This is a genomic window from Burkholderia puraquae (assembly GCF_002099195.1).
GTDB lineage: Bacteria > Pseudomonadota > Gammaproteobacteria > Burkholderiales > Burkholderiaceae > Burkholderia > Burkholderia puraquae.
Genome location: NZ_NBYX01000018.1, coordinates 56,189 through 113,234, shown reverse-complemented (window position 1 = coordinate 113,234; position 57,046 = coordinate 56,189). Strand labels below are relative to the sequence as shown.

Annotated in this window: 55 protein-coding genes (2 of these 55 cut by a window edge); 29 read left to right on the top strand and 26 right to left on the bottom strand. The window is 67.9% G+C overall.

Features of this window, described 5'->3' with window-relative positions; all coding sequences use genetic code 11:
• Together ilvN and B7G54_RS28285 are read right to left on the bottom strand one after the other, a co-directional pair.
• Positions 1–421, bottom strand: the 5' portion of a protein-coding gene (gene ilvN, locus B7G54_RS28290) for an acetolactate synthase small subunit (protein ID WP_011352712.1). It extends 71 nt beyond the left edge of the window; 421 of the gene's 492 nt are visible here — the first part of the coding sequence; its start codon is at positions 419–421; its stop codon lies off the left edge, out of view.
• 111 nt (positions 422–532) lie between these two features.
• Entirely contained in the window at positions 533–2,296 is a 1,764-nt protein-coding gene (locus B7G54_RS28285; protein WP_012492736.1) for an acetolactate synthase 3 catalytic subunit, read from the bottom strand.
• 354 nt (positions 2,297–2,650) lie between these two features.
• On the opposite strand from B7G54_RS28285, the gene B7G54_RS28280 reads away from it, so the two are divergent.
• The 11 genes from B7G54_RS28280 to B7G54_RS28230 all read left to right on the top strand — a co-directional run bounded on the left by B7G54_RS28280 (position 2,651) and on the right by B7G54_RS28230 (position 12,126).
• Entirely contained in the window at positions 2,651–3,214 is a 564-nt protein-coding gene (locus tag B7G54_RS28280) for an RNA polymerase sigma factor (protein ID WP_048249338.1), read from the top strand.
• Positions 3,211–3,636, top strand: coding sequence for a DUF3619 family protein (locus B7G54_RS28275; protein ID WP_039370552.1), 426 nt, complete (start codon positions 3,211–3,213; stop codon positions 3,634–3,636). Before B7G54_RS28280 ends, B7G54_RS28275 begins: the two co-directional genes overlap by 4 nt.
• Before the next feature lie 26 nt (positions 3,637–3,662).
• A complete protein-coding gene (locus B7G54_RS28270) occupies positions 3,663–4,421 on the top strand; it encodes a DUF3106 domain-containing protein (protein ID WP_085042046.1) in 759 nt (252 codons plus the stop codon).
• A gap of 6 nt (positions 4,422–4,427) precedes the next feature.
• Positions 4,428–4,934, top strand: a complete 507-nt coding sequence (locus tag B7G54_RS28265; protein WP_085042086.1) for an RDD family protein — start codon at positions 4,428–4,430, stop codon at positions 4,932–4,934.
• A gap of 225 nt (positions 4,935–5,159) precedes the next feature.
• Complete coding sequence (locus B7G54_RS28260; protein WP_085042045.1) at positions 5,160–6,098, top strand: UDP-2,3-diacylglucosamine diphosphatase; 939 nt, start codon at positions 5,160–5,162, stop codon at positions 6,096–6,098.
• A 29-nt stretch (positions 6,099–6,127) separates the two neighbouring features.
• Positions 6,128–7,162 carry a glycosyltransferase family 4 protein gene (locus B7G54_RS28255; protein WP_085042044.1) on the top strand — a complete coding sequence of 345 codons (1,035 nt, stop codon included), beginning with the start codon at positions 6,128–6,130 and terminating at the stop codon, positions 7,160–7,162.
• A complete protein-coding gene (locus B7G54_RS28250) occupies positions 7,159–7,695 on the top strand; it encodes a diacylglycerol kinase (RefSeq protein ID WP_085042043.1) in 537 nt (178 codons plus the stop codon). The genes B7G54_RS28255 and B7G54_RS28250 overlap by 4 nt, the downstream gene beginning before the upstream one ends.
• Positions 7,696–7,900: 205 nt before the next feature.
• Positions 7,901–8,644 (top strand): TetR/AcrR family transcriptional regulator, encoded by a 744-nt coding sequence (locus tag B7G54_RS28245; protein ID WP_085042042.1) that lies wholly within the window; start codon positions 7,901–7,903, stop codon positions 8,642–8,644.
• Positions 8,641–9,222 (top strand): LOG family protein, encoded by a 582-nt coding sequence (locus B7G54_RS28240; protein WP_085042041.1) that lies wholly within the window; start codon positions 8,641–8,643, stop codon positions 9,220–9,222. Before B7G54_RS28245 ends, B7G54_RS28240 begins: the two co-directional genes overlap by 4 nt.
• Before the next feature lie 22 nt (positions 9,223–9,244).
• On the top strand, positions 9,245–10,006 hold the full coding sequence (locus B7G54_RS28235) for an SDR family oxidoreductase (protein WP_085042040.1): 762 nt from the start codon (positions 9,245–9,247) through the stop codon (positions 10,004–10,006).
• Positions 10,007–10,233: 227 nt separating this feature from the next.
• Positions 10,234–12,126, top strand: a complete 1,893-nt coding sequence (locus B7G54_RS28230) for an ArnT family glycosyltransferase (RefSeq protein ID WP_085042039.1) — start codon at positions 10,234–10,236, stop codon at positions 12,124–12,126.
• Positions 12,127–12,311: 185 nt separating this feature from the next.
• Here B7G54_RS28230 and B7G54_RS28225 read toward each other — a convergent pair whose 3' ends face one another.
• The 17 genes from B7G54_RS28225 to B7G54_RS28150 form a co-directional block, all read right to left on the bottom strand.
• Positions 12,312–12,929 carry a DUF924 family protein gene (locus B7G54_RS28225; protein WP_085042038.1) on the bottom strand — a complete coding sequence of 206 codons (618 nt, stop codon included), beginning with the start codon at positions 12,927–12,929 and terminating at the stop codon, positions 12,312–12,314.
• On the bottom strand, positions 12,926–13,657 hold the full coding sequence (locus tag B7G54_RS28220) for an alanyl-tRNA editing protein (RefSeq protein WP_085042037.1): 732 nt from the start codon (positions 13,655–13,657) through the stop codon (positions 12,926–12,928). The genes B7G54_RS28225 and B7G54_RS28220 overlap by 4 nt, the downstream gene beginning before the upstream one ends.
• A 105-nt stretch (positions 13,658–13,762) precedes the next feature.
• Complete coding sequence (locus B7G54_RS28215) at positions 13,763–14,173, bottom strand: group II truncated hemoglobin (protein ID WP_085042036.1); 411 nt, start codon at positions 14,171–14,173, stop codon at positions 13,763–13,765.
• 42 nt (positions 14,174–14,215) lie between these two features.
• Positions 14,216–16,831, bottom strand: coding sequence for an ABC transporter permease (locus B7G54_RS28210; RefSeq protein WP_085042035.1), 2,616 nt, complete (start codon positions 16,829–16,831; stop codon positions 14,216–14,218).
• Positions 16,828–17,445: a DUF4126 domain-containing protein gene (locus B7G54_RS28205; RefSeq protein ID WP_085042034.1), complete on the bottom strand. Its 618-nt coding sequence runs from the start codon at positions 17,443–17,445 to the stop codon at positions 16,828–16,830. Before B7G54_RS28205 ends, B7G54_RS28210 begins: the two co-directional genes overlap by 4 nt.
• Positions 17,446–17,655: 210 nt before the next feature.
• Complete coding sequence (gene sugE, locus B7G54_RS28200; RefSeq protein WP_069747437.1) at positions 17,656–17,976, bottom strand: quaternary ammonium compound efflux SMR transporter SugE; 321 nt, start codon at positions 17,974–17,976, stop codon at positions 17,656–17,658.
• 145 nt (positions 17,977–18,121) lie between these two features.
• Complete coding sequence (locus B7G54_RS28195; RefSeq protein ID WP_085042033.1) at positions 18,122–18,406, bottom strand: putative hemolysin; 285 nt, start codon at positions 18,404–18,406, stop codon at positions 18,122–18,124.
• A 158-nt stretch (positions 18,407–18,564) separates the two neighbouring features.
• Positions 18,565–19,263, bottom strand: a complete 699-nt coding sequence (kdpE, locus tag B7G54_RS28190) for a two-component system response regulator KdpE (RefSeq protein ID WP_085042032.1) — start codon at positions 19,261–19,263, stop codon at positions 18,565–18,567.
• Positions 19,256–22,099 (bottom strand): DUF4118 domain-containing protein, encoded by a 2,844-nt coding sequence (locus B7G54_RS28185; RefSeq protein WP_085042031.1) that lies wholly within the window; start codon positions 22,097–22,099, stop codon positions 19,256–19,258. Before B7G54_RS28185 ends, kdpE begins: the two co-directional genes overlap by 8 nt.
• Before the next feature lie 151 nt (positions 22,100–22,250).
• Positions 22,251–22,832: a potassium-transporting ATPase subunit KdpC gene (kdpC, locus tag B7G54_RS28180; protein WP_085042030.1), complete on the bottom strand. Its 582-nt coding sequence runs from the start codon at positions 22,830–22,832 to the stop codon at positions 22,251–22,253.
• A 25-nt stretch (positions 22,833–22,857) separates the two neighbouring features.
• Complete coding sequence (gene kdpB, locus B7G54_RS28175; RefSeq protein WP_085042029.1) at positions 22,858–24,942, bottom strand: potassium-transporting ATPase subunit KdpB; 2,085 nt, start codon at positions 24,940–24,942, stop codon at positions 22,858–22,860.
• 54 nt (positions 24,943–24,996) lie between these two features.
• Entirely contained in the window at positions 24,997–26,802 is a 1,806-nt protein-coding gene (kdpA, locus tag B7G54_RS28170; RefSeq protein WP_085042028.1) for a potassium-transporting ATPase subunit KdpA, read from the bottom strand.
• Positions 26,799–26,891: a K(+)-transporting ATPase subunit F gene (kdpF, locus tag B7G54_RS28165; protein WP_006752209.1), complete on the bottom strand. Its 93-nt coding sequence runs from the start codon at positions 26,889–26,891 to the stop codon at positions 26,799–26,801. Before kdpF ends, kdpA begins: the two co-directional genes overlap by 4 nt.
• Positions 26,888–27,010, bottom strand: a complete 123-nt coding sequence (locus B7G54_RS40030) for a hypothetical protein (protein WP_279628091.1) — start codon at positions 27,008–27,010, stop codon at positions 26,888–26,890. The genes kdpF and B7G54_RS40030 overlap by 4 nt, the downstream gene beginning before the upstream one ends.
• Before the next feature lie 190 nt (positions 27,011–27,200).
• Complete coding sequence (locus tag B7G54_RS28160; RefSeq protein WP_085042027.1) at positions 27,201–28,175, bottom strand: quinone oxidoreductase family protein; 975 nt, start codon at positions 28,173–28,175, stop codon at positions 27,201–27,203.
• 776 nt (positions 28,176–28,951) lie between these two features.
• Positions 28,952–29,344, bottom strand: coding sequence for a methylglyoxal synthase (locus B7G54_RS28155; protein WP_006478230.1), 393 nt, complete (start codon positions 29,342–29,344; stop codon positions 28,952–28,954).
• Between the two features lie 55 nt (positions 29,345–29,399).
• Positions 29,400–30,179, bottom strand: coding sequence for an SDR family oxidoreductase (locus B7G54_RS28150; RefSeq protein WP_085042085.1), 780 nt, complete (start codon positions 30,177–30,179; stop codon positions 29,400–29,402).
• Between the two features lie 230 nt (positions 30,180–30,409).
• Here B7G54_RS28150 and upp point away from each other — a divergent pair, with 230 nt between their 5' ends.
• The 9 genes from upp (at position 30,410) to rng (ending at position 38,270) form a co-directional block, all read left to right on the top strand.
• A complete protein-coding gene (gene upp, locus B7G54_RS28145) occupies positions 30,410–31,060 on the top strand; it encodes a uracil phosphoribosyltransferase (protein WP_043188934.1) in 651 nt (216 codons plus the stop codon).
• 217 nt (positions 31,061–31,277) lie between these two features.
• On the top strand, positions 31,278–32,006 hold the full coding sequence (locus tag B7G54_RS28140; protein WP_011352741.1) for a YebC/PmpR family DNA-binding transcriptional regulator: 729 nt from the start codon (positions 31,278–31,280) through the stop codon (positions 32,004–32,006).
• Between the two features lie 104 nt (positions 32,007–32,110).
• Entirely contained in the window at positions 32,111–33,388 is a 1,278-nt protein-coding gene (gene purD / locus B7G54_RS28135; RefSeq protein WP_085042026.1) for a phosphoribosylamine--glycine ligase, read from the top strand.
• Positions 33,389–33,507: 119 nt separating this feature from the next.
• A complete protein-coding gene (gene hemF / locus B7G54_RS28130) occupies positions 33,508–34,431 on the top strand; it encodes an oxygen-dependent coproporphyrinogen oxidase (RefSeq protein ID WP_085042025.1) in 924 nt (307 codons plus the stop codon).
• A gap of 28 nt (positions 34,432–34,459) precedes the next feature.
• Positions 34,460–35,161 (top strand): nicotinate-nucleotide adenylyltransferase, encoded by a 702-nt coding sequence (locus B7G54_RS28125; protein ID WP_085042024.1) that lies wholly within the window; start codon positions 34,460–34,462, stop codon positions 35,159–35,161.
• A 4-nt stretch (positions 35,162–35,165) separates the two neighbouring features.
• A complete protein-coding gene (gene rsfS / locus B7G54_RS28120) occupies positions 35,166–35,612 on the top strand; it encodes a ribosome silencing factor (RefSeq protein WP_027786832.1) in 447 nt (148 codons plus the stop codon).
• A gap of 25 nt (positions 35,613–35,637) precedes the next feature.
• Entirely contained in the window at positions 35,638–36,108 is a 471-nt protein-coding gene (gene rlmH / locus B7G54_RS28115) for a 23S rRNA (pseudouridine(1915)-N(3))-methyltransferase RlmH (RefSeq protein WP_011352746.1), read from the top strand.
• Between the two features lie 51 nt (positions 36,109–36,159).
• On the top strand, positions 36,160–36,792 hold the full coding sequence (locus B7G54_RS28110; protein ID WP_085042023.1) for a Maf family protein: 633 nt from the start codon (positions 36,160–36,162) through the stop codon (positions 36,790–36,792).
• Between the two features lie 8 nt (positions 36,793–36,800).
• The gene (gene rng / locus B7G54_RS28105; RefSeq protein ID WP_085042022.1) at positions 36,801–38,270 is read left to right on the top strand and encodes a ribonuclease G; all 1,470 of its coding nucleotides are present in this window, start codon (positions 36,801–36,803) and stop codon (positions 38,268–38,270) included.
• A 79-nt stretch (positions 38,271–38,349) separates the two neighbouring features.
• Here rng and B7G54_RS28100 read toward each other — a convergent pair whose 3' ends face one another.
• Both B7G54_RS28100 and B7G54_RS28095 read right to left on the bottom strand, forming a co-directional pair.
• Complete coding sequence (locus B7G54_RS28100; RefSeq protein WP_106409037.1) at positions 38,350–38,730, bottom strand: DUF1493 family protein; 381 nt, start codon at positions 38,728–38,730, stop codon at positions 38,350–38,352.
• A gap of 2 nt (positions 38,731–38,732) precedes the next feature.
• Positions 38,733–39,188, bottom strand: coding sequence for an STM2901 family protein (locus B7G54_RS28095; protein WP_085042084.1), 456 nt, complete (start codon positions 39,186–39,188; stop codon positions 38,733–38,735).
• A 247-nt stretch (positions 39,189–39,435) separates the two neighbouring features.
• Between B7G54_RS28095 and B7G54_RS28090 the strand changes: the two genes are divergently transcribed.
• The 5 genes from B7G54_RS28090 to B7G54_RS28070 all read left to right on the top strand — a co-directional run bounded on the left by B7G54_RS28090 (position 39,436) and on the right by B7G54_RS28070 (position 44,530).
• Positions 39,436–39,771 carry a YggL 50S ribosome-binding family protein gene (locus B7G54_RS28090; protein ID WP_085042020.1) on the top strand — a complete coding sequence of 112 codons (336 nt, stop codon included), beginning with the start codon at positions 39,436–39,438 and terminating at the stop codon, positions 39,769–39,771.
• 458 nt (positions 39,772–40,229) lie between these two features.
• Positions 40,230–41,456: a collagen-like triple helix repeat-containing protein gene (locus B7G54_RS28085; RefSeq protein WP_085042019.1), complete on the top strand. Its 1,227-nt coding sequence runs from the start codon at positions 40,230–40,232 to the stop codon at positions 41,454–41,456.
• Positions 41,457–41,697: 241 nt separating this feature from the next.
• A complete protein-coding gene (locus tag B7G54_RS28080; RefSeq protein WP_085042018.1) occupies positions 41,698–42,666 on the top strand; it encodes a PRC-barrel domain-containing protein in 969 nt (322 codons plus the stop codon).
• Entirely contained in the window at positions 42,663–43,922 is a 1,260-nt protein-coding gene (locus B7G54_RS28075; RefSeq protein WP_085042017.1) for an MFS transporter, read from the top strand. Before B7G54_RS28080 ends, B7G54_RS28075 begins: the two co-directional genes overlap by 4 nt.
• 41 nt (positions 43,923–43,963) lie before the next feature.
• Positions 43,964–44,530: an FUSC family protein gene (locus tag B7G54_RS28070; RefSeq protein ID WP_085042016.1), complete on the top strand. Its 567-nt coding sequence runs from the start codon at positions 43,964–43,966 to the stop codon at positions 44,528–44,530.
• 48 nt (positions 44,531–44,578) lie between these two features.
• Here the strand turns inward: B7G54_RS28070 and B7G54_RS28065 are convergent, their stop codons facing one another.
• Together B7G54_RS28065 and msbA are read right to left on the bottom strand one after the other, a co-directional pair.
• On the bottom strand, positions 44,579–44,959 hold the full coding sequence (locus B7G54_RS28065) for an RcnB family protein (protein WP_085042015.1): 381 nt from the start codon (positions 44,957–44,959) through the stop codon (positions 44,579–44,581).
• 106 nt (positions 44,960–45,065) lie between these two features.
• Positions 45,066–46,817 (bottom strand): lipid A export permease/ATP-binding protein MsbA, encoded by a 1,752-nt coding sequence (msbA, locus tag B7G54_RS28060; RefSeq protein ID WP_085042014.1) that lies wholly within the window; start codon positions 46,815–46,817, stop codon positions 45,066–45,068.
• Between the two features lie 224 nt (positions 46,818–47,041).
• Here msbA and B7G54_RS28055 point away from each other — a divergent pair, with 224 nt between their 5' ends.
• The 3 genes from B7G54_RS28055 to B7G54_RS28045 all read left to right on the top strand — a co-directional run bounded on the left by B7G54_RS28055 (position 47,042) and on the right by B7G54_RS28045 (position 50,192).
• Positions 47,042–47,794, top strand: a complete 753-nt coding sequence (locus tag B7G54_RS28055) for a glycosyltransferase family 2 protein (protein ID WP_085042013.1) — start codon at positions 47,042–47,044, stop codon at positions 47,792–47,794.
• 113 nt (positions 47,795–47,907) lie between these two features.
• On the top strand, positions 47,908–48,750 hold the full coding sequence (locus B7G54_RS28050) for a glycosyltransferase family 2 protein (protein WP_085042012.1): 843 nt from the start codon (positions 47,908–47,910) through the stop codon (positions 48,748–48,750).
• Between the two features lie 161 nt (positions 48,751–48,911).
• A complete protein-coding gene (locus tag B7G54_RS28045) occupies positions 48,912–50,192 on the top strand; it encodes an O-antigen ligase family protein (RefSeq protein ID WP_085042011.1) in 1,281 nt (426 codons plus the stop codon).
• Between the two features lie 136 nt (positions 50,193–50,328).
• Here B7G54_RS28045 and B7G54_RS28040 read toward each other — a convergent pair whose 3' ends face one another.
• From B7G54_RS28040 to dnaE, 3 genes are all read right to left on the bottom strand, one after another.
• On the bottom strand, positions 50,329–51,507 hold the full coding sequence (locus tag B7G54_RS28040) for a glycosyltransferase family 9 protein (protein ID WP_085042010.1): 1,179 nt from the start codon (positions 51,505–51,507) through the stop codon (positions 50,329–50,331).
• 185 nt (positions 51,508–51,692) lie between these two features.
• Positions 51,693–52,778 carry a glycosyltransferase family 9 protein gene (locus B7G54_RS28035; RefSeq protein WP_085042009.1) on the bottom strand — a complete coding sequence of 362 codons (1,086 nt, stop codon included), beginning with the start codon at positions 52,776–52,778 and terminating at the stop codon, positions 51,693–51,695.
• Positions 52,779–53,093: 315 nt separating this feature from the next.
• Positions 53,094–56,627, bottom strand: a complete 3,534-nt coding sequence (gene dnaE / locus B7G54_RS28030) for a DNA polymerase III subunit alpha (RefSeq protein WP_085042008.1) — start codon at positions 56,625–56,627, stop codon at positions 53,094–53,096.
• 216 nt (positions 56,628–56,843) lie between these two features.
• On the opposite strand from dnaE, the gene B7G54_RS28025 reads away from it, so the two are divergent.
• Positions 56,844–57,046 carry the 5' portion of a sulfurtransferase gene (locus B7G54_RS28025; RefSeq protein ID WP_085042007.1) on the top strand. It continues 652 nt past the right edge of the window, so only the first 203 of its 855 coding nucleotides appear in the window; the start codon lies at positions 56,844–56,846; its stop codon lies off the right edge, out of view.

Genomic DNA, 57,046 nt, shown 5'->3' with positions numbered 1-57,046 from the left:
CCGCGTCCAGCCCCTGGATGAATGCGTCGAGCTTGTCGCTCGCGCCCGTCAATTCGATCGTGTAGGTCTTTTCGGTCACGTCGATGATGCGGCCGCGGAAAATGTCCGCCATCCGCTTCATTTCTTCGCGCTCCTTGCCCACTGCACGTACCTTGATCAGCATCAGCTCGCGTTCGATGTGTGCACCGTCGGTCAGGTCCACCACTTTCACCACCTCGATCAGGCGGTTCAGATGCTTCGTGATCTGTTCGATCACGTCGTCGGAGCCAATGGATACGATGGTGAGCCGCGACAGCGATTGGTCTTCGGTCGGCGCCACCGTCAAGGTTTCGATGTTGTAGCCGCGTGCGGAAAACAGACCGACCACGCGCGACAGCGCGCCCGGTTCGTTCTCCAGCAGGACGGAAATGATGTGTCTCATGTTCGCTTCTTCCAGAATGTGCCGTGTCGATTCACTCGCGCCGCGCGCCGCCGCGTGCCGCACCGCCCTTCGTGAAGGCGGCCGCATCGGGCTCGGGCGCGCGTCGCGCCGTTACAGATCTTCCGATCCGAGCAGCATCTCGGTGATGCCCTTGCCGGCCTGTACCATCGGCCAGACGTTTTCGGTCGGATCGGTCTGGAAGTCGAGAAACACGGTGCGGTCCTTCAGGCGCAGCGCTTCCTTCAGCGCCGGCTCCACATCCGAAGTCTTTTCGATCCGCATGCCGACATGGCCGTACGCTTCGGCGAGCTTCACGAAATCGGGCAGCGCATCCATGTACGAATGCGAATAGCGCTTGCTGTATTCGATCTGCTGCCACTGGCGAACCATGCCGAGATAGCGGTTGTTCAGCGAAATGATCTTCACGGGCGTGTCGTACTGCAGGCAGGTCGACAGTTCCTGGATGCACATCTGGATCGAGCCTTCGCCCGTGATGCACAGCACGTCGTCGTCCGGGTGCGCCATCTTGACGCCCATCGCTGCCGGCAGGCCGAAGCCCATCGTGCCGAGGCCGCCGGAGTTGATCCAGCGACGCGGCTTGTTGAAACGGTAGAACTGCGCCGCCCACATCTGGTGCTGGCCGACGTCCGAGCACACGAACGCATTGCCGTCCGTCAGCTCCCACGCCTTCTCGACCACGTACTGCGGCTTGATGATCTCGCTTTCGCGGTCGTACTTCAGGCAGTCCTTCGCGCGCCAGCCCTCGATGTCCTTCCACCATTGCGCGAGCGCCTCGGTGTCGGGGCCATGCTCGGCCGTCTGCAGTTGCTCGATCAGCTCCTTCAGCACTTCCTTCACGTCGCCGACGATCGGGATGTCGACCTTCACACGCTTCGAGATCGACGACGGGTCGATGTCGATGTGGATGATCTTGCGCGGACGCGACGCGAAGTGCGCCGGGTCGCCGATCACGCGGTCGTCGAAGCGGGCACCGATCGCGATCAGCACGTCGCAGTGCTGCATCGCCATGTTCGCTTCGTAGGTGCCGTGCATGCCGAGCATGCCGAGGAATTTCTTGTCCGACGCACGATAGCCGCCGAGGCCCATCAGCGTGTTCGTGACCGGATAGCCGAGCAGGTCCGCGAACTGGTTCAGTTCGCGCGACGCGTCGGCGAGGATGATGCCGCCGCCCGTGTAGATGTACGGACGCTTCGCCGTCAACAGCAGCGACACGGCCTTGCGGATCTGGCCCGAATGGCCCTTCGTGACCGGGTTGTACGAACGCAGCGACACGCTCTTGATGGGCTCGTACTGGCACGGCGTCTTCGAGATGTCCTTCGGGATGTCGATCAGCACCGGGCCCGGACGGCCGGTGCGGGCGATATAGAACGCCTTCTTGACGGTTTCCGCGAGGTCGCGCACGTCCTTCACGAGGAAGTTGTGCTTCACGCACGGACGCGTGATGCCGACGGTGTCGCACTCCTGGAACGCATCCTGGCCGATCGCGGCCGTGGGCACCTGGCCGCTGATCACGACCATCGGGATCGAATCCATGTACGCCGTGGCGATGCCGGTCACCGCGTTGGTGACACCGGGGCCCGACGTCACGAGGCAGACGCCGACATTGCCGGTGGAACGCGCATACGCATCGGCTGCGTGCACGGCCGCCTGTTCGTGGCGCACCAGCACGTGCTGAATCTTGTCCTGCTTGTAAAGCTCGTCGTAGATGTAGAGTACCGAGCCGCCGGGGTAGCCCCAGATGAATTCGACGTTTTCATCGGCCAGTGCCTTCATGAGCACGGTACCGCCGATGGAGTCGCTATCGGGAGGGGAAAGGGGTTCCGACGTGGAGAATTCCGCGCTGGGCATGTTCATTTTGACCTTTCGAATTTTCGGCAAAAAATTGATCGGGTGCTCTCTGCCGGGCTTGTGGCTCGGGTTCAAGCGGCGCGTCCAGTTTGAAGGGCAGGCTTCTTGGGCCAGCCTCAAATGAGACCATCACTTCATGTTGCGAATCATTGACGATAGCGGGTCACGAATGGGTCGTCAAGCAAAATATCCCGCAGCGCATCATGGGCACCGCCCGGCACCCCGCCACCGCGGCTCGCGCGCAACGTGCGGCGCCCAACCCGGTGCCAAGCGGCGCGAAAATTTGATAGCATCCGCGGGTTTTACGAAATTTTCGACCTTTTACACCACGCAGCGGTCCGCAGCGCATACCTTCACGGAATGGCATCAGACAAGGAACTCGCCGACTTTCTGGCGGGCGTCGAAAGGCGCGCGTTCAAGCAGGCTGCGTACGCCGTGCGTGACGACGATGCGTCGCTCGACATCGTGCAGGACGCGATGATCAAGCTTGCGGAGAAGTACGGCGACCGGCCGGCGGCCGAGCTGCCGCTGCTTTTTCAGCGGATCCTGCAGAACGCGATCCACGACTGGTTCCGCCGGCAGAAAGTCCGCAATACCTGGGTCACGCTCTTCTCGTCGCTGAACAACACCGACGACGACGACTTCGACCCCCTCGAAACACTCGAATCCGCGGACGACAACGCGGGCGTCGAAAGCAGCGAGCACCGCCTCGAACGCGAGCAGGTTCTGGCCCTGATCGACGAAGAAATCCAGAAACTTCCGGCACGTCAACGGGAAGCGTTCCTGATGCGTTATTGGGAAGATATGGATGTCGCCGAGACTGCCGCCGCAATGGGGTGCTCCGAGGGCAGCGTGAAAACGCACTGCTCGCGAGCCACCCACACCCTGGCGCACGCGCTCAAGGCCAAAGGAATCACGCTATGAGCTCCGCTCCCGCAAATCGAGAACACGAATTCGCGCTGAAGGTGCGCCGCGCGCTGGACGAGCGCGCGGCCGACCTGCCCGCCGCGACCACCGACCGTCTGGCCGTCGCCCGCCGGGCTGCGCTCGCGCGCAAGAAGCCCGAAGCCGCGACCGTGCCGGTGTTCGTGCCGGCCTTCGCCGGCGCGGCCGGTGCGTATGGCACGGCACCCGCGAGCCGCCCGCAGGCGTCGTTCGCGCGCCGCCTGCTGCGCGCGTGGCCGCTGGCACTGCTGCTCGCCGGGCTGGTCGGCATCGCCTACTGGGAAGACATGCAGCGCACCGCCGAACTCGCCGACATCGACGCGGCGATGCTCAGCGACGACCTGCCGCTCAACGCGTATCTCGATCACGGGTTCAACGCGTATCTGTCGCGCGCTCACTAACAGACAATAACGAGGGGATCGCACGGGTGAGTCAGAAGCGCGGCCTGGCCGTATTTTTCGGATGCGTAATCGCGATCGCCGTTTCCTACGTCGCCACTTACCCACGATTCCACCCGGCCCCCGCGACGACCGCCGCCGCGGCCAGCAGCCCTGCCGCGCCCGCATCTGCCGCGACCGGGCTGACCACCGAACTCCCCCCGCTGCCCCTGCCGCTGCCTGCCGCTACCGGCCCGCTGTCGTGGGCGCGCCTCACACCGGCACAGCACGCGGCACTCGCGCCGTTCGCCGACCAGTGGGACGGTTTCAGCGATGCCCGCAAGCGCAAATGGCTGAAGATTGCATCGCGTTTCGCGAAGTTGACGCCCGATGATCAAAAGCGCCTGCAGGATCGGATGACCGAATGGGCCCGGATGACGCCCGAGCAGCGCCGGGTCGCGCGCGAGAACTACCAGAGCGCGAAGGAGCTTTCCGCGCAAGCGCGCGAGCGGGCCTGGAAGGCGTACCAGCAACTCCCCGAAGAGCAGAAGGAACGTCTCGCGGCCGCCGAGCGCCGCCGTCGGCCGAGCGTCGTCAGCGCGCCGCCAACCGTCGCCGACCGTGACGTCCGCCGCCTCGTCAATTCGCACGAACACCCGGCCAGTGGCCCGGCCACCGCACCGGCGCCCGTCTCGGCCGCCATCGCGCCGCCGGTGCCCGCGTCGTCGACAGCCGGCACCGCATCCGCACCCGCCGCCGTGGCGCCGGTGTCGCCCGCCGACGCACCCTCGCTGTTCAAAGGCTCCTGAGTGGCCGTGGCGAACGCCCACGCCCCCGAATCCCCGGCCGCCGCGCCGTCCGTGCGACGGCGTCTCGCCGCGCTGCTCTACGAAGGCGTGCTGCTGTTCGGCGTGGTGTTCTTCGCCGGGCTCGCGTTCAGCCTCGCGACGCAGCAACGCAACGGCCTCGTCCATCACAACCTGCTCGCCGCCTGGATCGCACTCGTGGTCGGCGCGTACTTCGTGTGGTTCTGGACGCACGGCGGCCAGACGCTGCCGATGAAAACCTGGCGGCTGCGGCTCGAATCGTCGAGCGGCCGGCCGCTGCGCACGGGCCATGCGCTCGTGCGCTATGCGCTCGGCTGGCTGTGGTTCCTGCCGCCGCTCGCGCTGCATCCGCTCCTCGGCCTGTCGGTACCCGTCACGCTCGCGCTCACCGCCGCGTGGATCGCCGTGTGGGCAGGCGCCGCCCGGCTGCATGCCGGCCGCCAGTTTCCGCACGACCGGATCGCACGCACGCGCGTCGTCGCGATACCACGCTGACGCACTGCATTCGCCAGACAAAAACACTTCGCCGGGGCGGCTCCTGCCCCGCCCGACAGCCTTGCCAGACAACGGCCAGCCGTTCCGTACGGCAGATTACCCAACGCCCCTTCATTCACTGCTAAACACCTTGCAGCGGTCGTAATAAGAACGTCTCGTGACTGTCACGGCACAGTCACGCCCGCATGGCGGAATGCCGGTAATGTCAACCGGCGCGAGTCATGCATGGGCCAGAAAACGTCTGCGACCTCCCTGTTCCGTCACCCCATCGGCGCCCGCGCCGCCACCGCCTTCCTGTCAGGCTCTGCCGCAACCGACGGGCTGGTGTCGCAAGAACCGCCAGCCGGGCACGCCGCGCAGCATGACGACCCCGACTCGTCTGCCCATCGCTACCGCACCATCTGGCTGTCCGACATCCACCTCGGCTCGAGCGGTTGCCAGGCGCCGTACCTGCTCGACTTCCTGCGCCACAACGATTCGGAGTACCTGTACCTCGTCGGCGACATCATCGACGGCTGGCAACTGAAGAAGGGCTGGTACTGGCCGCAGGCGCACAACGACGTCGTGCAGAAGATCCTGCGCAAGGCGCGCAAGGGGACGCAGGTCGTCTACATCCCCGGCAACCACGACGAAGGGGCGCGGCAGTTCTGCGATCTCGCGTTCGGCGACATCCAGGTGCGCGGCGAGGCATTCCACACGACGCTCGCAGGCAAACGTTTGTGGATCGTGCACGGCGACCTGTTCGACGGCGTGATCCAGCACGCGAAATGGCTCGCGTACCTCGGCGACACGCTCTACACGCTGATCCTCGTGCTGAACCGCTGGTTCAACCGGATCCGCAGCCGGCTCGGGTTCCAGTACTGGTCGCTGTCGCAGTACCTGAAGCACCAGGTCAAGAACGCCGTCAACTTCATCTCGCAGTTCGAGACCGTCATGACCGACGAGGCGCGCCGCCGCGGCTGCGACGGCGTCGTGTGCGGCCACATCCACAAGGCGGAGATCCGCGACATCGACGGCGTGCTGTACTGCAACGACGGCGACTGGGTCGAAAGCCTGTCCGCGCTCGTCGAAACGATGGAAGGCGAACTGAAGATCGTCTACTGGACGGTGATGCGCACCGCACCGTCGGAGACCACGTCGCGCAAGGCCAAGGCCACTGCCTGACACAACTCTACTTACAGGACAATGCCGCGATGAAGATCATGATCGTCACCGACGCATGGGAACCGCAGGTCAACGGCGTCGTGCGTACGCTGAAGAGCACGTCGCGCGAACTCACTGCGCTCGGCCACCGTGTCGAACTGCTGACGCCGCTGGAATTCCGCACCGTGCCCTGCCCGACCTACCCCGAGATCCGCCTGTCGATCCTGCCGTACCGCAAGCTGCGCTCGCGGATCGACGCGTTCGCACCCGACGCGCTGCACATCGCGACCGAAGGCCCGCTCGGCCTCGCTGCGCGGCGCTACGCGCGTTCGCGCAAGCTGCCGTACACGACCGCGTACCACACGCGCTTTCCGGAATACGTGCAGGCGCGCTTCGGCATCCCGCTCGCCGCGACCTACCGTTTCCTGCACTGGTTCCACGGCCCGTCGCTCGCCGTGATGGCGCCGACGCCGGTCGTCAAGCAGGACCTCGAGAAATTCGGCTTCACGAACGTCGTGCTGTGGACCCGCGGCGTCGATCTCGACGTGTTCCGGCCGATGGAATCGAAGGTGCTCAATACCGCGCGGCCGATCTTCCTGTACGTGGGCCGTGTCGCGATCGAAAAGAACGTCGAGGCGTTCCTGCGTCTCGACCTGCCCGGCTCGAAGTGGGTCGCGGGCGAAGGCCCCGCGCTCGCGGAGCTGAAGTCGCGCTATCCGGAAGCGAACTATCTCGGCGTGCTGTCACAGACCGAGCTCGCGAAGGTGTATGCTGCGGCCGACGTGTTCGTGTTCCCGAGTCGCACCGACACGTTCGGCCTCGTGCTGCTCGAGGCGCTCGCCTGCGGCACGCCGGTTGCCGCCTATCCCGTGACGGGCCCGATCGACGTGCTCGGCGACGGCGACGCCGGCGCGATGCACGAGGACCTGCAGGAAGCCTGCCTCGAGGCGCTGAAGATCGAACGCACGACTGCGCGCGCATGGGCCGAACGCTTCTCGTGGCGTGCGGCTTCCGAGCAGTTCGCGTCGCATCTGAAGCCGCTGCCGAAGACCGCGTACTCGCCAGCCGAAGGTGCCGCCGTTTGAAACGAGACCTGAACGACAAGACCCCGCCCCCTGCCTCCACGCCGCAACGGCACCGCCCGTTCGACGAGGAAGAGCCGCACGCCGAAGCGGACGTGCACGCGCACGAGCCGCTCGGCCCCGACGACCAGTTGTCGCCGCTGCCGCCGAACCCGTACAAGCGCCACCGCGGCATCACGCGTGCGTGGTACGCCCTCAAGCATTCGCTGAACGGCTTTCGCGTCGCGATCCGCGAGGAGAGCGCGTTTCGCCAGGAACTCACGCTCGCCGCGCTGATGCTCCCGATCGGTGCGTTCGCGCCGGTGCCGGCCGCGTCGCGCGCGTTGCTGATCGGCTCGGTGCTGCTCGTGCTGATCGTCGAGCTGCTGAACTCGAGCGTCGAGGCCGCGATCGACCGCATCTCGCTCGAGCGCCACGAACTCTCCAAGCGCGCGAAGGATCTCGGCAGCGCAGCCGTGACGGTCGCGCTGTTCGCGTGCGTGACGACGTGGGGCTTCGTGCTCGGCCCGGTCGTCGCACACTGGCTCGGCTTCTAGACGGGTATCGCGCGGACGCGTCGCGCGCCGCCCGCGTGCGGCGCTGCACCATGCGCCGCGCGGGGCCGCGATCACGAAATGCCCCGGTGTGGCGAAACCCCGGTTTATAATCGTCCGCTAGACATAGAACAGCAACCCGCGCCGGACGAATCACGCAGCATCGATTGCAGCGCCCGCCAGTCCGGCACACACAGGGCCGGACGACATGGAAGCGAAACCTCCCCGCCGCACCCGCGAACGGATTCTCGAGTTGTCGTTGAAACTCTTCAACGAGATCGGCGAGCCGAACGTCACGACCACGACGATCGCCGAGGAAATGGAAATCAGTCCAGGCAACCTGTACTACCATTTCCGCAACAAGGACGACATCATCAACAGCATCTTCGCGCAGTTCGAGCAGCAGATCGAACGGCGGCTGCGCTTTCCCGAAGATCATCGTCCGACGATCGACGAAACCTGGTCGTACCTGCAGTACATGGCCGATTTCATGTGGACCTACCGGTTCCTGTATCGCGACCTCAACGACCTGCTCGCCCGCAACCGCACGCTCGAGACGCACTTCAAGCAGATCATCAGCCACAAGGTGCGCTTCGCGCGCGAGATGTGCGAGCTGCTCGTGTCCGACGCAGAGATGGTCGCGACGCCCGCCGAGATCGAGGTCATCGCCACCAACATGGCCGTCATTTCGACGTACTGGCTGTCGTATCAGTACGTGATGCATCCGCGCAAATACAACGACCAGGACGCGATCCGCGAGGAACTGCACCAGGTCAGCATGCACGTGATCTCCGTGATGGCACCGTACCTGCGCGGCCGTTCGCGCCAGCTGTTCGACGACCTGGTCTCCGGCAAGCTGCCGAAGCGCCAGTTCACCGACTACCTGCCGCCGCGCGACGGCTCGCCGCGCCCCGCCGGCAGCCCGGTCGCCACCAAGGATTCGAAGCAATGAAGGCTGTCTGTGTTTACTGCGGCTCGTCGTCCGGCGTGCGGCCCGTCTATGCCGACGCCGCGCGTGCATTCGGCCGCGCGCTCGTCGACGCAGGCCTCACGCTCGTCTATGGCGGCGGCCGTGTCGGCCTGATGGGCGTGATCGCCGACGAAGTGATGGCGGCCGGCGGCCATGCAGTCGGCGTGATCCCCGAACTGCTCGTCGACAAGGAAGTCGGCCATACGGGGCTGTCGGAGCTGCACGTCGTGCCCGACATGCACCACCGCAAGAAAATGATGGCCGACCTCTCCGATGCGTTCGTCGCGATGCCCGGCGGTGCCGGCACGCTCGAGGAGCTCTTCGAGGTCTACACGTGGGCGCAGCTCGGCTATCACCGCAAGCCCGTCGCGCTCTACAACATCGATTCGTTTTACGATCCGTTGATCGCACTGCTGCGCCATACGGTCGACGAGGGCTTCATGCGTCCGGCCTATTTCGACGCACTGTGCGTCGAATCGGAACCCGTCGAACTGATCGGGCGACTGCGTCGCTACCAGCCGCCCGCCCGCGACAAGTGGGCGCCCGACGCAGCCAAGTAACCGTCACCGGAACCCGCTCGCGATGACCGCACCGTCCGACCGCAAGGCCGTCCTCATCACCGGCGCAAGCCGTGGCATCGGCCGCGCGACTGCCGTGCTCGCTGCCAAGCGCGGCTGGGACGTCGGCATCAACTACGCGCGCGACGCGGCGGCGGCCGAACTCACCGCGCAGGCCGTCCGCGACGCGGGCGGCCGTGCGTGCGTCGTCGCAGGCGACGTCGCGAACGAGGCCGACGTCGTCGCGATGTTCGACACCGTCACGGCCGCATTGGGCCGCTTCGATGCGCTCGTCAACAACGCGGGCATCGTCGCGCCGTCGATGCCGCTCGCCGACATGCCGGCCGACCGGCTGCGGCGGATGTTCGACACCAACGTGCTCGGCGCCTACCTGTGTGCGCGTGAAGCCGCTCGCCGGCTGTCAACCGACCGTGGCGGCCGCGGCGGCGCGATCGTCAACGTATCGTCGATCGCCTCCCGGCTCGGCTCGCCGAACGAATACGTCGACTACGCGGGCTCGAAAGGGGCGGTCGACTCGCTGACGATCGGTCTGGCAAAGGAACTCGGCCCGCACGGCGTGCGCGTCAACGCGGTGCGCCCCGGCCTGATCGAGACCGAAATTCACGCGAGCGGCGGCCAGCCGGGCCGGGCGGCCCGCCTCGGCGCGACGACGCCGCTCGGCCGCGCCGGCGAGGCGGAGGAGATTGCCGAGGCGATCGTCTGGCTGCTCGGCGACGCGGCGTCGTACACGACGGGCGCCCTGCTCGACGTCGGCGGCGGCCGCTAACCTGACGCGCGGCGCAACAAATCGGCCGCCGGCCCCCCCTGTCGTCACGGCACCACAAATCTCCACAATTTCGTGACGATTTCGGTAAACATCCGTAATAGTTCCGTGCTCTACTAGCGGGCAATCAGACAGGCGTCATCAACGTCTGTACTTTGCCGCCTCGATGCGGCCCTTAATGGTCCGGCCCATGTCGCCGGATCGGCTCGACTCGACCCGAGATCTTTTCCATGCCTGGAACCGCAGCGCCCAGCCGGCGACGCACGCCCGTGCCCGCCTCGGCCGCGCACACCCGCTCGACCGCCGATACCGACGTCGCCGCGACGCTCGACGACGCCGGCACGCCCATGGCGTCCTCGCCTCCCTCCGCCAGCACCACGCGCGACCGCTCGCTCCTGCTCGGCTGGCGTGCATGGCTGTTCGTCGCCGTGCTGATCTGTGCATATACGCTGCCGGGCGTGCTCGGCCACGATCCGTGGAAACAGGACGAAACCTACACGTTCGGCATCATCCAGCACATGCTCGAGACCGGCGACTTCGTCGTGCCGACCAATGCCGGCCTGCCGTTCATGGAAAAGCCGCCGCTTTACGCGTGGGTCGCGACCAGCCTCGCCTGGCTGCTGCAACGCGTAATGCCGCTGCACGACGCGGCGCGGCTCGCGAGCGCGCTGTTCGCCGCGCTCGCATTCGGCTTCATCGCGCGCGCGTCGCGCGTCGCCAGCCGCGCGGACTCCTGGTTCGATCTGCGCGTGTTCGGGCCGGTCGTGCTGAGCGCGGGCACGCTCGTCGTCATCAAGCACGTGCACGACATGATGACGGACGTCGCGTTGTTCGCCGGCACGGCAATGGCGTTCTGCGGGCTACTCGAACTCGTGATGCAGCATGTCGCGCGCGCACAGCAGATGCGGCACGGGCTGCCGGTGCGCCCGGCGAGCCGCTGGGCCGCACCGATCCTTGGCGCAGGCGTCGGCATCGCGCTGATGACGAAGGGGCTGTTCGTGCCGCTCGTGTTCGCGGCCACGCTCGTCTGCACGCTGGTGCTCTACCCGGCCTGCCGTACCCGCTCGTTCGCACGCGCGCTCGGCGTCGCCGCGCTCGTGTTCGCGCCGTTCGCCCTGATCTGGCCGACCGCGCTGTTCCTGCGCTCCGAAACGCTGTTCATGACGTGGTTCTGGGACAACAACGTCGGCCGCTTCTTCGGTTTCTCCGTCCCCGAGCTGGGCGCGGAAAACGACAAGCCGTTCTTCATCCTGCGCGCGTTCCTGCTCGTCGGCTTCCCGGTCGCGCCGCTCGCGATCGTCGCGCTCGCGCGCGGTGTGTGGCGCGACTGGCGCACGCCGCGCGTCGCGCTGCCCGTTTTGTTTGCCGGCATCGGGCTCGCCGTGCTGCAAGTGTCCGCGACATCGCGCCAGCTCTACATCCTGCCGTTCTTCGCGCCGCTCGCGCTGGTCGCCGCGCAGGCAATCGAACGCCTGCCGCGCCGGTTGCATCTCGCATGGGATTACCTGAGCCGGATCCTGTTCGGCACGGCCGTCGCGCTCGCCTGGGCGATCTGGGCGGTGATGGCCGATCCGGCCGCGTCGCGTGCGGATCTCGCGCTGCTCGGCCGCTGGCTGCCGCTCGACTGGACGATGCCGATCCAGCCCGCACTCGTGATCGGCGCGCTCGCGCTGACGGTCGGCTGGCTGACGCTCCTGCCGAAGCTGCGCGCGACGGGCCTGTGGCGCGGCGCGCTGTCGTGGGGCGCCGGCGCACTCGTCGCATGGGGGCTCATTTACACGCTGCTGCTGCCGTGGCTCGACGTCGCAAAGAGCTACCGCTCGGTGTTCGACGACCTGAACGCGCATCTCGCGCTCGAATGGAACGACGGCGACTGCATGGCGAGCCTGCACGGGCTCGGCGAATCGGAAGCGCCGATGCTGTACTACTTCTCCGGCATCCAGCACACGCCGATCAATGACGCGAAGACGACGCGCTGCACCTGGATGATCGTCCAGGGCGTACGGGCCGTCGATCCGGCGCCCGGCAGCGAATGGAAACTGTTCTGGACGGGCGCGCGTCCGGGCGACGACAAAGAACTGCTGCGCGTGTACGTGCGCACGCCCGAACAGCACCTGCAGTGATGCAGGGCGGCACGGCGCGCTGCCGTGCCGGCCTTCATGCCAGCCGTGGAGCGGTGAGTTCCATCGCCCGGGCAGCGAACAGCCATCGCGAAAGGCGCGCCGCCGACCGGCGCTCCCGGCCGCCACGGTGCCCGCACGACTCCACGGGCCCGCCCCCTCTCCTTGTCACGCACCTGCCTGGATCTTCAGAACGAGGAACCGGGCTCGCGAAGAAACGCCGTCTCCTCGTCGCTCGATGCACGACCGAGAATCGCGTTGCGGTGCGGAAAGCGGCCGAAGCGCTCGACGACGGCCGCGTGCAGCAATGCGAAGCGGTGATAGCTCTCGCAGCCCGCTTCATCGCGGATGCCCGCGCACAGGCGCACGGCCTCGCGCTGGCTCTCGACCGACTCGTCGTGCTCGAACGGGAGATACGCAAATGCGCGGTGATGTCCGCTCGGCAACTGCGCGTCCCAGCCGGCCGCGACAACGCGGCGCGCGAGCGCAAGCGCCTTCGGATCGGCGGCAAACGCGCGCGGCGTACCGCGATGGATGTTGCGCGAGAATTGGTCGAGCACGACGATCAACGCAAGCGCCCCCGACGGCGAGCCTGCCCAGTGATCGCATGCACCGTCGCACGCGGCGTCGAGCAATGCGCCGTAGCGCGTACGCAGCACGTCGTCGAACGCCGCACCGCCGTTGAACCAGACCTTGCGGTTTTGCCCGAATTCGGCCGAGCCCGGCTTGCCGAACCAGAAATCCAGAATCTCCCGCGCGTGCGGATCGAGCGCTGCCGCGCTCGCGTGGGTGGTGTCGATCGTCATGCAAACTCCAGGACGAGGCGCCGGGTGCGCGCGCTCTTCTTTTCCAGTTTCGCGACCCGCAGCTTGCCGATCTCGGACGTGTTGCGCACATGCGTGCCGCCGCACGGCTGCAGGTCGACATGCTCGATACGCAGCAGCCGCACGCGGCCGAGGCCCAGCGGCGGCTTCACACTCATCGTGCGCACGAGGTCCGGTCGCGCGGCCATCTCGTCGTCGGTGATCCATTCGGTCGTGACCGGGTGCGCACCGACCACCAGGCCGGCGAGGCGTCGCTCGACATCGTCGCGGTCGATCGCGTCGGACGTCGCGAAATCGAGCCGCACGTAGTCGGCCGTCACACTGCAGCCGTCGACCGCGTACGGCAGTACCGCGCACATCAGGTGCGCGGCCGTATGCAGGCGCATGTGCCGGTAGCGGCGCAGCCAGTCGATCTCCGCGACCACGCGCGTGCCGGGCTCGAGCGTCGCAACGCTCGCCTCCTGCCCCGGTGCGGGCACGTGCACGGCATCGTCGGGCGTCGCGCCGTCAAACTTGGCCTTGCGCGTATCGGCAATCGTGATCGTGCTGCCGTCGGGCAGCGTCAGTGCGCCGGTGTCGCCGGCCTGGCCGCCGCCGAGCGGATAGAACACGGTGCGGTCGAGCCGGATGCCGTCGTCACCGACGGCCAGCACGACCGCATCGCATTGCGTGAGGTACGCGTCTTCGCGAAACAGCGCTTGTGTCGTCATCGGGCGAACCTCGTATCGATTGGGGAAAGCGGCCAGTGTCGCGCCGCGCGGTGCGCGCGCCCAGACGCAAATCGTCCTGCGCGCGGACGGCGGCGTACCGGTCGATCAACCGGGCCGGTTGCGCATCCAGTCGGCCGTGTCGTAGAACGAATGCATCAGCCGCTCGCGCAGCGGCTCGGCCAGCCCGACATCCTCCATCGCCCACGCCATGCAGCGCAGCCACTGGTCGCGCTCGACCGACGCGATCGGGAACGGCAGGTGCCGCGCGCGCAGCCGCGGATGACCGAACCGGCTGATGTAGTGGTCGGGGCCGCCGAGCCAGCCGCACAGGAACCAGAACAGCTTGTCGCGCGAGCCGTCGAGCGACGGCGGATGCAGCGCGCGAATCTGCGCGAACTCGGGCTCGAGGTCCATCAGGTCGTAAAAGCGGTCCACCATTTCGCGCACGCGGGCTTCGCCGCCCACGAGCTCGAACGCCGTCGGCTGCGACGGCGCATCGTCATTCACATCGGTCATACGGATAGTCGGAAAACGGGATCTTCGGGGCCGCGGCGACGCTCATGCGTCGCGCAGCGACTGCAGCGCGGGGCGCCGCAACACATTATGCAGGCTCAGCCAGCCGGCCGCACCGGCACACGCAACGCCGGCCGCGATGCCGGCCGGCACGAGCCACGGATCGACAGCGAGCTGGAAGTCGAACACGCGCGACGCGAGCACCCAGCCGACCGCGATCGCGCCCGCGGAGGCCAGCACGCCGGCCAGCGCGCCGACCACGACGAATTCCGCACGCTGCACTGCATTGACCTGCGCGCGGGACGCGCCGAGCGCACGCAGCAGCGCGGCCTCGCGCACGCGCTCGTCGCGCGTGCCGGCAAGCGCCGTGTACAGCACGAGTACGCCGGCGGCGAGCGTGAACGCGAACAGGAACTGCACCGCCCCCACCACCTGCAGCATCATCCGCTGCAACTGCGCGAGGATCGGCGCGACGTCGATCGCGGTCAGGTTCGGGTAGCGCGCGATCAGCGGATCGAGCAGCGCGGCGTCCGATGCCGGCAAATGGAAGCTCGTCAGGTACACGGCCGGGAAATCCTTCAGCACCGGCGGCGGCATCAGCACGAAGAAATTGACGCGGAACGAGCCCCAGTCGAGCTTGCGCACGCTCGTGATCGGCGCGTCGACCGTCAGCCCCGTCACGTCGAAACGCAGCACGTCGCCCGGCTTTACGTTCAGCGTCTTCGCGAGGCCGGCCTCGATCGAGATCTGAGGTGTAGCCGTGGTGCCGAACCAGTCGCCTTCGACGATCCGGTTGTCGGACGGCAGCTCGGTCGTATAAGACAGGTTAAACTCGCGGTCGACGAGCCGGCGCGCCTCGTCGGACGGGTATGCATCAGGATTCACCGGCTTGCCGTTGATCGCGACGAGACGGCCGCGCACCATCGGCGCGGGCACCGCGTCGCGCACGCCGTGCGCGGTCAGATAGGCCGCGACGTCGGCGCGCTGGTCGGGCTGGATGTCGATCAGGAACTGGTTCGGCGCATCGGGCGGCGTCGACTGCCGCCAGCCCGCGACGAGGTCGTTGCGCGTGATCGCGATCAGCAGCAGGCACATCAGGCCGAGCGCGAGCGCGGTGATCTGCAGCGCGCTGGCCGTGCCGCGCCGGTGCAGCGACGCGAGCGCGTAGCGCCAGCCGACGCCCGCGGCCACGCGTGCGTTGCGCACCGCACGCGCGGCGGCGAACAGCACGAGCCGCGCGATCAGCGTGAAACCGACCAGCGCGCCGGCGAAACCGCCCGCGACGATCAGCCCGAGTTTCAGGTTGCCGGCGGCCACGATCAGCAGCCCCGCGAACAGCACGACGCCGATCGCATACGCGGCCCACGCGGTGCGCGACGCATCGCCCCACTCGCGCCGCAGCACGCGCACCGGCGGCACGCGCGTGAGTGGCACGAGCGGCGGCAGCGCGAAGCCGAGCAGCAGCACGAGCGCGGCGCCCACGCCGATCAGCGCCGGCCACAGCGTGGGCGGCGGCAGCACCACATCGATCAGTCCGCCGAGCGCGGCCAGCAACGCCCAGTGGCCGCCGTAGCCGAGCACCGCGCCTGCGGCGCCGGACACGATCCCGATGCCGGCGAATTCGAGCGCGAACAGCGCGCCGAGCGTGCGGCGGCTCACGCCGAGGCAGCGCATCGTCGCGCAGCCGTCGAGATGGCGCCGCATGTAGCGTTGCGCGGCCATCGCGATCGCGACCGCCGCGAGCAGCGCGGTCAGCAGCGCGACGAGCGTCAGGAAGTGGCGCGCGCGATCCAGCGTCTGCCGCACCTGCGGCTGGCCTTCCTGCAACGACTCCAGGCCGACGCCGCGCAGTTTCCCGCCGTCGACGCGTGCGTGCGCATAGGCTTCGAAGCGCGCAACGGGCTGCTGGTCGCCGGCGACCAGCAGCCGGTACGTGACGCGGCTGCCGTAGCCCGTAAGCCCCGTCGCGGCGAGCTCGTCCGCGCGCATCATCAACCGCGGCGAAAAATTGACGAAGGAAAACCCGCGATCGAGTTCGCGAGAGATCGATGCGGCGACCTTGAACGTGCGCAGCCCGACGCGCACCGTATCGCCCGCCTTCAGGTGCAGCGCATCGAGCAGCGCCGGATCGGCCCACACGGTGCCGGGTGCGGGAATCTCGGCCGCCTTCTGCGCAGCGGTGGCGCCGGCGGGCAGGATCTCGACCGCGCCGCGCAACGGATATCCGGGCGACACGGCCTTCACGGCCGCGAGGCGCGATGGCGCCGCGTCGGTCGCCTGGCCGCCCGTGGCGGACGCGATCATGCTCGGGAAAATGGCGGTCGTTGCGGTACGCAGGCCGAGCGCGCGGGCCTGCCGGTCGAACGACGGGTCGACGGGGCGATCGGCCCGCACGACGAAATCGGCGCCGAGCATCTGGCGCGCGTCGCGCTCGAGCCCCTGGCGCAGCCGGTCGGCGAGGAAGCCGACGCTCGTCAGCGCCGCGACCGCGAGCACCAATGCGAGGACGAGCAGCGTCAGCTCGCCCGCGCGCCAGTCGCGCGCGGTCATGCGTGCGGCCTGGCGGATCAGGTCGCGCAGGCCGAAGCGGCCGGCATGCGCGGGCACCTCATGGCCGGGTTGCCCGGCCGGCGGCTGCGCCGCGTGTTGCCGCCCCTTCAATCGCGCTTCCCCCCGATCGAGTTCAGCCGCGACACCATGTGGTTCGCCATGCCGCGAAAGCCGCCCGAGACGCCGCGCCACAGGCGCGGGAGCGCCCATGCCGAAGCCGCGATGAAAGCGGCGAGCAGCACGAGGAACGCGAGCGGAACGAAGAACGCGAGCGCGAGCCCGCCGACCACGAGGCCGTCCTCGGTCGACGATGCGATCCAGTTCGAAATCGGTTCGGGAGACAGGTTGATCATCGCGCGCGTGCCCGCCTTCGCCACGTGCGCGGCACCGGCGAGCGAGCCGCCTGCGAGCCCCGCGACCGCGAGCACGGTCGGATCGGCATGGCCGAGCGCGCCGGCTGCGAGCACGGCGCCGGCCGGAATGCGGATGAAGGTGTGCACGGCATCCCACAGCGAGTCGAACGCGGGGATCTTGTCGGCAAGGAATTCGGTGAGGGTAAGCACGGCCGCGGCGCCGATGACCCACGGCGACATCAGGACGGCCAGCGTGTCGGGCAGGTGGAGCCAGCCGAACCGCGCCAGCACGCCGGCGATCAGCACCGTCAGGTACAGGCGCAGGCCGCTCGCCCACGCGAGCCCCGCGCCGAGCGAAATGGCTTCGATCATGGCCCTCTCCTTGCACTTTCCGTGCGCTTTGCCGATTGATCGGATCGGGTCGGACAGACCGGCCGCGCGGCGCGTGGCGACCGGCACCGCGTGCCGCGAGAAGCACGTCGGTATTCAGGCCCGAATGCGTTCCATTATAGACAGGCCAGGCGGGTGGCCGGCGCAATTCCGCAGTGCGGCACCGGGCGCGGGCGCACCCGGATGCCGCATTCAGGCAGCCGACGACAGCTTGAGGCCGATCAGCCCCGCGACGATCAGCGCGGCACTCGCGACGCGCGCGACGGTCAGCGCCTCGCCCATCATCACGATGCCGAACACGAACGCACCGACCGCGCCGATGCCCGTCCACACCGCGTACGCGGTGCCGAGCGGCAACTGGCGCATCGCGACCGCGAGCAGCCCGAAGCTGGCCAGCGCCGTCACGATCGTAAACACCGACGGACCGAGCCTCGTGAAGCCGTCCGACGATTTCATGCCGGCCGCCCAGGCCACTTCCAGCAAACCGGCAATCAACAACAATACCCACGCCATCTCGACGTACTCCGTATCGGATGGGGCCGTCCCCGTTGCAGCGAATGACCCGGGGTCGTCCCCGGGCGGCGCCGAGTATAACAAGATGCTTACGGACGCGGCGCGCAGCCGGCGGCCGATCGGGGGCGCGATCGGCCGGGCCCGGTCAGTTCGAAACGCGCTTCGGGCTGACGCCGCCGACGCAGCGGTCGTCGCGGTACAGCGCCCACTCCTCGCACACGCGGCCGTCGTTGAACACGCACATGCCGACCTGCCCGCTCGACAGGTTGCGGATCGTGTGGCGGCCGCCGAGCTTGGCGCAATTGACCGACGCGGGATTGGCCATCGCCTGCTGGGACGACGACGGTTGCTGCCCGGGCGGCAGCGGTTGGGCGAACGCGCCAGACGCAGCAAGCGCCAGCGCACAGATGACGACCAGACGGACGGACATTGCACGCTCCTCGTTTTCGTTCGCGGAGCGGTCAGGATAACGGGGAATGAGCGCCGGGTGTGCAACGCGCGCGTCGGCCGCGAGACTGTCGCGCCGACGCAACCCTGCCGGCGCGCGACGTCACGCGCACGTGCGCCGCTGCGGCCCGGCCGGGCCCGTCATGCGGCGCCGACGAGCCGGTAGCCGACGCCCGTCTCGGTGATGATGTACTCGGGCTGCGCCGGGTCGCGCTCGAGCTTCTGGCGCAGGTGCGCCATGTAGATGCGCAGGTAGTGATGGCTTTCGATGTGCGACGGCCCCCACACGTCGCGCAGCAACTGGCGGTGCGTGAGCACGCGCCCAGCGTGCCGCACGAGCGTCGCGAGCAGCCGGTACTCGAGCGGCGTCAGGTGCACGATCTCTCCGTCGCGCCACACCTGGCGCAGCGCGAGATCGACGGCCACCGTGCCGAAGCTCACTTTCGGCGACTCGTTCGCACCGCCCTGGTTGCGCCGGCGCAGTTGCGCACGGATCCGCGCACGCAGTTCGGACACGCCGAACGGCTTGGTCAGGTAATCGTCGGCGCCCGCGTCGAGCGCCGCGACCTTCTCTTCTTCCTGCGTGCGCGCGGACAGCACGATCACCGGCACCTCGGACCAGCCGCGCAGCTCGCGGATCACGTCGAGGCCGTCGGTATCGGGCAGGCCGAGGTCGACGATCACGAGATCGGGCTTGCGCGTCGCCGCGTCGATCAGCCCCTGCTTGCCCGTCTCGGCCTCGAACACCGCGATGTCCTCCTCCTCGAGCGCGGCGCGCACGAAACGGCGGATCTGCTTTTCGTCCTCGATCAGGACGACGGTCAGGCTGGGTTCACTCATGGTCTGGCAATGACTCGGATGGGGACGATGCACCCGGCACATCGGGTTCGTCGTCGGATACGGCGGGCACGGCCGGCGGTGTCTCGACCGGCAGCGTGAACCAGAAGCGCGCGCCCGTCACGTGGCCGTCGGGCGCGACGCGGTTGAGCGCGCCGATTTTACCGCCGTGCGCCTCGACGATCGCGCGGCAGATCGCGAGGCCGAGGCCGATGCCGGGCGTCGCCGATTCCTTCTCGCCGCGCGTGAACTTGTCGAAGATCCGCGTTTCCATGCCGGCCGGCAGGCCCGGGCCGTGATCGTCGACATGCACGCGCACGAACGGCAACCCGTCTTCGGTCACGCGCTCGGCGCCGATGTCGAGCGGCGTATCGGGCGGCGTGTACTTCGCCGCGTTCTCGAACAGGTTGGTGAACAGGCGCTCCATCAGCACCGCATCCATCTGCAACAGCGGCAGGTCGGCCGGCAGCATGACGCGCGCGGGATGGCGCGCAAGCACGCGCTTGCAGGCGGCGAGTGCGGCGCCGACGGTTTCCTCGAGCAGCGACCACTGGCGCTTGAGCTGCAGGCTACCGGCCTGCAGCCGCGCCATGTCGAGCAGGTTCGTGACGATGCCCGTCATCCGCAGCGCCTCGTCGTGGATCGCGTCGACGAGTTCGCCCTCGCGCTGCGCGGAGCGTTCGGCCGCCGCCGCGTCGCCACCCTGCGCGGCCGCGCGCCCGTTCGCAAGCATCGACGAGAAACCGACGATCGTCGTGAGCGGCGTGCGCAGGTCGTGCGAGATCGCCGACAGCAACGAGTTGCGCAGCCGCTCGGATTCCATGCTGACGAGCGCGTCGCGCGCGATCTCCACGTAGTGCACGCGTTCGAGCGCGAGCGCGATCTGCGCGGCGAATGCGTCGAGCATCCGCTGCTGCTCGGGCACCTCGAGTTCGCGCGGTTCGCGCGACGCGACCGCAAGCACGCCACGCGTGCGCATCGGCGCCTTCAGCGGCAGGTACAGCGCGGCCGTCGCGGGCAACGTATCGGTGCCGCGGCCGGCCGGCCTCTGCTGGTCGTACACCCACTGGCCGACGTCGCTGTCGAGATCGGCGCCCGTCAGCGTGACGGCCGCATCGGGCTCCTCGATTTTCTGCCGCACCTTGTCCGCGCTGTCGGGCAGCAGGAACGCGACGCGCGCGCGGAACACCTCGCCCACGTGGCGGCTGCCAATCTCGACGATCTGCTCGGTCGTCAGCGCCGCGCCCAGCTCGCGCGCCATCGCATAGATCGCGCCGGTGCGGCGCTCGCGGCGCTGTGCGACGCTCGCCTGGCGCGTCAATGTCGACGTCAGGTGGCTGATCACGAGCGACGTCAGCAGCATCCCGAAGAAGGTCAGCAGGTATTGCGTATCGCTGACCGAGAACGACATGCGCGGCGGCACGAAGAAAAAATCGAACGCGGCCACCGACAGGAACGACTGCAGCACGCCCGGGCCGCGCCCGAGCCGCACGGCGGAGAACACGACGCCGAGCAGGTACAGCATCACGAGGTTCGTGAGGTCGAGCCGCTCGGACACGAGGCTCGCGACGACCGTGATCGCCGCGCAGATCGCGGCCGCGTATACATAGTGCCGCGGCGGCGAACGGTGCGTGCCGAACTGCGCGAACGCATCGCGCCAGTCGCGCGCACGCGCGTCGAGCGGTGCGGCGCGTGCCTCGTCGCTCGCGGACGCACGGATCAGCATCAGGTCGACGTCGCCCGCGCGTTCGGCGAGCTGTTCGCCGAACGGCCGCGCGAGGCGGCGCACGAGCCCGGCCTTCGGCGAGCCGCCCGCGACGATCTTCGACACGTTGCGCACCTTCGCATAGCCGATCAGCGCGGCAACCGCGTCGGCGCCGGCGAGCGTGGCCGTCTCCGCGCCGAGTTCGGCCGCGAGCTTCAGTGCGTCGAGCGTGCGCTGCCGTCGCGCATCGGGCAGCCGCTGCAGGCGCGGCGTCTCCACATAGACGGCGATCCAGTCGGCCTTCAGGCTCGCGGCGAGCCGCGCGGCCGCGCGCACGAGCGTCGGTGCTTCGGGGCCCGGCCCGACGCACACGAGCAGGCGCTCGCGCGCCTGCCAGATGCGCTGGATCGAACGGTCGGCGCGGTATTCGCGCATCTGCGCGTCGACGCGATCGGCCGTGCGCCGCAGCGCAAGTTCGCGCAGTGCGATCAGGTTGCCCTTGCGGAAGAAGTTGCGCACCGCCCGCTCCGCCTGCTGCGCGAGATAGACCTTGCCGTCGCGCATCCGCTCGAGCAGTTCCTCGGCCGGCAGGTCGACGAGCGTGACTTCGTCGGCCGCGTCGAACACGCGGTCGGGCACCGTCTCCCACACGCGGATGCCGGTGATCGCGCCGACCACGTCGTTCAGGCTTTCGAGGTGCTGGACGTTGACGGTCGTGTAGACGTCGATGCCCGCGTCGAGCAGCTCGTACACATCCTGCCAGCGCTTCAGGTGCCGCGCGCCCTGCACGTTCGAGTGCGCAAGCTCGTCGACGAGGATCAGTTGCGGCTGGCGCGCGAGCGCGCCATCGAGATCGAATTCGGCGAGCGTGCGGCCGCGATAGTCGATGCGCGCGAGCGGCAGTACGTCGAGGCCGTCGAGCAGCGCGGCGGTTTCGCTGCGCCCGTGGGTCTCGACGATGCCGACGACGACGTCGACGCCCTCCTGCAGGCGCTGGCGCGCGGCCTGCAGCATCGCGTAGGTCTTGCCGACACCGGCCGATGCGCCGAAGAAGATCTTGAGCTGGCCGCGCCGCTGCTTTTCTTCGTCACGCTGCAGCTTGTCGAGGAGTTGGTCTGGATCGGGACGATTCATGCGTCAGAAAGGCGGAGCGCCCGGATGCGCGCGAGTACGAGCATTGTTGTTCCAAATCGCCGCAAAAGGCAAAGACGGCGCATGCGCCGTCGGAAAAGGATGGGTCCGGCGCGGATCGGGCCGCGCCGGACGCCGGTTGCCGCGCGCTCGGTCAGTGCGCAGCCTGCGCCGCGTCGAGCGCGAGGTTCAGCTTCAGCACGTTCACGCGCGCTTCGCCGAGCACGCCGAACTGGCGGCCCGTCGTGTTCGCGGCGACGAGCTGCGCGACCGCGTCGGGCGCCAGGTTGCGCGCCTTCGCGACACGCTCGACCTGGTACGCGGCGGCGGCCGGCGTGATTTCCGGATCGAGGCCGCTCGCCGACGCCGTCACGAGGTCGACCGGCACCGGCTTCGACATGTCGGTACCTGCGTCGCGCAGCGCGGCGATGCGCCCCTTCACCTGGTCGGCGAGCGACGGGTTCAGCGGGCCGAGGTTCGAGCCGCCGGAGCCGGACGCGTTGTACGGCATCGGCGACGTGGCCGACAGCCGGCCCCAGAAGTACTTCGGCGCATCGAACGGCTGGCCGATCAGCGCGGAGCCAACCGCCTTGCCGTCCTTCTCGATCAGGCTGCCGTTCGCCTGCGACGGGAACACCGCCTGGCCGAACACGGTCATCACGGCCGGGTACGCGAGCCCCGTCACCGCGGTCAGCACGACAAAGATCACGACGAGCGGACGAATCAACGTTTTCATGATGTTTCCTTCAATATCGGCCGGTTCAGGCCCAGCCGAGTGCGGCGAGCGTCATGTCGATCAGCTTGATGAACGGGAACGGCAGCAGCACGCCGCCGAGGCCGTACACCAGCAGGTTGCGGCGCAGGAGCGACGCGGCGCCGAGCGGCCGGTACGTGACGCCCTTCAGCGCGAGCGGGATCAGCGCGACGATGATCAGCGCGTTGAAAATCACCGCCGACAGGATCGCCGACGCAGGCGATGTCAGGTGCATGATGTCAAGCACGCGCAGTTGCGGATAGGTGGTGACGAACGCGGCCGGGATGATCGCGAAATACTTCGCGATATCGTTCGCGATCGAGAACGTCGTCAGCGAGCCGCGCGTCATCAGCATCTGCTTGCCGATCTCGACGATCTCGATCAGCTTCGTCGGGTTCGAGTCGAGATCGACCATGTTGCCGGCTTCCTTCGCGGCCTGCGTACCGGTGTTCATCGCCACGGCGACGTCTGCCTGCGCGAGTGCCGGCGCGTCGTTGGTGCCGTCACCCGTCATCGCGACGAGGCGGCCGGCCGCCTGATGCTCGCGGATCGTCGCGAGCTTGGTTTCCGGCGTCGCTTCCGCGAGGAAATCGTCGACGCCCGCTTCCGCCGCGATCGCCGCGGCCGTCAGCCGGTTGTCGCCCGTCACCATCACGGTCTTGATGCCCATCTTGCGCAGTTCCGCGAAGCGCTCCTTGATGCCGCCCTTCACGATGTCCTTCAGCTCGATCACGCCGAGCACGCGGGCCGCGCCTTCATGCAGGTCGGCCACGACGAGCGGCGTGCTGCCGCGGCGCGCGACGTCGTCGACCGCGCGGCGCACTTCTTCCGGGAAGCGGCCGCCGTGCGTCTCGACGTAGCGGCGGATCGCATCGGCCGCACCCTTGCGGATTTCACGGCCGGGAAGGTCGACGCCGCTCATCCGCGTTTGCGCGGAGAAGCCGAGGAACGTCGCGTGCAATTGCCCCATGTCACGCTGGCGGATGTTGAAGCGTTCCTTTGCCAGCACGACGATGCTGCGGCCTTCCGGCGTTTCGTCGGCGAGCGAAGACAGTTGCGCGGCATCGGCCAGCGCCTCCTCGGTCACGCCCGGCGCGGGCACGAACATCGACGCCTGGCGGTTGCCGAGCGTGATCGTGCCGGTCTTGTCGAGCAGCAGCACGTCGACGTCGCCGGCCGCTTCCACCGCGCGGCCCGACGTTGCGATCACGTTCGCCTGCATCATCCGGCTCATCCCGGCCACGCCGATCGCGGACAACAGCCCGCCGATCGTCGTCGGGATCAGGCACACGAGCAGCGCAACGAGCGCGGTGATCGTCACGACGTGGCCGGCCTTCATCGCTTCGACCGCGAACGTCGAGAACGGCAGCAGCGTCGCGGTCGCGAGCAGCATCACGATCGTCAGCGCGACGAGCAGGATCGTCAGCGCGATCTCGTTCGGCGTCTTCTTGCGCTTCGCGCCTTCGACCATCGCGATCATCCGGTCGAGGAACGCCTCGCCCGGGTTCGCGGTGACCTTCACGACGATCCAGTCGGACAGCACGCGCGTGCCGCCCGTCACCGACGAGAAGTCGCCGCCCGACTCGCGGATCACCGGCGCGGATTCGCCGGTGATCGCCGATTCGTCGACCGACGCGACACCTTCGACCACCTCGCCGTCGGCCGGGATCACGTCGCCGGCCTCGACCAGCACGACGTCACCCTTGCGCAGCTCGGTCGCGGTCGTGATGCGGATGGGCGACTTCGGATGCGGCTCGTTGAGCTTCTTCGCCATCACGTCCTTCTTCGCGCTGCGCAGCGACGCGGCCTGCGCCTTCGAGCGCCCTTCGGCGAGCGCCTCGGCGAAGTTCGCGAACAGCACGGTGAACCACAGCCACAGCGCGATCGCGAGGATGAAGCCCGCAGGCGCCTCGGCCTGGCCGGCGAGCGCCGCGATCCACAGGATCGTGGTCAGGATGCTGCCGACGTACACGCAGAACATCACCGGGTTGCGGAACTGCGTGCGCGGCGTGAGTTTCTTGAACGAGTCCACGATCGCCGGGCGCAGCAGCGCCGGATCGAACATGGACCGTGTTGCGGAATGTTGAGTCATTGCGATCTCTTCAATCTCTTCAGTCTTTTCAAGGTGTCGCGATGCGGGCGCGCATCACGCGCCCAGCCACATCATCAGGTGCTCGACGCCCGGGCCGAGCGCAAGCGCCGGCACGTAGGTCAGCGCGCCCACCAGCAACACGGTGCCGAGCAGCAGCACGACGAACAGCGGACCGTGCGTCGGCAGCGTGCCGCTCGTCACCGCGATGCGCTTCTTCGCGGCCAGCGAGCCGGCGATCGCCAGCACCGGCACGATCGTGCCGAAACGGCCGAACCACATCGCGATCGCGGTCATCCAGTTGTAGAACGGCGTGCCGACCGTCAGGCCCGCGAACGCGCTGCCGTTGTTGTTGGCAGCCGAGCTGAACGCGTACAGGATTTCCGAGAAACCGTGCGGGCCCGGGTTCGCGATGCCGGCCTTGCCTGCATCGGCGAGCACGGCGATCGACGTGCCGACCAGCACGAGCAGCGGCGTGAGCAGCACGACGATCGACACCATCTTCATCTCGTACGCTTCGATCTTCTTGCCGACGTATTCCGGCGTGCGGCCGATCATCAGGCCGGCGACGAACACCGCGAGCAGCGCGAACACGAGCATCCCGTAGAGACCCGAGCCGACCCCGCCGTAGATCACCTCGCCCAGCTGCATCAGCAGCATCGGCACGAGACCGCCGAGCGGCGTCAGCGAATCGTGCATCGTGTCGACCGCGCCGCACGACGCGGCCGTCGTCGCGACCGTGAAGATGCCGGTCTGCGCAATGCCGAAGCGCGTTTCCTTGCCTTCCATGTTGCCGCCCGGCTGTAGCGCGTTCGTCGACTGGTCGACACGCAGCGCGGCGAGCGTCGGGTTGCCGCCCTGCTCGGCGCTCACCTCGATGCCGATCGCAAGCACGAACGCGACCGTCATCGCCGCGAGCACGGCAATACCCTGCCGGCGATCGCCGATCACGCGGCCGAACACGAGACACAGCGCGGCCGGGATGATCAGGATCGAGAAGATCTGCAGGAAGTTCGCGAACGGCGTCGGGTTCTCGTACGGGTGCGCGGAGTTCGCGTTGAAGAAGCCGCCACCGTTGGTGCCGAGCATCTTGATTGCTTCCTGCGACGCGACCGGGCCCATCGCGAGCGTCTGCTTCGTGAGCGGCGTCGGCACCGTCACCGCATTGCCCTTGTCGTCCTTCACCGGGTTGCCCTGCGCGTCGAGCTTCGGCGCCGCATAGGTGCTCGCCTGCAGCACTTGCACGTCCTGGTACGCCCTCATGTTCTGGATCACGCCCTGGCTCATCAGCAGCGCGGCGATGACCATCGACATCGGCACGAGCACGTACATCGTCACGCGCGTGAGGTCGACCCAGAAGTTGCCGATCGTCTGCGCGGTATGGCGCGCGAAGCCGCGGATCAGTGCGATCACGACGACGATGCCGGTTGCCGCCGACAGGAAGTTCTGCACGGTCAGGCCGAGCATCTGCGTCAGGTAGCTGACGGTCTGCTCGGGCGTGTAGTCCTGCCAGTTCGTGTTGGTGACGAAGCTGACGGCCGTGTTGAACGCGCCGTCGACCGTCATCGCGCCGAACTGCTGCGGGTTGCCGGGCAGGAAGCCCTGCAGGCGCAGCAGGCCGTAGAGGAACAGCGCGCCGAGCGCGTTGAACGCGATCGTCGCGACTGCGTACTGCTTCCAGTTCATCTCGCTGCCGGCGTCGACGCCGGCGATGCGGTACAGCGCGCGCTCGAGCGGGCCGAACACGCGCACGACACGCGCGCTGCCGTCCATCACCGCCGACAGGTAGCGCGAGACCGGAACGGCCGCCGCCAGCAGCACGATGATGAAGAGCAGCGTCTGAAAGAGATTGTTCGCGTTCATTCGATGTCCTCCGCGCGCAGCAGCGCAAAGACGAGATACGCGAACAGCAGGGCCGTCGAGGCGCCCGCCAGCCAAAGCATCCAGGTCATGCTCGCCCCCCGCGACCGTATTGCACGAGCTTGTCGCAACCGGCAACCAAGCCGAGGATCAGCGTGGTGAAGAGCACCAGTGCGCCGATGAAAACCCCATCCATTTTTTTGTTCTCCATCGTCGAAATCAGACGACTAGAACCTTATGGGAACGCACGTAAAGGACGGGTCAAAGGTAACGGGGCGGGTATAAAAAACGCGTAAACGCGGAGATCGGCGAGATGGCAGGAACCGGGAGGCGGGACGGACGGCGCCGTGGCGCCGCCCGAAATGGCACATGCCGGCGCGGCGCCGGCACGAGGGGATGGGTCAGGGAACGAGGATCGTCGAGCCGGTGGTCTTGCGCGCCTCGAGATCGGCATGCGCGCGGCCGACTTCCGCGAGCGGATAGCGCTGGTTGATGCTGGTCTTCACCTTGCCCGACAGCAGCACGTCGAACAGCTCGGCGGCAGCGGATTCGAGATCGGCGCGCTTCGCGATGTACGAGAACAGCGTGGGTCGCGTAAAGAACAGCGAGCCGCGCGACGAGAATTCCTTCGAGTCGATCGGCGGCAGCGGGCCCGACGCATTGCCGAAGCTGACGAAGTAGCCGAGCGGCGCGAGGCAGTCGAGCGAACCGATGTAGGTGTCCTTGCCGATCGAATCGTAGACGACCGGCACGCCCGCCCCGTTCGTGATCTCCTTCACGCGCTGCGTGAAGTTCTCGCGCGTGTAGACGATCGGATGGTCGCAGCCGTGCGTCTTCGCGAGCGCGGCTTTCTCGTCGGAGCCGACCGTCCCGATCACGGTCGCGCCGAGCGCCTTCGCCCACTGGCACACGAGCAGGCCGACGCCGCCGGCCGCCGCGTGGATCAGGATCGTGTCGCCGGCCTTCACCGGATACGTGCGGCGCAGCAGGTAGTGCGCGGTCAGGCCCTGCAGCATGACCGACGCCGCGTCGTCGTAGCTGATGCCGTCCGGCAGCTTCACGAGCCGCTCGGCCGGCATCACGCGTTCCTGCGCATAGGCACCCGGCGGCTGCCCGACGTACGCGACGCGGTCGCCCGCCTTGAGCGTGGTCACGCCTTCTCCGACGGCCGTCACCTCGCCCGCCGCCTCCATCCCGAGGCCGCCGGGCAGCGGCTGCGGGTAAAGGCCGGTGCGGAAATACACGTCGATGTAGTTGAGGCCGACCGCGTGCTGCCGGATGCGGACTTCACCCGCCTTCGGCGCACCGACCTCGACATCGACCCACTTCATCACATCCGGGCCGCCCGGCTGGTCGTATCGGATTGCTTTCGGCATCGTTTGCTCCTCTTCTGTCTGGAATCTGGAAATCCGGTTCGGCGAATGTATCGACGTCGCCGCTGCGGCGATGCAGGCGAACCCGGGCCGCAGCGGACGATTCTCGCGCGTCGTGCGCGGTCGTGCAGCGCGTCGATGCAATCCCTTCACATCGGTAGGGTTTTCGCCTGAACTGGATTGCATGGGCGTGTAAGCCGACGGATCGGCAGGATCGGAAGAATGGCTCCCGGTGGGTCCTGTCGCTTGCACAATCAACGACGCTCGTGACACTTCGTCGCGTTCGATCATGGCCTTCCGGTCGGGCGGCGTACCGTCCGCGATGGCTGAGCGGGGCCGCCCCGCGAATTTTCGCGTCGCGCCCGGTGCGCAGGGCACCTCCCGTGCCGCGTCGTCGCACTGGGCCGCCGTCGGCCGACGTCGATGCCGGTGGGCCCGGCAACCCAGGTTCTCGCCGTACTCATTTACGAGATGACGACCGTGCTATTTTGCCTTTTGCCCAATTCGCCAAGTACGCGCAATGATCCGCCCTCTTATCCGGAACCTGTTTGTTATCGCGTCGTTGTCGGCAAGTATCGGCAGTGCAATCGCAGAGCCGGTACCGCGCGTCGACGGCGCGCGCTTGCTCGACGGCGTGAGCCGTTCCGACAATAGCCCGTACGTCAATGCCGAGCGCCACACGATGGCCGGGTATCTGGCCGGGGTAGCCGATGCGACCGAGGGTAAGGACTGGTGCGATAACGGGCGCGTCAAACCGGGACCATCGCGCCAGCCCCCGCCTAGCAAACGTCCTGCATGTTCCGCGCCAGATCGTCGAGCAGCATCCGCGCGGTCGCGACGTTGGTCGCGACCGGCACGTCATGCACATCGCACGCACGCACCAGCGCGGTGATGTCCGGATCGTGCGGCTGCGCGGTCATCGGGTCGCGCAGGAACACGACGATGTCGACGCGGCCGTCGGCCAGCTCCGCACCGATCTGCAGGTCGCCGCCGAGCGGCCCCGACAGCTTGCGCTCGACCTCGAGCCCGTGCGCGGCGGCGATGCGGCCGCCCGTCGTGCCCGTCGCGACCAGCCGGCATTGCGCGAGCGTCTCGCGGTACTGGCCCGCGAGCGCGACGATCTCGTCCTTCTTGGCGTCGTGCGCAATCAATGCGATACGGGGTTTGCTCATCTCCGGTTCCTTCGTGGTTCGATGGTTGTCGTCTTCGTGAATGGCGGTGCGTGCGTCAGAACGTGCCCGGATACGCGCCGCCGTCGAGCAGCCAGTTCTGCCCGGTGATGTAGCCGGCATGCACGCTGCACAGGAACGCGCACGCCGCGCCGAACTCTTCGCGCGTACCGAGGCGGCCGGCCGGGATGTCCTTCGTGCGCCGCGCGCGCATCTCGTCGACCGTCACGCCCTGCGCCTTCGCGGACGCGGCGAGCGTGGTCGCGATCCGGTCGGTGTCGAACAGCCCCGGCAGCAGGTTGTTGATGGTTACACCCTGGCCGGCGACCTTGCGCGACAGCCCCGCGACGAAGCCGGTCAGGCCCGAGCGCGCGCCGTTCGACAGCGCGAGCACGTCGATCGGCGCCTTCACGGCCGAGCTCGTGATGTTGACGATCCGGCCGAAGCCGCGCCCGATCATCCCGTCGACGGTCGCGCGGATCAGCTCGATCGGCGTCAGCATGTTCGATTCGAGCGCGCGGATCCAGTCGTCGTGCGAGAAGTCGCGGAAATCGCCAGGCGGCGGGCCGCCCGCATTCGTCACGAGAATGTCCGGCTGCGGGCACGCGGCGAGCGCGGCCGCGCGCCCGTCCGGCGTCGTGATGTCGCAGGCGACCGCGGTCACCGACACGTTCGCGCCGGCGCGGATCTCCTCCGCGGTTTCCTCCAGCGTGTCGCGCGTGCGCGCAACGATCACGAGGTTCACGCCCTCGGCGGCCAGCGCTTCCGCGCAGCCGCGACCGAGCCCCTTGCTTGCCGCGCACACGAGCGCGGTCTTTCCTGCGATGCCGAGATCCATCGTCGATTCCTTGGTGGCGACACGCGCCGGCTCGGCCCCGTCGCGCCGGCGCATGGACCACGGGCGGGCCAGGCAGGCGAACGGGCGGGCGCGGGCGCGCGGATTGTCGTGAGACGTCGATATTATCCGGATCATGCGGCGCGCCTTGGTAAAATTGCGGGCATAAGCGTGCGGCCGGCTTGCGCCCGCCGCCGCCCCCGATCCCCTTTTGCCGCCAAGGCGCCCCCGTCATGAAACAGGACAGCCGTTTCCCGAACCTCTTCATCACCGATCACCCGCTGATCCAGCACAAGCTCACCCACATGCGCGACAAGGACACGTCCACGCGCACGTTCCGCGAGCTGCTGCGCGAAATCACGCTGCTGATGGGTTACGAGATCACCCGCAACCTGCCGATCACCACCAAGCGGGTCGAAACCCCGCTCGTCGAGGTCGACGCGCCGGTGATCGCGGGCAAGAAACTGGCGATCGTGCCGGTGCTGCGCGCGGGCATCGGGATGTCGGACGGCCTGCTCGACCTGGTTCCGTCGGCTCGCGTCGGCCACATCGGCGTGTACCGCGCCGAGGATCACCGCCCGGTCGAATACCTCGTGCGCCTGCCGGACCTGGAAGACCGCATCTTCATCCTGTGCGACCCGATGGTCGCGACCGGCTACTCGGCCGTGCACGCGGTCGACGTGCTGAAGCGCCGCAACGTGCCGGCCGCGAACATCATGTTCGTCGCGCTGGTCGCCGCACCCGAAGGCGTGCAGGTGTTCCAGGACGCGCACCCGGACGTGAAGCTGTTCGTCGCGTCGCTCGATTCGCACCTGAACGAGCACGCGTACATCGTGCCCGGCCTCGGCGACGCGGGCGACCGCCTGTTCGGCACCAAGAACTGAGCACCTGCACGGCCGCGCAGCGCGCGGCCCGGCTCGCGGCGGCCTGCCCGGCCGTTCGGCCATGCGCGGCGGCCCCGATCCGGCGGTCTGCGCGTGATAAAATCTCGATCCACTCGACACGCGCGGCCCCGCGGCTTCATGCCCGCCGAAACGGCCGCCGATTCAACGACACATTGAAACAATCGCCCGCGCTGCGCGCCCGGGCACGGAGAAAGGTATGGCTGGTCATTCGAAATGGGCCAACATCAAGCATAAGAAGGCAGCGGCCGACGCGAAGCGCGGCAAGATCTGGACTCGCCTGATCAAGGAAATCCAGGTCGCGGCGCGCCTCGGCGGCGGCGACGTCAACTCGAACCCGCGCCTGCGTCTCGCGGTCGACAAGGCGGCCGATGCGAACATGCCGAAGGACAACGTCAAGCGCGCGATCGATCGCGGCGTCGGCGGCGCGGACGGCGCGAACTACGAGGAAATCCGTTACGAAGGCTATGGCATCAGCGGCGCGGCGATCATCGTCGACACGCTGACCGACAACCGCACCCGCACGGTCGCGGAAGTTCGCCACGCGTTCTCGAAGTTCGGCGGCAACATGGGCACCGACGGCTCGGTCGCGTTCATGTTCGATCACGTCGGCCAGTTCCTGTTCGCACCGGGCACGTCGGAAGACGCGCTGATGGAAGCCGCGCTCGAAGCCGGCGCAAACGACGTGAACACGAACGACGACGGTTCGATCGAAGTGCTGTGCGACTGGCAGGCATTCTCGGCGGTGAAGGACGCGCTCGAAGCCGGCGGCTTCAAGGCCGAACTCGCCGAAGTGACGATGAAGCCGCAGAACGAAGTCGAGTTCACCGGCGACGACGCGGCGAAGATGCAGAAGCTCCTGGACGCGCTCGAGAACCTCGACGACGTGCAGGACGTGTATACGAACGCCGTCATCGTCGAGGAATGATGTGCCGGCCGCCGTGCACCTGTCGCGGCGGCGGCCCGACCGAATCCGCGGCCGGCGCGCCTGAGCGTGCCGGCCGCCCTGTTTTCTAGTCTGCGGGGAATCCCATGAAACTACTCGTCGTCGGTTCCGGCGGCCGCGAACATGCGCTGGCGTGGAAGCTCGCGCAATCGCCGCGCGTCCAGATGGTCTACGTCGCGCCCGGCAATGGCGGCACGGCGCAGGACGAGCGTCTGAAGAACGTCGATATCACGGCGCTCGACGAACTCGCCGATTTCGCGGAACGCGAAGGCGTCGCGTTCACGCTCGTCGGGCCGGAAGCGCCGCTCGCGGCCGGCATCGTCAACCTGTTCCGCGCACGCGGCCTGAAGGTCTTCGGCCCGACCCGCGAAGCCGCGCAGCTCGAGAGCTCGAAGGATTTCGCGAAGGCGTTCATGAAGCGCCACGGCATCCCGACCGCCGAGTACGAAACGTTCTCCGACGTGGCCGCCGCGCACGCGTACATCGACGCGAAGGGTGCGCCGATCGTCGTGAAGGCCGACGGCCTCGCGGCCGGCAAGGGCGTCGTCGTCGCGATGACGCTGGAAGAAGCACATGAAGCCGTCGACATGATGCTGTCGGGCAACAAGCTCGGCGATGCCGGCGCGCGCGTCGTGATCGAGGAATTCCTCGATGGCGAGGAAGCCAGCTTCATCGTGATGGTCGACGGCAAGCACGCGCTGGCGCTGGCTTCCAGCCAGGACCACAAGCGCCTGCTCGACGAGGATCGCGGCCCGAACACCGGCGGCATGGGTGCGTATTCGCCCGCGCCGATCGTCACGCCGCAGATGCACGCACGCGTGATGCGCGAGATCATCATGCCGACCGTGCGCGGGATGGAGAAGGACGGCATCCGCTTCACGGGCTTCCTGTATGCGGGCCTGATGATCGACAAGGAAGGCAATCCGCGTACGCTCGAGTTCAACTGCCGGATGGGCGACCCGGAAACGCAGCCGATCATGGCGCGCCTGAAGAGCGATTTCTCGAAGGTCGTCGAGCAGGCGATCGCGGGCACGCTCGATACGGTCGAGCTCGACTGGGACCGCCGCACCGCGCTTGGCGTGGTGCTGGCCGCGCACGGTTATCCGGACGCGCCGCGCAAGGGCGACCGCATCAACGGGATCCCGGCCGAGACCGAACAGGCAGTCACGTTCCATGCGGGCACGACGCTCGACGGCGACAAGCTGACGACGTCCGGCGGCCGCGTGCTGTGCGTGGTCGGCCTGGCCGATTCGGTGCGTGAAGCGCAGCAGCATGCATACGACACGATCAACCAGATCAACTTCGAAGGCATGCAGTACCGTCGCGACATCGGCTTCCGCGCGCTCAACCGCAAGAGCGCGTGACGATTCGCTTCGGGCGCGCCGCAACCCTGCGCGCCCGCTGCTCTGCCGGGGTTCGATAGAATGCCCGGCAGATGCCTTTTTTACGGCCCCCGCTTCGGGCGGGGGCAGCCAGTCCAGACATGACCGATTCGACCTACGACGTAGCGCGCGTGCGCACGTACCTCCAGGACCTGCAGACACGCATCGCCGACGCGCTCGGCGCGCTCGACGGCACGCCGCTCGCGACCGACGCATGGCAGCGCGGGCCGGCCGAGCGCCTGCGCGGCGGCGGCTGCACGCGGATTCTCGAAGGCGGCCGCGTGTTCGAACGCGCGGGGATCGGCTTTTCCGATGTCGCGGGCGATGCACTGCCGCCGTCGGCGAGCGCGGCACGCCCGCAGCTCGCGGGCCGCGGTTTCGAGGCGCTCGGCGTGTCGCTGGTGCTGCACCCGCGCAATCCGTACTGCCCGACCGTGCACATGAACGTGCGGATGCTGATCGCGACGAAACCGGGCGAGGAGCCCGTGTTCTGGTTCGGCGGCGGCATGGATCTGACACCGGTTTACGGTTTCGAGGACGACGCCCGGCATTTCCACCAGACCTGCAAGGATGCGCTCGACCCGTTCGGCGTCGAGCTCTACCCGCGCTTCAAGAAATGGTGCGACGAGTATTTCTTCCTGAAGCACCGCAACGAGATGCGCGGTATCGGCGGGATTTTCTTCGACGATTTCTCGGAGCCCGGTTTCGAACGCTCGTTTGACATGATGCAAAGCGTCGGCGACGCGTTCCTGCAGGCCTACCTGCCGATCGTCGAGCGCCGCGCCGAGCTGCCGTACGGCGAGCGCGAGCGCGACTTCCAGGCGTACCGTCGCGGCCGCTACGTCGAATTCAACCTCGTGTTCGACCGCGGCACGCTGTTCGGCCTGCAAAGCGGCGGCCGGACCGAGTCGATCCTGATGTCGATGCCACCGGTCGCGAACTGGCGCTATAACTGGCAACCCGAACCGGGTTCGCCGGAAGCGCGCCTGTACAGCGACTTCATCGTGCCGCGCGACTGGGTCTGACCCCTGCTTCAAGAAAAAGGAAGCGTTTCTGGACACCATCGCCCGCCCCGCCCCGCTGCCGCGTCGTATCGGCTTGCTGGGCGGCACTTTCGACCCGATCCACGACGGCCATCTCGCGCTCGCGCGCCGGTTCGCCGAGCTGCTCGGCCTGACCGAACTCGTACTGCTGCCCGCCGGGCAGCCGTACCAGAAGCGCGACGTGTCGGCCGCCGAGCATCGGCTCGCGATGACGCGCGCGGCCGCCGGCTCGTTGTCCGTGCCGGGCGTGACCGTGACCGTCGCCACCGACGAGATCGAGCACGTCGGCCCGACCTACACGGTCGAGACGCTCGCGCGCTGGCGCGAGCGGATCGGCCCGGACGCGTCGCTGTCGCTGCTGATCGGCGCCGACCAGCTCGTGCGCCTCGACACGTGGCGCGACTGGCGCAAGCTGTTCGACTATGCGCACATCTGCGTGTCGACGCGCCCGGGCTTCGAGCTCGGCGCGGCGCCGCCGGACGTCGCGCAGGAAATCGCCGCGCGGCAGGCCGGCGCCGACGTGCTGAAGGCCACGCCGGCCGGCCGCCTGCTGATCGATACGACCCTTTCGTTCGACATTGCCGCGACCGACATCCGCGCCCACCTGCGCGAATGCATCGCGCGCCATGCGCAAATGCCCGACGCGTCGGCCGAGCATGTGCCGGCCGCCGTATGGGCCTATATTCTTCAACATCGCCTCTACCACTCCTGAATCCATGGATATTCGCAAACTGCAGCGCGTGATCGTCGACGCCCTCGAAGACGTCAAGGCGCAAGACATCAAGGTGTTCAACACCAGCCACCTGACCGAACTGTTCGACCGCGTGGTCGTCGCTTCGGGCACCTCCAACCGCCAGACCAAGGCGCTCGCGTCGAGCGTGCGCGACAAGGTCAAGGAAGCCGGCGGCGACATCGTCAGCTCCGAAGGCGAAGACACCGGCGAATGGGTGCTGGTCGACTGCGGCGACGCGGTCGTGCACATCCTCCAGCCGGCCCTGCGCCAGTACTACAACCTCGAGGAAATCTGGGGCGACAAACCCGTGCGGATGAAACTCGGCGGCGGCAAGGGGAACGGCTTCGCCACGGCCAGCGAAGGCGACGAGGACGAAGAGGAAGCCGCGCCCGCACGCCCGGCGCGCAAGACGGCCGCCCGCCGCCGTTGAGCCCCGAGTCGTTAAGCGTCTTCCGATGAAGCTTTTCATCCTTGCGGTCGGCCACAAGATGCCGGGCTGGATCGCATCCGGCTTCGACGAATACACGAAGCGGATGCCGCCCGAGTTGCGCATCGAGTTGCGCGAGATCAAGCCCGAACTGCGTTCGGGCGGCCGCAGCGCCGAAAGCGTGATGGCCGCCGAGCGGCAGAAGATCGAGGCCGCGTTGCCAAAAGGTGCGCGCCTCGTCGCGCTCGACGAACGCGGCCGCGACTGGACCACGATGCAGCTCGCGCAGGCGCTGCCCGGCTGGCAGCAGGACGGCCGCGACGTCGCGTTCGTGATCGGCGGCGCGGACGGGCTCGATCCCGAGCTGAAAGCGCGCGCCGACACGCTGCTGCGCATCTCCAGCATGACGCTGCCGCACGGAATGGTGCGCGTGCTGCTCGCCGAACAGCTTTACCGGGCGTGGAGCATCACGCAGAATCACCCCTACCACCGCGCATGACGTGTCGTCCTCGAGACGCGCGCCACGCGCGCACACCGAGATAACGACACCATGCCGTCCAGCACGCCCCCCGCGCTTTTCCCGATCCTTTACCTCGCTTCGCAAAGCCCGCGCCGCCAGGAGCTGCTGCAGCAGATCGGCGTACGCTTCGAACTGCTGCTGCCACACCCCGACGAGGACGCCGAGGCGCTCGAGGCCGAACTGCCCGGCGAAGCCGCCGATGCCTACGTTCGACGCGTGACCATCGCCAAGGCCGAGGCTGCGCGTGCGCGCCTCGTCGCGAGCGGCAAGCCTGCCTCGCCGGTGCTGGTCGCCGATACGACCGTCACGATCGACGGCGCGATCCTCGGCAAGCCGGCCGACGCCGACGACGCGCTCGCGATGCTGACCCGCCTCGCGGGCCGCGAACACACGGTGCTGACCGCCGTCGCCGTGATCGATGCCGACGGCGAACTGCTGCCGCCCGCACTGTCGCGCTCGTCGGTGCGCTTCGCGGCCGCGTCGCGCGATGCGTACGTGCGCTACGTCGAATCGGGCGAGCCGTTCGGCAAGGCCGGCGCATATGCGATCCAGGGGCGCGCGGCCGAGTTCATCGAGCGAATCGACGGTTCCCATTCAGGTATCATGGGTCTGCCCCTTTTTGAGACTGCCGCGCTGCTGCGCACCGCGCACGTCGCCTTCTGAATCCCACCATGAACGAAGAAATCCTGATCAACCTCACGCCGCAGGAAACGCGGGTCGCACTCGTCCAGCAAGGCGCGGTGCAGGAGCTTCACGTCGAGCGCACACTGTCGCGCGGGCGGGTCGGCAACATCTATCTCGGCAAGGTCGTGCGCGTGCTGCCCGGCATGCAGTCCGCGTTCATCGACATCGGCCTCGAACGCGCAGCGTTCCTGCACGTCGCCGACATCTGGCATCCGCGCCTCGCGGGCGAGCCGCAGTCGGGCACGCCGCACCAGCCGATCGAGAAGATCGTGTTCGAGGGCCAAACGCTGATGGTCCAGGTGATCAAGGATCCGATCGGCACGAAGGGCGCGCGGCTGTCGACACAGGTCAGCATCGCGGGCCGCACGCTCGTCTACTTGCCGCAGGAGCCGCACATCGGCATCTCGCAGAAGATCGAGAGCGAGGCCGAGCGCGAGGCCGTGCGTGCGCGCCTGACGGCCGTGATCCCGGCGGACGAGAAAGGCGGCTACATCGTCCGCACGATCGCCGAGGATGCGACCTCCGACGAACTCGCCGGTGACGTCACGTACCTGCGCAAGACATGGGCGACGATCGTCGCTCAGGCGCAGCGGCTGCCGGCGACGAGCCTGTTGTACCAGGATCTCGATCTCGCGCAGCGCGTGCTGCGCGATTTCGCAAACGATGACACGACGCGCATCCAGGTCGATTCGCGCGAGACGTACCAGCGCCTCTCGGAATTCGCGTCCGAGTTCACGCCGGCCGTGAGCCCGAAGCTGCACCACTACACGGGCGAGCGGCCGCTGTTCGACCTGTACAACATCGAGACGGAGATCCAGCGCGCGCTGTCGCGCCGCGTCGACCTGAAGTCGGGTGGCTACCTGATGATCGACCAGACCGAGGCGATGACGACGATCGACGTGAACACGGGCGGCTACGTCGGCGCGCGCAACTTCGACGACACGATCTTCAAGACCAACCTCGAGGCCGCGCACACGATCGCGCGGCAGCTGCGGCTGCGCAACCTCGGCGGGATCATCATCATCGACTTCATCGACATGGAGAACGCCGAGCATCGCGACGCGGTGCTGTCCGAGCTGAAGAAGGCGCTGTCGCGCGACCGCACGCGCGTGACGGTCAACAGCTTCTCGCAGCTCGGGCTCGTCGAGATGACGCGCAAGCGCACGCGCGAATCGCTCGCGCACGTGCTGTGCGAGCCATGCCCGACCTGCCAGGGCAAGGGCCAGGTGAAGACGTCGCGCACCGTGTGCTACGACATCCTGCGCGAGATCCTGCGCGAGTCGCGGCAGTTCAACCCGCGCGAATTCCGCGTGATCGCCGCGCAACAGGTGATCGACCTGTTTCTCGACGAGGAATCGCAGCATCTTGCGATGCTGATCGACTTCATCGGCAAGCCGGTGTCGCTGCAGGTCGAGTCGAATCTGAGCCAGGAGCAGTACGATATCGTGCTGATGTAACGCTGCGTTCTGCTGCGGTTGCGCGATTCCTGCCCGGCACGGCAGGGATTTCGCGCAACCTGCATGCAATGGTGAACGGCTATTCCGCGCGGCCCCCTTCCCGTGCGAAACGCTCGATCGCTTCGGTATCCCACCGGCCGAGACGCATCGCTTCTTCCAGCATGGCGAACGTAAGCGGTACACGCGGCGGCTTACGGTAACGCTCCGAAAACAGCGCGAGAAACGTCGTCACCATGTCTTGGCCCTCAGGACCGAAGTAGCGGTCGTAAGGGAACTCAGTGGCATGCATACCGAACGTTTCTGCCCATTTGTCGATGAACTCGACTGCGTCGACTCCCGTCACGCCCAGACCCTCTTCGAGGCGTGAGAAAGGTTCGATCCTCAGCTGACCGCCGAACAACGGTCGACCCAGCTCTTCACGTGTAAATATGGCCAGCTTTTCCCACATATCGGTCGGCACGATCAGAACACCCTGTCTTCTGGTTTGGCGACGGCGTTGTACCGGCGCACCGTGTTGAACATGATGACGGCCGCATCCGTGGCCAGAAAAACTTCCCCGATGACCGGAATGGTCCTGCCAACCCATGCACCAAGATTCTTCGTGGACGCGATCCGTACGCCCTGGGCGCTCACTGACAAGATCATCGGCAAGCGCATCTTCATCTGAATCGGCAAAAGCTTGCGCGCAGCAATCGACACGACCGATGTGCCCTTGGTCGCCGTGGCAAATTTACCGGGTGCCGGCACATCGCCTTGGCCAAGCAGGACTGCCGCAGCAGCAGCGAGATCATCGAGTCCGAGGCGGGCATGGAGCTCGCCGACCGCGATCCAGAAAAACAGATCCCCCGACGTAAGGTCGACATGACCATTGTACGAATAGCGATTCGTCCGACATACGGCCCTCGTGGTTGTTCGAATGACCGCAGACGTTAGCAAAACGGAACACGCTCGCCATCCCTGTATCATTCGGTCAAGCGTGCAATAGGCCGCTTGACCAGGCCGCACGGCGAAGAGCGCATCGCGCAATTGTTTAAGAACAGTTTCGAAAACGGTCCCGCGATACGCCCGCTTTCGCCTCCAGCCTCGCCCGTGCCGCATGTCGACCGGGCGCCCGCGCCATCCGCCGCGCTATCCTTACCCACCTCTCATTCACTCACCACACACCATGAGCCAAGGCCATAACCGCCGCCAGCGCAAGAAACTCCACATCGGCGAATTCCAGGAACTCGCGTTCAACGCCACCGCGCATTACCGCAACGACATGACCGACCTCGCGCGCGGCGAGCTGATCGACGCGTTCATCGACTTCGTCGAAGCGAACGGGCTGATGACCGTCGCGTCCGCGGACGAAGGCATCGGCGCGTACGTGATCTCCGGCGCGCCGCGCGGCACGACGACCGACGCCGATCGCGAACTCGTGCGCGGGTGGCTCGCCGCCCGCCCGGAACTGAAGGACGTCAAGGTCAGCGAGTTCACCGACGCGTGGTATCCGGACGCCTGATTTCCCCCGCTTCACCCTGCTTCACGCAGCGCCCGCGCCTGCCCGCCATGACGGCGGGCCAGGCCGGTGCGGCACCCCTCCCGCCTTCGCCACCCGCCTCTCCGGCATCGACTCACACGATTCGCATCGCGTCGACCGTGATTACCCCGATTTCCGCATTGAATCGGACGCTTACTTCAATTTAACGATCATTAAAAGACGCCTCGCATCGGCGGACCTACTCTGATTGCCAGGAATCCGGTGTTTTCCGGCGCGATCGGCAAGCAATACGAAAGAATGCGAATCGCTCGCCCGACAGGTGCTCCGGATTCCGGTACGGGCGAAATGCGACACGGCGACGGGCAATCAGGGAGACAAACCGACAACGCGCCAGCCGCTTCCCGTTCGCAGCGACGACACGTCGGCGCACGCGACGGCCGCCTGACCCAATCCATCAAACGAGACAAGACGAGGACGACATGACTACGCCGACCATCCATCAAGCAGGACTCCGAATGATCATGATCGCGGCGGGTGTTGCGGCGCTGATGTCGCTGTCCGCCTGCGGCGGCTCCGGCTCGCTGAGCCAGGGCACCGGCGGCAGCGGCTCGGGTTCGGGCGACACGACCGCGACGACCGGCGGCACGGGCGCCGGCAACGGAAGCGGCAGCGCGTCAGGCAGCAGCTCGACCGCGGGCGGCACGGGGAGCGGAACCGGCAGCACGTCCGGCACCGGCACGTCGGCCAATGCACTCGGCCAGACGATCGACGCGTCGAGCAACGTCGTGACGGCCGCGGGCGGCACCGTATCGGGCGCCGGCACGGTGATCGCGGGCCAGTCGCTGCCCGGCACGAACGCGGCGACCACGCAAGGGCTCGGCACCGTCGTGCAGGATGCCGGTGCCGCCGTCACGACGCTCGGCACCGGGCTCGGGTCGGGGCTCGGCCAGCTCGGCGCATCGTCGAACCCGGTCGGCACGACGGTCGCGAGCACGGGCGGCGTGGTCACGAACCTCGGCAACGCGGTCGCGGCGACCGGCGGCGTCGTGTCGAGTCTCGGTGCCAGCGGCTCGGCACTGGCCCCGCTCGCCCCCGTCACGTCGCCCGTCGGCGGCGCGATCACGACGCTCGGCAATACGATCGCGGGCGGCGGCGCAACGCTCGGCACGCAGCTGTCGACCGGCCCCGTCGCGCAGGTCACGGGCGCCGCCAGTTCGGCGATCACGCCGATCACGACGACGGTCGGGTCGGTCACGCAGACCGTCGCATCGAGCACGCCGCTCGGCGCACCGCTCACGAACCTCGTGACGACAGTCGGCAACGGCGTTGCGAACGCCGGCACGACGATCGCGAAAACCGGCGGCAATCCGGTCACGACCGGCGTCGGCAACGTCGTGACGGCGACCGGCAATACGGTGGCCACCGCCGGCACGACACTGCTCGGCGGCGGCGGTGCCGCGACGAATCCGCTCGCGCCGGTCACGGGGCTCCTGTCGACCGGCGCACTCGGCGGCGCGACGGGCGGCAGCAACCCGGCCGCCGCGCTCACGTCGGCGGTCGGCACCGTGACGGGAGCGGTATCCGGCGCGACCGGCGGCTCACCCGTCGCGGGGCTGACGGGCGGCAGCGGCACCGGTGCACTCTCGAAGACGGGCGCCGGCGTGCTCGCGCCCGTGACGACAACGATCGGCGCGCTGGTCAAATAAGCAGCAGGCCGGTACGGCGCCCGCACGTCGCAGACGATCGGGCGCCTTAGCCGGTATCCAACCTCTTCCCCACCTCGCGATCCCTTCCTTTTCCCGACAGTCCGCCTCCAGCAAGCCATCGAAATCGGTCCTGAAAGCAAGACACGTTAAAATCTCACGTCGCGTGGTGCGCCGCCCGCACCCGCCATCCATCGCCAGCCGCGTGCCCTCGGGCCGCCCCCGACCCATGGAGTGAGTGTCAATGAGCGGCGGACTTCCGTTTCCCGCATCCTGTAAGTCGTTGCCGTCCTCGACGGTCTTCCTGATTGTCGCCGTCGCCGCGCTGCTGTCCGGCTGCGGGCTGCTGCCGGTCCAGAATCCGCCTGCGCCGATCAGCGAGGCGCTCGTCGAGCCCGTCGAGGAAACCGCCGGCGAACCGCTGACGATGCCGCCCGTGCCCGCGCCGACGCATCCGGAGGAACCGGAAGCGCCGAAGAAACCGCACCGCGAAGTCACGCGGCCGAAGCCCGTGCAGCGCCCCGAATCGCCGACACCGCCGCCGCCACCGCCCGCGCCGATCGTCGCGACGCGCCCGCTCGACCGCACCCAGATCCACGCGTTGCTCGACAGTGAAGTCGCGCGCCGCAACGGCAAGGTGATCGGCCGCGCGGTCGACATGGTGACCGACGCGAGCGGCAAGCCGCGCGAGATGGTCGTCAACCTGCAGGGCTTCATGGGCGTCGGCGACCGCAAGGTCATCTTCCCGTGGAACGCGTTCCGCTTCACGCCGGGCGGCAAACAGGAGCCGATCGTGCTCGACGTGCCGTCGGGCGACCTGCCCCCGGCTGTGCGGCCCAAGGCCGTGCCGCTGTCGGGTTCGGCCGCGGCTTCGCCCGCGACGCGACTGCCGCTGCTCGACAGCGACGTCGAGCGCCCGAACGGCACGAAGATCGGCCGCATCGTCGACGTGCTGATCGACCGCGCGTCGCAGCCGCAGGCTGTCGTGCTCGACCTCGGCGGCCTCGTCAATACCGATCGCCGTTCGATCGCCGCGAGCTGGGGCGCGCTGCGCTTCGTCACGCGCGACAAGGCGCTGCGCCCGCAACTCGACCTGAACGACGCACAGATCAAGGCATCGCCGCCCTACGCGCCCGACAAGCCGATTGTCGCGGTCTTCCCGCCCGTTGCCCCGGCACCGGTGCCGGCTTCATCTGCGAGTGCGACCCGATGACGATCAAGCATTCCGTCAGCGCACGCAGTCTCCGGTCCCTCGACTGGCTCAACTTCTTCGTTGCAAACGTTCAAACAGGGTTCGGTCCGTTCATCGCGTCCTACCTCGCGTCGCACAAGTGGACGCAGGGCGAGATCGGCATGGTGCTGTCGATCGGCACGATCAGCGCGATGGTCAGCCAGGTGCCCGGCGGCGCGGCCGTCGATGCGCTGAAGAACAAGAAAGGCGCGGCCGCGTGGGCGATCGCGGCCATCATCCTGTCCGCGGTGCTGCTCGCGTCGAGCCCGACGATCGTGCCGGTGATCGCCGCCGAGGTGTTCCACGGTTTCGCGAGCTGCATGCTCGTGCCGGCGATGGCCGCCATCTCGTTCTCGCTCGTCGGCCGCGCCGACCTCGGCGACCGGCTCGGCCGCAACGCGCGCTGGGCGTCGATCGGCAGCGCGGTCGCGGCGGGCCTGATGGGGCTCACCGGCGAATACTTCTCCGCGCGCGCGGTGTTCTGGCTGACTGCCGTGCTGGCGCTGCCCGCGCTGTTCGCGCTCGCGATGATCCAGCCGACGCACGAGGTGATCCCGCAATCGTCGAAGCCGGACGACCGCGACGAAGCCGGCGAACGCGAAACGCTCCTCGAACTGCTGCGCGACCGCCGGATGCTGATCTTCGCCGCCTGCGTCGTGCTGTTCCATCTGTCGAACGCGGCGATGCTGAACCTCGCGGCCGGCGAAGTCACGGCCGGGATGGGCGAAAACGTGCAGCTCGTGATCGCCGCGTGCATCATCGTGCCGCAGGCGATCGTCGCGATGCTGTCGCCGTGGGTCGGGCGCTCCGCGCAACGCTGGGGCCGACGGCCGATCCTGCTGCTCGGCTTTTCGGCGTTGCCGGTGCGTGCGCTGCTGTTCGCCGGCGTGAGCAGCCCGTACCTGCTGGTGCCCGTGCAGATGCTCGACGGCATCAGCGCGGCCGTGTTCGGCGTGATGCTGCCGCTGATCGCGGCCGACGTCGCGGGCGGCAAGGGCCGCTACAACCTGTGCATCGGGCTGTTCGGGCTCGCGGCCGGGATCGGCGCGACGCTCAGCACGGCCGCGGCCGGCTACGTCGCCGATCACTTCGGCAACGCGGTCAGCTTCTTCGGGCTCGCGGGGGCCGGTGCGCTGGCGGTGCTGCTGGTCTGGCTCGTGATGCCCGAAACACGCGTCGAGAACGGCGATGCGGCGGCCGACGAACCGGCCGCCGCATCGCCCGAACAGGCGCACTGACGCCCGCGCGCCGCCGTTACCCGCTTCTTGCCCAACGCATGATGGATACGATCAGGACACTCAACGAAGCCCGCCAGCAGATTCAGCAGTCGATCTTCGATCTGTTCAAGGGGCTGTCATTCAGCGAGCGGCTCGCGCAAGGCGGGCTGATGGCGCTGCAGGCCGTGTGCGGCGCGTGCCTCGCGTACGTGATCGGCCGCGCGCTGCACACCGAGCAGGCCGTGTGGGCGGCGATCACCGCGATCGCCGTGACGCAGCACAACTACTCGGACACGATGTCGCTGTCGCGCGACCAGTTCGTCGGCGCGATGGTCGGCGGCGTGCTCGGTTTCGCCGGCGCGGCGCTCGGTGGCGACCGGCTCGTCGCGTATGCGATTACCGTCGCGGTCGTGGTCGTCTGCTGCTGGTGCCTGAATGTCGGCAGCGCGGCACGGCTCGGCGGCGTGACCGCGACGATCGTGCTGCTGTTTCCGGGCAACGGCCCGCTGTGGGACATTCCGCTGATGCGGCTCGGCGAGGTGACGCTCGGCACCGTGTGTGCGCTGGGCGTGTGCTGGGTGATGTCGAAAATCGAGCGCCGCTGGTTCCGCCGCGCAGCGGCCAAGTGACGCGGCAGCCCGGCACGCATCGCGATACGTGCCGGGCGATCGGCAAGGTCAGTCGCCGATCCGCAGCACGATGCCGGAGCCGATCTGCACCAGCAGGTGATCCCCGCCGACGCCGACCCATTGATAGCCGCGCGGCGGCGGGCTCAGGCGATAGCCGCGCCAGTCGTCGATCACGTACTGGCGATCGCGGAACTCGGGGGGAAGCCGGTCGCCCTTGTGCCACTCGCGGCGCGGCTGGTCGGCCCAGCGCGGCGGCACGTCGTCCTCATGACGCATCTGGCCGGGCGGCATGTGATTCGGGCCGTGGCCGCGGTGCATGCCATGGCCGCCCTGGTCGTTGTGGTTGTCGTGGTCCTGCGCCATCGCGGCCGGCGCGGCGAAACCCGCCGCGATCAGCGCGGCCAGCATCATCCCGTGCATCTTCTTCATCGTGCCTTCCCTCCGTGTTGTCACGTCGAACGAAACCACTCGAACTACCCGATCAAGACTAGCACACGGTATCGCGCGGCCGCATGACCGCGCACATGACCCCGCGTTACGCCGCCTGCTGCTGGTACTGGATCCGGTGCAGGTGCGCGTAGAGGCCGCCGTGGCGCAGCAATTCGTCGTGGCTGCCCTCTTCGACGATCTTGCCGGCCTCGAGCACGAGGATGCGGTCCGCACGCTCGATCGTCGACAGCCGGTGCGCGATCACGAGCGTCGTGCGGCCTTCCATCAGCCGTTCGAGTGCGGCCTGCACGTGGCGCTCCGATTCCGAGTCGAGCGCCGACGTCGCTTCGTCGAGGATCAGGATCGGCGCGTCCTTGTAGATCGCGCGCGCGATTGCGAGACGCTGGCGCTGGCCGCCGGACAACCGCATCCCGTTGCCGCCGACGAGCGTGTCGAGCCCGTCGGGCATCGCGGCGACCGCATCGGCGAGGTTTGCAGCCTCGAGCGCGGCCTGCACGCGTGTGCGGTCGGGCGTCTGCCCGTACGCGACGTTCGCGGCGATCGTGTCGTTGAACAGCACGACGTCCTGGCTGACCATCGCCATCTGGCCGCGCAGCGCGTGGAGGTCGTAGTCGGCAACCGGTACGCCGTCGACCAGGATCGCACCGTCGGTCGGGTCGAAGAAGCGCGGCAGCAAGTTTACGAGCGTCGTCTTGCCGCTGCCGGACGGGCCCGCGAGCGCGATCATTTCACCGGGCGCGACCTTGAACGAGATGCGGTCGAGCGTCGGCCGCTCGGCCGCGCCGTAGTCGAACGACACGTCGCGGAACTCGATCTCGCCGCGCGCATGCGGCAGCAGCCGGCCGCCGCCCCGCGGCTCGGCCGGTTCGTCGATCAGCCCGAAGATCAGCTCCGCGGCCGTCATCCCGCGCTGCAGCGGCTGGTTGACGTCGATCAGGTGCTTGAGCGGCGAGATCACCAGCAGCATCGACGTGACGAACGCGACGAAGCCGCCGACCGTCGTCTGGTCGTTCGACGACTGCACGACCGCGATCGTGATCACGACCGCGAGCGCGATCGACGCGAGAAACTGCGTGAGCGGCTGAGCGAGGCCGCCGGAGATCGTCATGCGCATCGCGTAGCCGCGCAGGCGCTTGCTCATCTGCGCGAAGCGGTCCATCTCGTACGCTTCGCCGTTGTGCACCTTGACGACCTTGTAGCCGCCGACCGTCTCCTCGACGATGTACGACAGCTCGTTGGTCAGCGTCTGGTGCTCGCGGTTCAGGCGGCGCAGGCGGCGGTTGATCTTGCTGACGAGCCAGCCGATGCCCGGCAGGATCACTGCGACGATCAGCGTGAGCCGCCAGTTCAGGTAGAACAGGTAGCCGAGCAGGAAGATCACCGTCAGCGAATCGCGCACGAGCGTGACCATCACGCCCGTCAGCACCGACAGGATCTGGTTGACCTCGAACACGATCGCGTTGATCACCGTGCTCGCCGTCTCGCGCTGGAAGAACGACGCGCCCGTGTGCAGCATCCGCTGGAACATCTCGAGCCGCAGTTGCAGCAGGATACGGTTCGACACGTAGTTGAGCAGGTAATTCGACGCGTACTGCGATACGCCGCGCACGAGCGCGAGCCCGATCACGGCCATCGGCACGTACCATTTCGCGCGGTCGCTGCCGTGCGAGCCGAAGCCGTGGTCGAGCAGCGGCTTGAGCAGCGCCGGAATACCGGCCTCGGTGGCCGCGACGACGCCCATCGTCATCACGGCGAGCACCACGATGCCGATCAGCGGCCGGATGTACGGCCACAGGCGCTTGAGGACCGTCACCGGCGAGGTGCCGGTGCCGTCCATCGGTTTGCGAAGAGTGTTCTGGGTTTCCAAGGCATTCCTTCTTGAGCCGCGAAGCGGCGCCCGGACGTGGCCGCCCGGGATTTCGCCCCTGTCGGGCGGGTGCCGAAAAGGGCTCAACATTATAGCCGCACCGCCCCGGCCGGAACGGTCATGGCCGATGCGGGCGGCGGCCGGGCCGCGGGTATACTGCCGCTCACCGTTTTCTCCGCCTTTCCGACGATTTCATGGCTGAACCCTCCCTCGGCGTCGCCCTCATCGCCCTCAACGCGTCCGCGCGGCTTGCGCAGTGCCTTGCCGCGCTGTCGTTCGCCGACGACGTCGTCGTGATCGACGGCGGCAGCACCGACGATACCGTCGCGATCGCGCAGGCGCACGGCGCGCGCGTGATCGTCGAGCGCGACTGGCCGGGCTTCGGCCCGCAGAAGAATCGTGCGCTCGACGCGCTCGACACCGACTGGATCCTGTCCCTCGATACCGACGAAGTCGTCACCCCGGAACTCGCGCGGTCGATCCGCGACACGATCCGCGCGCCGGCCGCGCAGGTCTATGCGGTCGACCGGCTGTCGAGCTTCTGCGGCCAGTGGATCCATCACAGCGGCTGGTATCCGGATTGGATCCCGCGCCTGTTCCGGCGCGGCGCCGCGCGCTTCTCGGACGATCTCGTGCACGAACGCCTCGTGTTCGATGGCGCCGCGCAGCGCCTGTCCGGCAAGCTGATGCACTATTCGTACGAGGATTTCGAAACCGTCGTGCGCAAGCTCGACGCGTATTCGACGGCCGGTGCGCGCCAGCGCCGCGCAGCCGGCCAGCGCGGCGGCTTCGGCAAGGCGCTCGCGCGCGGCGCCTGGGCATTCGTGCGCACCTACGTGCTGCGGCGCGGCTTCCTCGACGGCCGTGCAGGCTTCATGATCGCCGTGTTCAACGCGGAGACCGTGTACTACCGCTTCCTGAAGCTCGGTCACGAACGGGCGCGCTGAGCGCCCGCCCGGCACGCGGCCGGCCCGGCGTTACAATGCCGGGCTGCCCGCGCCCCGCGTGCCTGCCCGACAGGCGCCGCCGCGCACCACGACGACTACCGAATCCGACCGCCATGTTCTCCATCATCATTCCGACCTGGAACAACCTGCCGTACCTCAAGCTCGTCGTCGACAGCCTGCGCCGCCACTCCGCGTACGACCACCAGATCATCGTGCACGTGAACGACGGCTCGGACGGCACGCTCGACTGGGTGCGCAGCGAAGGCATCGAACACACTGCGTCGCCGACCAACATCGGCATCTGCCACGCGGTGAACTGGGCCGCCGCGCGCGCAACACGCGACTACGTCGTCTACATGAACGACGACATGTTCTGCTGCCCCGGCTGGGACACGGCGCTCGTGCGCCGCATCGAACAGATGCCGACCGACCTCTTCATGCTGTCGGGCACGATGGTCGAGCCGGTCGACACGCGCAACCCGTGCGTCGTGGTCAGCAATTTCGGCCGCGACGCCGAACAATTCGACGCGGCGGGCCTCGTCGCGGCGGCCCCGCAGCTCGTGCGCGCCGACTGGCTCGGCTCGACCTGGCCGCCGACGCTCGTGCACCGCGACTGGTGGAACCGGATCGGCGGCTACAGCAGCGAACTGTCGCCCGGCATGAGCAGCGACAACGACTTCTCGATGAAATTCTGGGATGCCGGCTGCCGGATCTTCCTGGGTGTCGGCGACAGCCTCGTCTACCACTTCCAGCAGAAGAGCACGGGCAAGATCGTCAAGAACGACGGCCGCCGCCAGTTCCTGAACAAATGGGGCATGACCCAGGCGACGTTCGACCGCTACTACCTGCATCGCGGCGAGCCGGCCGGCACGCGCATCGCGCTCGACACGCCGGCAGTCGCTGGACGCCTGAAGCGCGCGCTGCTGCGCTCGAGGATCAAGCGCGCGTTCAGCTGATCGGGCTCGGGTGATCGGATCCACCCGATCTGGCCCTGGAAACGACGCGGAAACGCGGCCGGCTTCGCGTATACTGCGCGGTTCGTCCTGGCCCGTGCCGCCGGGACGAGCGGCGCGCCGCACGTGCCCGCGTGCCGCATTCGCCCATTCGACAGGTTCCGATGCTTTCGTTTTCCGCCCCCGCCACCCGGCGCCTGACCGCCGCCCGAGCCTTCGCCGTCGCCGCGCTGTGCATGGTGCCTGTCTCGACGGCGCTGACCAACATCTTCTGCGCGCTGTTCGCGGTTGCGCTCGTCATCTCGCCCGAATTCTGGCGCAACCTGCGCTCGTTCGTCACCGATCCGCCGTCGCTCGCGGCGTTGCTGATCCTCGCCGCGCTGGCCGCCAGCGTCACCTATACAGTCGCGCCGCATGACAAGGCATGGAACTGGGTCGCGAAATACGACAAGCTATTGCTGCTGCCCTTCGCCGTGCTCGCATTCCGTCAGTCGAACTGGGCGCCGATCGTGCAACGCTGCTGGTTCGTCACGCTGTGCGTGATCCTGGTTCTGTCGACGACCAACTATCTCGGCCTGACCGCGATCGGGCCCGCGCACGCGACCGGGCTGCCAACGTCCCGCGCCTGGGTGTTCAAGAACCACATCGCGGCCGGCATGTTCGGCGCGCTGCTGTTCTATCAGGCGGCCGATCTCGCGCTGTCGGCCCGCAGGGCGCTGCCGCGTGTGGCCTATGCCGGCGTGGCAGTCTGGTCGCTCGTCAACGTGTTCGTGATGCTGCAAGGACGCACGGGGCAGGTCATTGCGCTGCTGCTGATCCTCGTTGTCGCCGTACGGTTCGTGCTCCTGCTGCACAAGCAATCGGCGCTGTGCGCGTGGCTCGCCGCCTGCGTGCTGGCGCTGGCCGGCGTGGCACTCGTGGTTGCGGTCGGCACGATGCGCAACGGCCGGCTCGTGGAGGTCGCGTCGGAAGTGCAGCAGTACCATCAGAGCGACGCGATCACGTCGTCCGGGTTACGGCTCGAGTGGTACAAGAAGGGCCTCGATCTGTATCGTCAGCGTCCCGTGATCGGCTACGGCGCGGGCGGTCTCGAAGTCCAGTTCGAGAAGCTCGCGGCCGGCAAGACAGCGGCCGAAGGCCAGCTCACGTCGAACCCCCACAACGAATACCTGCTGATGGCCGTGCAGCTCGGCACGCTCGGCCTGGTGCTGTTCGTCAACCTGATCGCGCAGATCGCGCGCGGCAGCCGCACGCTCGATCCGCGCTCGCGGCATCTGCTGCTCGGCTGGCTCGCGATCTTCACGGTCGGCAGTCTCGCGAATTCGCTGCTGCTCGATTTCGCCGAAGGGCACCTCATCGTGCTGCTCGCCGGCATCCTGCTCGGCTGCGGCGAGCGCGGCGAAGCGCTGCCGCGCGAGACGTCGGCGATCCGGCGCAGCGCGTAACGCGCAACGACATACGCTCCGCTGTCGGCCGGCTTCGGCCGCAGCGGAAGTTCACTACCCTCAAAGGAAACGGGCTGCGCGGCTCGTCGCGAAACAAGCCGCCTGCAACCAGCAGGAAACGTGCGCTTCCCGCGCGTCAGTCGGATCCGGTGCGATGCAGTCGCGACGTATCGACGACGGCGTCGGCCGGGCCCGGCGGATTCAGCCCGAGCATCTCGGCCGCCGCGGCTTTCACGCGCTGCGCACCGAGATGGGCGAGGCAATCGCTGCGGCTGTCGACCTTGCGCTCGCAGCCCTCGTGCCGGCACGGCACGCAATCGCCCTCCCCCTGCAGCAGCCACACGTTCCCGTGCCGCCCCGAGCCGCGCAGCGGCCACGGATTCTCGGTCGCGGGCCAGTGCTGCGGCCACGGCCCCCAGCGCACGGGGTCCGACGGGCCGAACAGCGCGATCGTGTCGGTGCCCGTCGCGGCCGCGACGTGCGTCGCACCGGTGTCGGGCCCGATGAAGAGCCGTGCACGCCGCACCAGTTCGGCGCTTTCGCCGAACGTCAGGCGGCCGACCAGGTTCAGCACGTCGCCGCCCGCTTCGGCCGCGACCTGCTCCGCATATTCGCGCTCGCTGTCGGCCGGGCCGCCCGACAGCGCGACCGCGAAGCCGTGCTCGCGCAGCCAGCCGATCATCTCGACCCAGCCGTCGAGCCGCCATTGCTTGTAACGGAACATCGGATACGGATGCAGGACGACCAGCGGCTTGCCGTCGCGAATCGCCGGCGACTCGGCAAGCCACGCGTCGAAGCGCGCGCGCCGCGCCGGGTCGTCGCCGATACCCGGTGCGACGACCTCAGACACCGGCTCGATGCCGATCACGGGGGCGAGCGCGAGCGTGCTGACGACCGTATGCGCGGATTCGTGGTGATTGATCGCGATCCCGTTCAGCATCATCCGCGTGAGCCACGTCACGCGGTTCGGATCGACGAGGCCCACCCGCTTGCGGCCCGCGAACCAGCTGTAGAAGCGCGGCCGGTCGGAGCTCAGCGCCGCGCACGCGAGATCGTAGCGGCGCCACATCGACAGCGCGTCGCGCAACCGCTCGCGGAATCCCGCGCGCTGCGCGACGACGATCACGCGCCGCACGTCCGGATTGTGCTCGAGCACGCCTTCGGTGCCGCGAAACACCAGCATGTCGATCTGCGCTTCCGGCCAGCGGGCTTTCAGCGAACGGACGAGCGGCGTCGTCAGCAGCACGTCGCCGATACGGCGCGGCGCGGCAACAAGGATGGTTCTGGGCGGGCGGGCGGAAGAAAACAGGGCCACGGCGATGGGTGTGTCTGGCTGGCTGAACAAGGCTGGCAATGTACAGGATTTTGCAGCAGCCGGCGCGGCATGGCGAATCGGCCGTGCGGCTACCCCGATACGGCCCCGTTCGCGGAGTGCGGTGCGGCAGGCGCACCGCGCGCCGGCGGCCGGTGCCGTACGCGGTGCTTGCGACGCCTGTAGCGCTACGAAGCGACCGTCATGATCCCCGGCGTCGCAGCAGCCGGTCGCGCGTGCGCTGCATCGTCCAACGTTTCGTCGAGATGGATGCCCTGCGGCAGCAGGTGAAGCACCGCGCGCTCGACCGCGTCGACGCCGATCGCGTCGACGGTCGCGCCGGCGCGCAGGATCACGTGCGGCACGCCAAGCGGATGCCAGCGCAGGTATTTCTCGGGACGGTCCTCGAACAGCGCGGCGACGGGCACACCGAGCGCCGACCCGAGATGCACGGGGGCGCTGTCGGCCGAGACGATCGCATCGAGCAGGCTCGCGGCAGCCACCAGCTCGGCAACCGACGACGGCGCGACATGGCGCGCACTCACGTCGCGCCAAGCATCGTCCTCAGGAGCATGGCCGACGGCCGGGTCGCGGAACACGATCAAATCGGCGCACGGCGCAAGCCGCTCCGCGAGGTCACGCCAGCGGTCCACGGGCCAGCGGCGCTCGGCCGCCTTGTTCGTCACGAACAGCCCGACGCGCGGCTTCGTGCGCGCGCCGAGCAGCCGATACCACGCGTCCTGCAGCGCGCGGTCGGGATGAACCGACAACTTGAGGCGGTCGAGATCGACGCCGCCGAGTTCGGGTACGAGCCGGAAGCCCGACAGCGCCTCGTGACACATCGGCCGCTGTGCGACATGCTCGGGCTTGCGATCGTCGAATTCGGTCTCGGCATCGTGCCAGCGGCAATCCTTCGCGCCGATCTGACGCGCGAACTGCATGCTGCTGCGATGCATGCCGCCGTTCGGCACGACCACGAGGTCGAACCGCAGGCGACGCAGGCGGCGCACGAGCCGCAGCCGGTCGAAGAACGCGCGCATCCGCCCGGGACGGTCGTTGCGTTCGCATTGGCGGCTATAGACGTAGGTGTGGATCGTGTCCACGTCCGGGTTTCCGGCCAGCGCGGCCGCGTTGTAGCGGTTCGCAACCACATGCAGCTCCGCGCCGGGCCAGCGCTCCTTCAGCGCGCCGAGAAACGCCGTCGTGCACAGCATGTCGCCCAGAAAATCAATCCGGATCACGAGGATCCGCTGCGTCGGGTTCCCATTGGCCATGGTCATGTGGTGACTATCAGATTTTTGTCGTCGCGACGGGCCCATTTCACGGCATCCGGTTCCAGGACGGCCTTGTCGCCTGTCGCCTGTGCCGCTCGCCACCCGGATCCGCCCCCGTTTATGCGCGCGACACCGGCGCCACTCGCCTGACGAGCGGCGGTCGACACCGCGTTCGTGAGGCTAGCGCCGGATTGTATAGCGTCCGGATGGCCAGCCCAAGACCCGCTTGCGCGAACATGGAAAAACGGCCCGCCGCACCGCACGACGGCGATGCGACGGGCCGCATGGCGCGACAGCCGTTCGGCGGACGCGCGGTCAGTACGTGATTTCGACGACGCTGCCGTCGAACGCCGCACGAAGCTCCGCGAGCAGCACGTCGCTCGGCTTCACCCGCCACGCGTCGCCGAGGCGCATTTCACCCTGTGCCCGCGCGTTGCTGTAGTGGACCTGGACCGCGAGCCCGTTCGGCAGCGGCGCCTGCGGGCGGCGACCGCCATCGCGCCCGCCGCCGCGCGGCGCAGGCGCTTCGACTACGTTCGCCGCCGCCGGATCGTCCTTCGACACGTGCGATTCGAGCACGCGGCGCAGTGCGGCCGCGTCGGCGTTGCCGTTCATCGTCAGCCGCACGGCCTGCGCGTAGCGGCTGCGCGCGCGTTCGAGATCCATCACGGTATCGGCCGTGAAGCGGATACCGCCCGTGAACGCATCGTTGCGCGCCTGCCCCTGCACGATTAGCAGCTCGTCTTCCTTGAACAGCGCCTTGTTCGCCTCGAACTGCTCGTTGAAGATCGTGATCTCGCACTGGCCCGACCCATCGTCGAGCAGCACGATCAGCATCTTGCCGCGCTGGGTCATCTGCGTGCGCATCGACGCGATGATGCCGGCCACGAGCTTGTCGCGCCCTTCCTTCAGGTCGCCGACCTTCTGCCGCACGAAGCGGCGGACTTCGTCGCGATAGGCGTCGAACAGATGGCCGGACAGATAGAAGCCGAGCGCGCCCTTTTCCTCCTGCAGGCGGCGCTTGTCGTCCCACGCGGGCTCGTCGACGAGCGCATGCGCGTGCGGCGACTCGGCGCCCATGTCGAACAGGCCGGCCTGCATCGCGTTCGCCTCGGCCTGGTCGGCCGCTTCCATCGCCAGCGGCACCGACGCGATCAGCTGCGCACGGTTCGTATTCAGCGAATCGAACGCGCCGGCGCGGATCAGCGCCTCGACCGTGCGGCGGTTGACGACGCGCCGGTCGATCCGCTCGCAGAAGTCGAACAGGTCGGTGAACGCCTTTTCCTCGCGGGCGCGCAGGATTTCCTCGATCGCGTTCTGGCCGCTGCCCTTCACCGCGCCGAGGCCGTAGCGGATCGTGCGCGAGCGCTTGCCGTCGGCTTCGGCGACCGGCTCGAACCGGTAATGCGACTGGTTGATGTCGGGCGGCAGCACGGCGAGGTTGTTCACGACGCAGTCGTCGAACAGGATCTTCACCTTGTCGGTGTCGTCCATCGCGAGCGTCATGTTGGCCGCCATGAATTCGGCCGGATGGTGCGCCTTCAGCCAGGCGGTGTAATACGCGAGCAGTGCATACGCGGCCGCGTGCGACTTGTTGAAGCCGTAGCCCGCGAACTTCTCCATCAAGTCGAAGATCTCGTCGGACTTCTCGCGCGTGAGGCCGTTCTTCGCCGCACCTTCGGCAAAGATCTCGCGGTGCTTGGCCATCTCCTCGGGCTTCTTCTTGCCCATCGCACGACGCAGCAAGTCCGCGCCGCCGAGCGAGTAGCCGCCGATGATCTGCGCCATCTGCATCACCTGCTCCTGATAGACCATGATGCCGTAGGTCTCTTTCAGGACGGGTTCGACGCGCGGATCCGGATAGTCGACCTTCTCGCGGCCGTGCTTCCGTGCGCAGAAGCTCGGGATCAGGTCCATCGGGCCCGGACGGTACAACGACACGAGCGCGATGATGTCCTCGAAGCGGTCGGGCTGCGCATCCTTCAGCATGCCCTGCATCCCGCGGCTTTCCAGCTGGAACACCGCGACCGTGTTGGCCTTCTTCAGGATCTGGAACGAGGCTGGATCGTCGAGCGGCACCTGCGCGAGCGACCAGTCGGCCTTCGACGGATCGAGCCGGCGGATATAGCGCTCGGCCCAGTCGAGGATCGTCAGCGTCGTCAGACCCAGAAAGTCGAACTTCACGAGGCCGACGGCTTCGACGTCGTCCTTGTCGTACTGGCTGACCACGCCGCCTTCGTCGCCCTGCGTGTACAGCGGGCAGAAATCGGTCAGCTTGCCGGGCGCGATCAGCACGCCGCCCGCGTGCATCCCGACGTTACGCGTGAGGCCCTCGACGCGCTGCGCGAGATCGAGCAGCTGGTGGACTTCGTCCTCGTGGTCGTAGCGCTCCTGAAGCTGCGGCTCCTCCTTCATCGCGTCGGCGATCGTCACGTGCTTGCCCGGCTTGAACGGGATCAGCTTCGCGATGCCATCGGTGAACATGTAGCCGAGGTCGAGCACGCGGCCGATGTCGCGCACGGCCGCCTTCGCGGCCATCGTGCCGAAGGTGGCGATCTGCGACACGGCGTCCGCGCCGTATTTTTCCTTCACGTACTGGATCACGCGATCGCGGCCGTGCTGGCAGAAGTCGATGTCGAAGTCGGGCATCGACACGCGTTCCGGGTTCAGGAAGCGCTCGAACAGCAGGTTGTAGCGCAGCGGATCGAGATCGGTAATGCCGAGCGCGTACGCGACCAGCGAACCGGCACCCGAGCCGCGGCCCGGGCCGACCGGCACGCCGTTGTTCTTCGCCCAGTTGATGAAGTCCGCGACGATCAGGAAGTAACCGGGGAAGCCCATCTTCGTGATGGTCCCGCACTCGAATTCGAGGCGCTTGTAGTACGTGTCGCGCTGCGCGTCGCGTTCGGCTTCGACCGGATACAGCTGCACGAGACGGGTCTCGAGCCCTTCCTTCGACAACTGGACCAGGTAGTCGTCGAGCGACATGCCGTCCGGCGTCGGGAACAGCGGCAGCTTCGGCTTGCCGAGCTCGAGCTTCAGGTTGCAGCGCTTCGCGATCTCGACCGTGTTCGCGATCGCCGACGGCAGGTCGGCGAACAGCGCGGCCATGTCGTCCTGCGTGCGGAAATACTGGTCGGTCGTGAAACGCTTCTGGCGCCGCGGGTTCGCGAGGATGTCGCCTTCCGAGATGCACACGCGCGCCTCGTGCGCGGTGAAATCGTCGTCGGTCATGAACTGCGTCGGGTGTGTCGCGACGACCGGCAGCTTCAGCGACGCGGCGAGCGTCGCGGCCTGCTGGATGTACGCCTCGGCGCCCGGCTGGCCGTAACGCTGCAGCTCGATGTAGAAGCCGCCCGGGAACACCTTCGCCCAGCGCTCGGCGTGACGGCGCGCGGCTTCTTCATTGCCCGCGGCAAGCGCGAGCCCGATATCGCCCTGTTGCGCGCCCGACAGCGCGAGCAGCCCCTGCGCGAGCTCGCCGTCGAGCCAGCTCGCGTCGAGTTCCGCACGGCCGCGGTACTGGTTCGTGAGCCACGCCTTCGACAGCAGCTCGCAGAGATTCAGGTAGCCGACCTTGTCCTTGACGAGCAGCAGCAGCCGCGACGGCTTGTCGCGATCGTCGGGATTGGCAATCCAGACGTCGCAGCCGGCGATCGGCTTGATGCCCTTGCCGCGGGCTTCCTGGTAGAAACGGACGAGGCCGAATGCGTTGCCGAGATCGGTGAGCGCGAGCGCACCCTGACCGTCTGCGGCCGCCGCCTTGACGATGTCGTCAATACGCACGATGCCGTCGGCAATCGAGAATTCGGAGTGAACGCGAAGATGGACGAAGCGGGGATCTGACATGGGCGCTATTGTAGCCGCCCCGCCGCGCAGGCTGCCCAAAAAATCCCCGCGCCGGCCGTTCGGCCGATGTGCGCGACCGCACGTCGCGCGACTGGCCAAACGGCAGGATGCCGGCCTGAGCGCGGTTTGCGGGATAATACGGTTTTTCGAATCCACGCCCCGGCTTCGCACCCTTTTTTGCGGGCCGCCGTGCGGCCGTTTTCCCGTCGGACCATCATGACCATCGTCAACCTCGCCGCCTACCACTTCGTGTCGCTCGACGCGAACGAGCAATGGCGCCCGCTCGTCACCGCCCGCTGCAACGAACTCGGCCTGCGCGGCACGATCCTGCTCGCGCCGGAAGGCATCAACCTGTTCGTCGCCGGCACGCGCGAAGCCACCGACGCGTTCATCGCGTACCTCCGCCACGATCCGCTGTT

Bases quoted from the DNA above. Each gene is read 5' to 3' on its own strand.
- B7G54_RS28285 (WP_012492736.1), bottom strand. From the start codon at position 2,296: ATGAACATGCCCAGCGCGGAATTCTCCACGTCGGAACCCCTTTCCCCT.
- B7G54_RS28280 (WP_048249338.1), top strand. From the start codon at position 2,651: ATGGCATCAGACAAGGAACTCGCCGACTTTCTGGCGGGCGTCGAAAGG.
- B7G54_RS28275 (WP_039370552.1), top strand. From the start codon at position 3,211: ATGAGCTCCGCTCCCGCAAATCGAGAACACGAATTCGCGCTGAAGGTG.
- B7G54_RS28260 (WP_085042045.1), top strand. From the start codon at position 5,160: ATGGGCCAGAAAACGTCTGCGACCTCCCTGTTCCGTCACCCCATCGGC.
- B7G54_RS28255 (WP_085042044.1), top strand. From the start codon at position 6,128: ATGAAGATCATGATCGTCACCGACGCATGGGAACCGCAGGTCAACGGC.
- B7G54_RS28245 (WP_085042042.1), top strand. From the start codon at position 7,901: ATGGAAGCGAAACCTCCCCGCCGCACCCGCGAACGGATTCTCGAGTTG.
- B7G54_RS28240 (WP_085042041.1), top strand. From the start codon at position 8,641: ATGAAGGCTGTCTGTGTTTACTGCGGCTCGTCGTCCGGCGTGCGGCCC.
- B7G54_RS28235 (WP_085042040.1), top strand. From the start codon at position 9,245: ATGACCGCACCGTCCGACCGCAAGGCCGTCCTCATCACCGGCGCAAGC.
- B7G54_RS28230 (WP_085042039.1), top strand. From the start codon at position 10,234: ATGCCTGGAACCGCAGCGCCCAGCCGGCGACGCACGCCCGTGCCCGCC.
- B7G54_RS28225 (WP_085042038.1), bottom strand. From the start codon at position 12,929: ATGACGATCGACACCACCCACGCGAGCGCGGCAGCGCTCGATCCGCAC.
- B7G54_RS28220 (WP_085042037.1), bottom strand. From the start codon at position 13,657: ATGACGACACAAGCGCTGTTTCGCGAAGACGCGTACCTCACGCAATGC.
- B7G54_RS28215 (WP_085042036.1), bottom strand. From the start codon at position 14,173: ATGACCGATGTGAATGACGATGCGCCGTCGCAGCCGACGGCGTTCGAG.
- B7G54_RS28205 (WP_085042034.1), bottom strand. From the start codon at position 17,445: ATGATCGAAGCCATTTCGCTCGGCGCGGGGCTCGCGTGGGCGAGCGGC.
- sugE (WP_069747437.1), bottom strand. From the start codon at position 17,976: ATGGCGTGGGTATTGTTGTTGATTGCCGGTTTGCTGGAAGTGGCCTGG.
- B7G54_RS28195 (WP_085042033.1), bottom strand. From the start codon at position 18,406: ATGTCCGTCCGTCTGGTCGTCATCTGTGCGCTGGCGCTTGCTGCGTCT.
- kdpE (WP_085042032.1), bottom strand. From the start codon at position 19,263: ATGAGTGAACCCAGCCTGACCGTCGTCCTGATCGAGGACGAAAAGCAG.
- B7G54_RS28185 (WP_085042031.1), bottom strand. From the start codon at position 22,099: ATGAATCGTCCCGATCCAGACCAACTCCTCGACAAGCTGCAGCGTGAC.
- kdpC (WP_085042030.1), bottom strand. From the start codon at position 22,832: ATGAAAACGTTGATTCGTCCGCTCGTCGTGATCTTTGTCGTGCTGACC.
- kdpB (WP_085042029.1), bottom strand. From the start codon at position 24,942: ATGACTCAACATTCCGCAACACGGTCCATGTTCGATCCGGCGCTGCTG.
- kdpA (WP_085042028.1), bottom strand. From the start codon at position 26,802: ATGAACGCGAACAATCTCTTTCAGACGCTGCTCTTCATCATCGTGCTG.
- kdpF (WP_006752209.1), bottom strand. From the start codon at position 26,891: ATGACCTGGATGCTTTGGCTGGCGGGCGCCTCGACGGCCCTGCTGTTC.
- B7G54_RS40030 (WP_279628091.1), bottom strand. From the start codon at position 27,010: ATGGAGAACAAAAAAATGGATGGGGTTTTCATCGGCGCACTGGTGCTC.
- B7G54_RS28160 (WP_085042027.1), bottom strand. From the start codon at position 28,175: ATGCCGAAAGCAATCCGATACGACCAGCCGGGCGGCCCGGATGTGATG.
- B7G54_RS28155 (WP_006478230.1), bottom strand. From the start codon at position 29,344: ATGAGCAAACCCCGTATCGCATTGATTGCGCACGACGCCAAGAAGGAC.
- B7G54_RS28150 (WP_085042085.1), bottom strand. From the start codon at position 30,179: ATGGATCTCGGCATCGCAGGAAAGACCGCGCTCGTGTGCGCGGCAAGC.
- upp (WP_043188934.1), top strand. From the start codon at position 30,410: ATGAAACAGGACAGCCGTTTCCCGAACCTCTTCATCACCGATCACCCG.
- B7G54_RS28140 (WP_011352741.1), top strand. From the start codon at position 31,278: ATGGCTGGTCATTCGAAATGGGCCAACATCAAGCATAAGAAGGCAGCG.
- purD (WP_085042026.1), top strand. From the start codon at position 32,111: ATGAAACTACTCGTCGTCGGTTCCGGCGGCCGCGAACATGCGCTGGCG.
- hemF (WP_085042025.1), top strand. From the start codon at position 33,508: ATGACCGATTCGACCTACGACGTAGCGCGCGTGCGCACGTACCTCCAG.
- rsfS (WP_027786832.1), top strand. From the start codon at position 35,166: ATGGATATTCGCAAACTGCAGCGCGTGATCGTCGACGCCCTCGAAGAC.
- rlmH (WP_011352746.1), top strand. From the start codon at position 35,638: ATGAAGCTTTTCATCCTTGCGGTCGGCCACAAGATGCCGGGCTGGATC.
- B7G54_RS28110 (WP_085042023.1), top strand. From the start codon at position 36,160: ATGCCGTCCAGCACGCCCCCCGCGCTTTTCCCGATCCTTTACCTCGCT.
- rng (WP_085042022.1), top strand. From the start codon at position 36,801: ATGAACGAAGAAATCCTGATCAACCTCACGCCGCAGGAAACGCGGGTC.
- B7G54_RS28090 (WP_085042020.1), top strand. From the start codon at position 39,436: ATGAGCCAAGGCCATAACCGCCGCCAGCGCAAGAAACTCCACATCGGC.
- B7G54_RS28085 (WP_085042019.1), top strand. From the start codon at position 40,230: ATGACTACGCCGACCATCCATCAAGCAGGACTCCGAATGATCATGATC.
- B7G54_RS28080 (WP_085042018.1), top strand. From the start codon at position 41,698: ATGAGCGGCGGACTTCCGTTTCCCGCATCCTGTAAGTCGTTGCCGTCC.
- B7G54_RS28075 (WP_085042017.1), top strand. From the start codon at position 42,663: ATGACGATCAAGCATTCCGTCAGCGCACGCAGTCTCCGGTCCCTCGAC.
- B7G54_RS28070 (WP_085042016.1), top strand. From the start codon at position 43,964: ATGGATACGATCAGGACACTCAACGAAGCCCGCCAGCAGATTCAGCAG.
- B7G54_RS28065 (WP_085042015.1), bottom strand. From the start codon at position 44,959: ATGAAGAAGATGCACGGGATGATGCTGGCCGCGCTGATCGCGGCGGGT.
- msbA (WP_085042014.1), bottom strand. From the start codon at position 46,817: ATGGACGGCACCGGCACCTCGCCGGTGACGGTCCTCAAGCGCCTGTGG.
- B7G54_RS28055 (WP_085042013.1), top strand. From the start codon at position 47,042: ATGGCTGAACCCTCCCTCGGCGTCGCCCTCATCGCCCTCAACGCGTCC.
- B7G54_RS28050 (WP_085042012.1), top strand. From the start codon at position 47,908: ATGTTCTCCATCATCATTCCGACCTGGAACAACCTGCCGTACCTCAAG.
- B7G54_RS28045 (WP_085042011.1), top strand. From the start codon at position 48,912: ATGCTTTCGTTTTCCGCCCCCGCCACCCGGCGCCTGACCGCCGCCCGA.
- B7G54_RS28035 (WP_085042009.1), bottom strand. From the start codon at position 52,778: ATGGCCAATGGGAACCCGACGCAGCGGATCCTCGTGATCCGGATTGAT.
- dnaE (WP_085042008.1), bottom strand. From the start codon at position 56,627: ATGTCAGATCCCCGCTTCGTCCATCTTCGCGTTCACTCCGAATTCTCG.